The organism is Selenomonas oralis (assembly GCF_051603425.1).
In the GTDB taxonomy this organism is placed as follows: Bacteria; Bacillota; Negativicutes; order Selenomonadales; family Selenomonadaceae; genus Selenomonas; species Selenomonas sputigena_A.
Genome location: NZ_CP194411.1, coordinates 879,894 through 937,564 on the forward strand (window position 1 = coordinate 879,894; position 57,671 = coordinate 937,564).

The following is a 57,671-nucleotide window of genomic DNA, read 5'->3' on the forward strand; positions in this document are numbered from 1 at the left end:
CATCGTGGCTGCCGTTGAGCGTAATGGAGACCGGAACCCATTCCGCTGAGGAGATCTTGTCCCATGCGAAGGAGAATGTGCCCGACGGCATTGACGTCGAAAGCCATATCGTAGTCGGCGTGCCCTCCCGCAAGATTGTGGAGTTCGCCGAAGCGAACGGTCATGAGCTTATCGTCATGGGCGGGCGGGGGCTCTCCCCTGTCACAGGCTTCCTGCTGGGCAGTGTGAGCCAGGAAGTCATGGAGGAAGCGAAATGCGCTGTCCTTATCGTCAAGTAGGCCGGGCAGAAATACGTGCAGGATCCTGCCCCGGTGAAATGGCTTCCAAGAAAAGGAGGGTTATATCATGTTAAAAAACATTCTTGTCCCCATAGACGGGTCGGAAGGCTCGGATCGCGCCGTTGCCGAAGCGATCAAGCTGGCGGAAGTCTGCGATGCGAAGCTGAACTTCCTCTACATCGCGAACATCAACCAGCTCGCCATCAATGCCTGCCTGTCGGATGTCGTGCTCGAGGCCGTCACGAAGGCCGGCAACGTCATTCTTGACCGCGCCATGCAGATGGTGCCGTCGGGCATCAAAAAAGAAGCGTTCTCGGAGACCGGCTCCCCCGCCGTCGCCATCCTCGACTTCGCGGAGCACAGCGGCACGGACATCATCGTCATGGGCAGCCGCGGCCTCGGCGTCGTGAAGGGCGTCCTCCTCGGCAGCGTCAGCCAGTACATCGTCGAGCAGGCGAAGTGCCCGGTTCTCGTCGTAAAGTGACCCTTGCAGAGCAGCGCCCGGCAAGGCACAGCGCCTCTTGCAGAGCGCAATGAAGCCGGCAAGCCGATAAAGCCGCGCGGACGCACGAAAGAAATTTGACGGTTCAGCGCCCGGCATAAACATGGAACCCCACGAAACAAAAGCCCACCTGTTTCCCTGCATACCGGCCAGACCGTCCTGAAAGGAGCTTTGGCCGGAAGGAAACAGGCGGGCTTTTTGACACTTGCGCAAAACGGGAGTCTGCAGACGTCGCAGTATGGCATTTTCCAACACCACGGGACAATCAACCCATAGAATAAAGGATTTTCCTCTTTGCAAGAAATTCTCTTTGAAAATTATCGCAATTTCCCTTATAATGGGACAAAGAACCAGGTGCAATGCGAGAATCGGAAAGATAGGAGTTTTTGCCATGAAGAGTACAGACATGAGGAGAATCGCCATCTCGAAAACTGCAGGGAAACGTCCGCCGGCAGCAGAGACCCTGCCCCCTGTTGAAAACGGCGAGATTCACCAGCGTGCCGAAGAGCGCGGCAAAATATGCCGCGACACCCTCCTTCAGCTCTTCCTCGAAAAATCAAATATGATCGCCTATGAGTACGACGTCGTCAAAGACGAAACTTCTTACCTGCGCGCCACGCCGGGCGAAGGTCTTTTGGAGACGCATCAGAAAGACTTCTATGACCGTTTTGCGAACAGCATCCTTGCCGATACGGAAGAGCGCGACGACGTGCTCGCCCGTCTCAAGGACGCCTGCAAGAGAATGCGCGACGACATCGTCGAATACCGCATCCAGACAGAAAAGCACGGCATCCTCTGGCGGCGCACTTCCTACCGCAGCCTTGCAACCAAGAACGGCGATATCTATGCCGTCGTCGGCCTCATGGAAGATATCACGGACGAAGAGCGGCTGATGGAACATCAGGAAGCCCGCCTCAAGCGCGACCCGCAGACGCGCCTTTTCAACCGCGACGGGCTCGAGCTTCTCGTCAACCGCCAGCTCATAGGGCTTTCCCGCGGCGAAAAGGGCGTGCTCTTCATCGTCGGCATCGACCATGCCGCCCAGCTCATGGAAAACCTCGGGCCGACCGCTTACAATGGCTATATCGGGGCGCTCTCCGATTCCGTGCGCGCCGACTTCCGCGGCGTAGACGTCTTCGGCCGCATCAACGAACAGGAAGTCGCCGTCTTCATCTCCGGACGCATCTCCATCGATATCATCGAAAAGCGTGCCCAGCGCATCCTCGACCTCTTCCTTCGCGTGCAGCCGCAGGACTTCCGCAACATCACCTTCAGCATGGGCATCTCCGTCACAGGCTCGCCCGACATGCGTTTCTCCCGCCTGTGTCAGGAAGCCGAGGAAGCCATGCTCTCCGCCCGAAAGTTCGGCCCGAATCGCTGCCGCATGTACGATGAAATCAAGCCATGACAAGATAAAGAGAAGCGCCGCAGCACGGAAGTTTCCTCTCCCTGCTGCGGCGCCATGCGATATGGAATCCCGCAAAACAAAGCCCTCCCATTCCCTCCAGCCATGATTCGCCCATGCGAAATCCGGCAGTGGGAACGGGAGGGCTTCTTGACGCTCCTATGTCACCATTCGCGCTAAAGCAGCTTCACAGGAATCCGTGCTCCTTACCCAAGGCACGGATTCTTTCTGCTGGGGCTTTTGTAAGACGCATGATCGTATCAAGAGGCGTCTTCTCCGCAAGCATGGAGAGCACGATTTCCGTGCGTATATTTTCCTCTCCCTTTGCCATACCCTGCGCCATACCCTGTGCCATGCCCTGTTCCATGCCTTTTGCCCAAGCACGTTCATAAATGCCTTCACTCAGATTGCACATGCTTTTCATCTCCTCTTCCATATCCGATGTAATATCCAAGTCGAATTCATCTGCAAGAATCCGTTTCTTCTCTTCAGCCGACTTTTGCGAATCACGGAACAATAAATAGAGAAAACGTATAAAGGCATCCCTTTCCGCTGTGTCCCCCAAGTAAACGATGACGATGCTCATCAAGTCATAGTCGCGCTTCTCTTCCTTGTATCGATGCAGCAGATGTTTTTCAGCAATATCGTAGCGGTTAATGGAGCTCTTGCCTGTCGGCGAATCCATGCAAAGCCAAATGGTGTAAACCTTTTTGATATTATCGTAATCGATGCCCGTGAACTCCGTTTCCTTTTGGGAGGAAATGAGCCGACTGGCATAGTATACGGCTCGGCGCAGAAGCGCATAACCGAGGCGATGACGCGCCTGTGTTTTCTGCGCCTCAAGGTTAATGATCAAGGTTATAAGCTCACCTGTTTTTGGCGCCTTTGCCTGGAACAGGATATCAAAATGAACCCAGCCTTCCGTTGCACTGGCATTTTCCGTATTGTTCCCACGAAGTTCCTTAGGGGAACGCGGTGCATTTCTCACAGCATTGGTTTTATCCGCATGTACGGGGATCTCGCCGATTTGCAGCTCACCTTCGATATACTTATCGGCAATATCCGCCAAACTCGCTTCGGCAAACTCCGGCACAGTACGTTTGAGAATACGCGCCATAACCTTTTTCTTTGCGAGCAGACGCTTTGCCATTTGATCGTAGGCAGGATTCGCATAGCCTAGGAGCACATCTTCCGCTGTGTATTCTTTTCCTTCTCGCATAGCCGCCTCCTTTGCTTCTATTATATCATCAGCCGCAGCGGTTTTGCAAAGAATCAGCCCTTCATCGTGACGCTCCATATCGTGTAGAGAGACGTGGCATACAGGATGAAGAAGATCAGGCGGCGCAGAAGGGATGTGGGAATGAAGCGGGCGAGAACATGTCCCAGGGCGAGGCCGATTGCCAGGGCGGGCAGAAGATAGCCGACCTCGGCAAAGGCAGGCGACAGAGAATGCCCGCCGATGAGGTAGCATGCAAGCGACGTAATATTGCAGCAGAGGAAAAAAACGAAGCAAGTCGCGCGGAAGGATTCGGCACTCATCTTCGTATAGGCAAGATAGATGAGAAACGGCGGCCCCGCCATGCCCGACGTGATCGAGGAAAAGCCCGAACAGATGCCCGTGATGACCGTATTCCGGCGGCACTCGGGAATATGGCGGTGCGAAACCTGCATGAAGAGCAGCGAGATAAAAACGACCGTGCTGATCCAAACCTTGAGCGTCGCGTTCGATACATAGTCAAAAGCCAGAAACCCGAGCGGCTGTCCGAGGATGACGCCGACATAGAGCCAGCCGATCAGCGGAAGGTTTGCCTTCTTCCGCATCAGGAAGCCCTGCACGCTGTTGCCCGCACAGGCCAGAAGCAGCATGATGGGAACGACGAGCTTCGGCTCGTAGAAAAACATCAGAAGCGGCGCGGCAACGATGACGAGGCCGAACCCCGTGATCGACTGCAAAAAAGCAGCGAGAAAAATCGCGAGCGCAGGTCCGGCATGGACGAGCGCGTTTGTCAGAAAGCTTTCCATGCAAGAGCCTCCTCCTGATTTGACGTGCGGCAGCGAGACGACGAATCTTTCTCCCTCCATTATGCGTCAAGCCGGAAAAAAGCGCAACAAAAAAGCATCTGTGAAAAAAGAACGACACCTTATGAAAAATCGCTCTCCACGCAAAAACAAGCCTTTCCCGATCGCCCTGCCCCTGGACGGCAAAGCGGAAAACCGTCCTGAAAATCGCACATTCATGCCAATCGCTTAGGCAGACAAACCCGGCCATATTCTTTTTTTGCTAAGACCTGCAATTTATCCGAGAAAAATATTTTTCTTTACGCTTTTTCAGAAAAATATGCTTGCAGAAGACGATGGGATGTGGTATTCTAAATATATAGGAAACAAGACCCAATGAACATCCGAAACCATACCCGTTTCAGTGGGCGTTGCCAAGCGGGGCAGATGATATTCCAGGCCTGGGGAAAGGTTACGAATCCCAGCAGCCCCGCCGACAATCATGGACGCTTCGCGATGGGACGGCATACGCCCTTGGCATACTGCCGTTCGCCGACAGTGCGGAATGAAAGCACTGCATCGCATCATTTTTTACGGCCATTGGGTTTTCCTATCTCGGTTCGGGCGATGGTAAGGCATCCCTGAACCACACAGATCGTTTTTTCCACCAAAGGAAGGCAACTGAAAAGAAACGGCTCTTTTCCAGCCGGGGCAGGCAGTGCAAATCTGCTTCCCCGGCTAGTTGCTTTTAGGAAAAGGGCGCGCCCGCATCAACGCAAGGCGCAGGAGCGCCGCTCGAAGACAGGCCGCCCCGCCGGCGAACAAAAAGCAGCCCGCCGAGGCGAATCCCCGGCGGGCTGCAGGCGCAAGTATAAGAAACCGGAGCCATGCACACGAACATGCGCTTAGCGGTTGGCCTCAGAAGAAGATCAGAGCGCTTTGGCAAGCGTCTCCCCAAGCGTCTCGCAAGCCTTGACGCCATCGTCATCGGGAGCATTCTCGACCATTACGCCATCCGCAACAAGCTTGGCGCCGGCTGTACGGGTACGCTCAGCCCAAGACTCCATCCAAGCGCCGTCGCCCCAGCCGTACGAGCCGAAAAGACCGACCGGAACGCCGGAAAGCTTCTTCTCCGCCTCCGTGAAGAACGGCTCGAACTCGTCCTCCTCGAGGACCTCGTCCCCCATCGCCGGGCAGCCGAAAAGGAAGCCGTCGAAACCATCCATCTTGTCCGCACCAAACTGATCGACACGGAAGAGCTCCACATCGGCGCCGCCCTTCTTCACACCCTCGACAACGGCGTTCGCCATAGCCTCGGTGTTGCCCGTGCCGCTCCAATATACAACTGCTGCTTTTTTCATGACAAAAAACCTCCCAAATTTTAGATAGCGAATCTCTGTTTTTGATCCTCAAGAAGCAAGCCGAACGCTATACCGCCGCCAGAAGCTCGGACATCGGCGTGCCGCTTCCCAGACGGGCGCAAAGGCGCTCCGTGCAGTCCGTGTAGCGCTGGAAGAGCGCACGCGCCTCCGCCTCGTTCGCGTAGACCTTCCAATAGCCGGCGCAGGTAAAACCGCGGCCCTTGTTCTCGATGAAGCCTTCCACATCCTCCGGCGGATAGCCGAGGAACAGGCCGACCTCGTGCGGGAAGCTCTTTTGGAGACGGATGCGCATCGACAGATAATCGAGATGCGCCGGGAGCGTGTCTCCTGCGCGATAGCCAAAACGCGCGAGCAGCGAAAGAACCGCAGGCTGCTTGAGAATACGCTTCAGAAGCCTCTCGCGGTAAAAGAGCATGAGGACATACTCCTCCCCCTCGGCGAGGCGGACAGGCGTTATTCCCTTGCAGTCGAAGCAAGTCGCATACGAATCAAGAAGAGCATCAAAATCCTCGAAGCGGCTCTTCTGGAATGAAACAAGGCTCGCGGGCTTGATCCCGGCGAACGTGGGAGCGCAGTGAAAGCAGAGCATCCGCTCAAAACCATCTTTTCCCAAAATCATCACCTCCTGCATACGACTATAGGATAGCATACCTGCGAATGATTTTCAATATACTATTTAGGAAAAAATGACACAAAAGACGCCCTGCCGATATTTTCGGAATCGACAGGGCATCTTTTGCAGCCGGGCGAACGCAGCTGCCCCCTCTTATAGCGGTGTGTGCCGCACGCCGCCATGCATCTTGCCGGCGGCATGCCTCGTGCGTTCTTAGGCCAGAGCCTTCGCCATCGCCTCACCGAGAGCCTCGCAGGACGCTATGCCGGCATCGTCCGGCGCGTTCTCGCTGATCACGCTGTCGGCGACAAGCTTGGCGCCCGCATTGCGCGTACGCTCCGTCCAATCCTCCATCCACGGGCCGCCGCCCCAGCCATAGGAGCCAAACAGTCCGACCGGGACGCCGGAAAGCTTCTTCTCCGCCTCCTCGAAGAACGGCAGGAACTCATCCGCCTCCAGCTCCTCCGTGCCCGTTGCCGGGCAGCCGAAGAGGAAGCCGCCGAAATCCGCCATCTTGTCCGCCGAAAAATCGGCGACCTTAAACACCTCGACCTCAGCGCCGCCCTTCTTCACGCCCTCGGCGACCGCGTTCGCCATCGTCTCCGTATTGCCCGTACCGCTCCAGTATACCACTGCTGCTTTTTTCATGAATAGACCTCCCAAATTGCCATGCCTGATCTGAATATCCAGCCAACGGATTCCTGCCGCAGAACACATCCCGACGGCAGGAAAAGCCTTGCGATCCGCGTCTTCTTCTGCTATGCTTGAAGCGTGCAGGAATCACATAACGGATAACAATTCTCATTACGAATATAACACATCGCCCATCTTTGGTCAATAGCCGGAACCGCAGATCAGAAAAATCACGCTAACCTCAAGGCAGGAAGCCCGGACATTTCCCCCCGGAAACACGCCGGAAATGCGCTGCAGTTTTTCTCTGCGGAAACCTTGTCTTCTGGAACGAATCATGGTATACTAAAAGCGTGAAATCCCTCCCGCGCCAGACACGGCAAGGCTTGACGGCACTTTTCGGCGAAACGGCAAAAGAAAAACCGCCGCTCCCGCCCTCCCCGCCGCAAAAGGCATTTTCAGCCCAGTAACAGCAAGGGTTTGCAAAGCAAGATTTCAAACCACATTCCCCGTAAGGGGACGGAAACTCTGTCGATGATGTAGATGTTTGCGCCCCATCCGTAAATTTCAAACCACATTCCCCGTAAGGGGACGGAAACTTCCCACCTGCCGAAAGCCCATTCCCCACGCCTGATGTAAACAAATTTCAAACCACATTCCCCGTAAGGGGACGGAAACTTCCCACCTGCCGAAAGCCCATTCCCCACGCCTGATGTAAACAAATTTCAAACCACATTCCCCGTAAGGGGACGGAAACTAAACGACGCCGCGCCCTGATAATACCATATAGGCGCATTTCAAACCACATTCCCCGTAAGGGGACGGAAACTCGACTTTTTCTAAATCCTTATCCATTATTAATCATCCTTATTTCAAACCACATTCCCCGTAAGGGGACGGAAACGGTCATCGACTACGTCCCCTACGGCAGCGGCAACGCCGAATTTCAAACCACATTCCCCGTAAGGGGACGGAAACCGTATATATACGCCTTGTATTCCACTTATCGCTAGGCAATTTCAAACCACATTCCCCGTAAGGGGACGGAAACGTTATCCTGTGCTACTATTATGCACTCTGTGAGTAACTTATTTCAAACCACATTCCCCGTAAGGGGACGGAAACCAGCACAAGATAACTGTTGCCCGGCTTATACGCCATCTTATTTCAAACCACATTCCCCGTAAGGGGACGGAAACTTGAACGGTAAAAATGTTATTGCCCACACAAAAGTCAACCATTTCAAACCACATTCCCCGTTCCCATTTGGTGGACGCGGGGATTTCTGCTATAATGGAAGCGAAGCTGCAATGTCCACTTCCTGGATGTTTGTGCGTGTAATTTTCGCAAATGACTGGGGGCTCTTTTTTTGCGTTTTTATAGAAACTTTTTTCTCTTCGCGCTCTTCGGGGCGCTTTTCTTGCCGCGCCTGGCGCTGGCGGCGGAGGCTGTAGATATTACGGCGGCTTCGGCGATTCTCATCGAGGCCTCTACGGGACGCGTGATTTACGAGAAGGCGGCGGAGGAGCCGCGTTTTCCTGCGAGTACGACGAAGATGATGACATGCCTCCTCGCTCTGGAGGAGGGCGAGCCGGGCAGCATTGTCAGCGTCAGCTCTCGTGCGGCGGAGACGGAAGACACGGAGCTTCATGCGGGCGACCGTTTCGCTTTGGCGGAGCTTCTTGCCGAGATGATGCTGCGCTCGGACAACGGTGCGGCTGTCGCTGTCGCGGAAGCTCTGGCCAGCTCGCCGGACACTTTCGCCGAACGCATGAACCAGCGGGCGAAGGAGCTTGGCGCTGTGCATACGCATTTCCGAAATCCGCACGGGCTGCCGGATCCCAAGCACGTTTCCACGGCACACGACATCGCGCGCATTGCAGCCTTTTGCATGAGGAATCCCAAGTTCCGCTCCTTTGTCGGCACGAAGGAGCGCGAGATCGTCTGGGCTTCGCCGCAGAAACACGCCCCGATGATGAATACGAACCAGCTTCTCTTCACTTACGAGGGCGCAACGGGCATCAAGACGGGATATACGAATGCGGCAGGCGGCTGCCTCGCGGCCTCTGCCCGACGCAACGGCATGGAGCTCATCGTTGTCGTCCTCCATTCAGCGGATGAAAACACGCGTTTTTCCGATGCCGCAAAGCTTCTCGATATGGGCTTTCGCCGCGTGAAGTTCGCACCCGAGTACCGCCGGATGGATTTGGAGCGGCGCGTCTGGGTTAAGGGCGGCAAGGAAGGCATCCTTTCGCTCTATCCTGCCGAGGCGCTGCGCCTGCCGCTCCTCGACGGCGAGACGGAGAACAAGTACCGCATCGCTTTTGACGTGCCGCGCGTCATCAGCGCCGGCGTCGAGGAGGGGCAGCATCTCGGCGATCTCATTCTCTACTACGACGACAAGGAGATCGGCCGCATCCCGATGCTCGCAGAAAAGAGCGTCAGCCGCGGCTGGAGCGTTTCCGGCCTCTGGGCCTTCGTCGTCGGGCTGTTCTATTAAGAACAGCCCGATGCCATATTCTGCAAATCGAGCCATCCGCTTGTCGTCGAAGTTCTCAATATCAACTATATGGACGATAAGCCGAATCGCCCGATTTTGGAAAAATGCCATGCGCTTAAAAGCTACAGCGTCTTTGTCGCCAAGGTGCGAGAGTGCGTCAAGAACGGCAGCACCCTCGAGGCGGCTGTAGGCGATGCCGTGCGTTATTGCGTGGCTCATGACTATCTGGAGGAATACTTTCGTCAAAAGCATAAAGAGGCGGTCTTCGATATGCTGAATTTTGCTTGGGATCAGGAACGTGCCTTAGAGGTCCGTGCCAAAGAAGCAAGGGAGGACGGCCGTCAAGAGGGCCTGTCACAAGGTTTGTCGCAGGGTTTATCGGAAGGTTTGTCGCAAGGTTTGGAGAACGGCTTGGTCATTTCTATTCGCAGCATGATGGAGAAATTGGGCATTTCCATGGAAAAAGCGATGGATGTGCTGCAGATTCCCACGACAGAGCGTGCGAAGTATGCCACCTTGGTCAGCAGCGGTCAACGTTAGCCAATCACGCTTCACCTTCGGTTTGCGTTCTTGGAACGTTTTCGCATACGACCTATTGACCAATCCGCTGCGCCCTGTGGGCTTGCTTCTTGGATATGTCAGCAGCGGTCAACGTTAGCCAATCACGCTTCACCTTCGGTTCGCGTTCTTGGAACGTTTTCGCATACGACCTATTGACCAATCCGCTGCGCCCTGCGGGCTTGCTTCTTGGATAGGTCAGCAGCGGTCAACGTTAGCCAATCGCGCTTCACCTTCGGTTCGCGTTCTTGGAACGTTTTCGCATACGACCTATTGACCAATCCGCTGCGCCCTGCGGGCTTGCTTCTTGGATAGGTCAGCAGCGGTCAACGTTAGCCAATCGCGCTTCACCTTCGGTTTGCGTTCTTGGAACGTTTTCGCATACGACCTATTGACCAATCCGCGTAAAAAAGAGGCTGTGCGCCAGTCGAATTCGACTCGTGCACAGCCTCTTTTTAATACTTGACAAAAAGCCGAGATCCCTATCGCGCGATGCCTTGCTGCTGCAAGATATCGCGATCCCAAGGCTCCTTAATATTTCTCCTTGACGAATTCGAGCGCGGGCTTCAGGACGACGCGGTCGACGAAACGTCTGTCGCTCTTGTCGCCGATGCGCATCATGGAGGTCTTTTCTTTCCAGTTCAAAAGCGTGGTCGTCTTCCAGTTGAGCATCATGCGCAGTTCGGCCATGAGCTTGTCGAAGCGGTTCCGATCCTTGCCGAGCCAGTTGTCGCGATAGGTGCGGAAGGCTTCAAGGGCGCTCTTTCCGTCCGCTTCCACAAGATCTTCGCGCCATTTGCCGCCTTCGAAGAGGCTCGAAAATTGCTTTTCCGTATCCTCAAGGAAGAGCCGCATCTTGATGCGGACGGAGCCGAGCCCGATGGATTTCCCCTGCCCAAGCTTGAAGCAGATATCTTCTTCGCCCGTGGAGAGGGAGAACACTTCGAGCAAGGCGCCGAGCTCTTCGGGGCGAAGGTTCTTGAAGCGAATCGCTCCCTGGAAGCGCGATCCTGCGGCAAGCGGCTCTATTTCCTGCATCCCGCTCACGGCATTCCCGCTGCCGCCCAAGCGCCATGCGTCTTCGCTGCTCGGCTGGTGCCAATAGAGCTTGTAGCCGCGCAGCTTCCTGCCTTTTTCCTTGTCCCAATGCGCAGGGTCATTGCCTTTCTGTTCGAGATAGAGCTGGAAGGAGGTCGGATTCGGCGACATCAGCGGACGGGAATAAGACGGCGCGAGAGGCGTCGGGGCGCCGATGAGCTCCGCGTCCTCGAAGGAGACGCGCCCTGCCCAAAGCGCCTTGCAGCCGAAGATGGCATCGGCGAAATCTATCGTGTCTTTCTTCAGCCCTGTCGGCACATGGTCGCCGATCCGGCTTTCGTAGGGGATGCGGTAGTAGCGGCCATGCCCGAAATGCTGCACGGCATTATCCTGGGCGACGTAGAAGCAGGGAACGACGAAATCGACGTCCTTGCTGTTGGTGAATTTCTGCGCCTCCCCGCCCGTAAGTCCCCGTGCCAGCTCCTTCGGCCCGGCCGGTTTCAGGAGGTCGAAGCGGTTGCGGGACTTATCGTCTCTATAGCTTTTCATTACCATTTCCGGTACGGGGATGCGGCTCTCCTTGTTCCAGTCGGCGTTCTGTACGCGGTAATAGACCTTTTTCTCTTTTGGGGCTTTTCCCGTGACGATATCCGCACTGTTCTCCTTTCGGTTCCAATCGATCCGGGCTTCATTTTGCGGGTCGTTCGGCGGTATGAGCATTCCCTGTTTTTCGGCGGGGCAGATGAAGTATTTTCCCTGCACGCGGATGAGAAAGCCTGCTCTTGCTTTCGAGACGAGCTTGTCCACTTCCTTTTCCACGGCGTTTTCGCCTTCCCCTTCCGTGACCGTTACCTGGATGGTCTCGATCATGCGCACCTTGTAGTAATCCGCCAGGTCGCTTCCTTTATCCACGAGGGAGCGGAAGTAGAGATGGCGCTCGGTGAATTCTGTGCCGGGGCGCATCGCGCCGCAGGAGGTGATGCGCAGCATGTTTTTGACGAGGCCGCGCAGGGTGCTGCCGGGAAGGATCGGCCGTCCCGCGGGCGAGAAAAATTTCGTGCCGCTGCCGCCGATGAAGCCGGGCGTGAGCATTTCGATGTCGAGTTCGATGCGTCCGGTCTTGCCGCCTTCCTGCAAAAGGTATTTCTTATAGCGTTCGCAGCGCTCTCCCTCTTCCATCTTGTGCCAGGCAAGCTCCTGATCGAGCGGAGCCGGCAGGATGGCATCGGGCAGGGAAACGAAATTGTAGGGCGCCGTCGCCATCTGCGTGGTTCTCACATAGGTGGAAGCCCCTCCGCCGCCGGGGCGCTTCCCGGGATAGCTGCGGCTTTTTTTCTGCTCCTTTTTTTTCGCCTCGTTATAGGCTTTGCCCCAATCTTTCTCTTCCGTCTTTTCTTCTGGGACTTCCCTTTCAAACGCTTTCCCGAGCTTTTCTCTCCAGTCTTCTGCCATGCCTTATCCCTCCTTGAGAGGCACGATGGCCTTGTAGCGAATATCGTCGTAGCCTGCCTGGTGCGTCTGCGGGTCGTAGCCGATATAGCTGCGCGTCACGAGGGCATAGGCCTTGGCCTCTTCCTCTGCGGGCACGACCATGCGGAAGCCGCGCCCGCTGTCGGTGAGCGTCGCCCAGCCGTCGGCGGCGGCAGTGCGTTCGCCCCAGAGCTTCGCTGCGCTGTCGACGGCTTCCTGCCCGCTGCCGGGCGCATCGCAGACATAACGCCCGACGAGCTTGCCGCGCTTTTTGACGAGGCGCAGTTCTTCGTCCTCGTTGAATACGCGCATTTCCTCAAGCAGCAAGGCATCGAGGTCGCTGCCGTCGGCGAGGCGGATGCCGCCCTCCTGCCAGCGGCCCCAGACGATGCGGTGCAGCTGCCAGGCCACGAGGCAGGCGTCCTTCTTCATATAGCTCCGAAGCGTCGTCCGGATGTCTTCCGAGCTGCGGGCAGCGACAATGCCGGCTTCGCGTTGGCAGGAAAATTCCTCTATGGCCAACGGTTTCATGAAATCCTTTTTCGTCATGCCCCTTCTTCCTCCTTCTCTTCGTAATCACGCAGCGCCTTTGCACAGGCTTCCAGCTTTGCCGCACCGTCGCCTGTGATTTCGCCGTCCGCGCCGAGCGTGCAGCTTTCCTCGCCGAGGGAGATCGTGGCCGAGATGCCTGCGAGACGGCCGCGGCCGACGGAGCTTTCCCCGCCAACGGCGATGTTTCCCTGCCAAAGGTCGCGCAGAAGGTAGAGGGCGAGCCCTGCTTCCCAAGGCGCATAATCTCGGATTTCGTAGTGAAGCGAAAGGGTCGGCGTCCCCTTTTCCTTCTGCCAGACAGGTTCCTCGGTGAAGAGGACGCTGTCCACCGTGCCGCCAGTGAAGCAGTCGATCCGGTTTCTGGCATGGGCGGCCGCCTTTACGCCGTCCCTGAAATATGTCTCATCGACGAGGAAGCGGCTTTTCTGTCCGCCGCTTTCCCGGCTGCAGCCCATAAGTCCGTCGAGCATTCCTGCAGGCTTCTTGAGGATGTCCAGGATCTCCTCGGCACGATGGCGCAGGACGCCCTTGAGGCTCGTACCGGGAAGGAGGAAGTCTGCACCGCTCTTCTTTTGCCGCGCCTTGATCTTATCGTTCGCATCCACATTGTTTTCGCGCACGATGAGCGAACCGCGGACGGCGAAAGAGGCATCGACGGAGAAAATCCCGGGCGCCCTGCGCCCCGAAGACTTCTGCCCCGCGTAGCTTTTCTCCGCCGCCTCGCGCAGAAGCCAACGGCGCACATCTGCAAAATCATGAAAGTCATAGAAGGATGCCTTGACGTCGGATACGGAAATCTTGCCGAATCCCTTGGAGGTCAGCGCGCCGACGCGGATGCCTCCGGCGAGCCAGTCCGTGAGCTTTTTCACGGCTTCCTCGATGTCCCCCTTCTCTTCCTGCTTCATGCGCCGTGTGACGGTCATGCGCAGCCTGCCCTTAGCGCCGCGCTCCACGGCCTCATAGTTGTACTTGCGCCCCTTGAGGGCCGTACCGGCATAGGCGGCGATGCCCACGCCGTCGCGCAGGACGATGGAGGCGTTCTCCAGTTTGACGTCCTCGATGTCAACAGCGCTCTGCCAGCTGTCATCCGCCTTTTTGCCGCGCACGATCTTGCCGAAGAGAAGCTCCGCCGTATCTTCCGGCAGCAGCGAGCGCAAAACGCCCGCGAGCGAGGTGCCGGGGATGAAGGGGCGTTCGTGCCTGTCCTTCAAAATCTGCGTGTCGACTTCATTCCTTGCCCCGTCCTTCATCAGCCCCGTGCCGATCAGAAGCGGCGAGTCGAGCACGAGCGTGCCTTCCATGAGGATCTTACCCGTAACGCTGGCGGCGTTCAGCTTGCTTTCCTTGCCGGACGCCGTATCCGCATAGGTCTTTTTTGCAGCGCTTGTCTCGGTCATCAGTCAGCCGCCTCCTTTTTCTGCTGGACGGCCCTTTTGCGCGCATGGCGGAAGAACCAAAGCCAGTAATCATAAAAGATCTCTCCATCCGTCTTGATATCGGGAATCTTGAAGTCCACATCCGCCGCCAGATCCGCCGGGACATCCTTCCCGAGGTCGAGCGAGGCATAAGGCGGCCGCACGGTCGGTCTGCCTTCAAGCAAATCCCTGAGCTCCTGCCCGTCAAGCTTCACCGAGCGCAAATGTTTTTCAAGCGGGCTTTTTTCGCGGAGTTCGTTCCGGAATCTCTCGCGGAAGCGGCCGATGGCCTCTCCCAGATTTTCCCTTGCACCGAGCATCGTCTCGAGCCGAGCAAAGGCATGGGTCATGCCCGAAAGGTCGGTGCGCAGCGCTTCCACATCCTCGTATGCCTTGAGGCGGATGCGCTCCTGTATGCGGCGGCGCAGGATGGCGGCCACCAGCGTCTTGGCTCTCGGGCTTTCGGCCTTGCGCTGCGCCTCTTCCCTGCCTGCCGCCTTCCGAAGCGTGAAGTTCTGCAGCGTCCAGGGACGCAGCCTGCCAAAGCCTTCTTCCGTACGCGCGCCGCAGCCATCCGCGAGGATGGCGGCAAGCGCGGCCTTGTCCTTCTCGCTCCAGGGCGTTTCCTTTTTCAGCTCGAAAAGGGAGCCGGCAGCGAGCGCGAACTGTGCCGGACGGTGCATATTCCAGACGCCGACGAAGTTCGACGCCTTGTCGGAAGCTGCGAAGATCCTGCCGATGCAGAAGTCCTTGGAATCGGCTTCTTCCATGAGCTGGCCGAGCAGTTCCTCCTCGAGGGTTTCGCGCGCATTTCTTGCGACGGCCATGAAAGGAAGAAGCGGCGCGTCGAGGCGCAGCCAAAGGCTCTCCCCCTGCACGGCGAATCCTGCGCCGCCGGCTTCCGCTTCGAGCGGCACAGCCTCGCCAAACGTGATGCGGCAGTGCCCGTACTGCGTGAAACGCGACTTGCCGATCTGGCAGGAAAAAGATGCGCCCGCCAGGTGCAGCCCGTCGAGAAGCGCCGTGAGATCCTGCGGCTCGCCGCTGATCTCGCCGCAAAACTCCTGCTCCGGCAGAATGGACTCGTAGTTGTAGATGCCGCCCTCGGTGCTCTTGCCCGCGAGACGCTCCTTGCCCGGAAAATACCCCCGGCGCGTGCGATGCTTGTCATCCGTATTGCGGCTCATGTGCAGCGAGATGTTCTTCGCTGCCTCGACGCGCTCTATGGCGCCGTCCTCTAGGATGCCATAGCCCTTGAATCCCTTGAACCCCATCTCCGGTTTTTCAAAAGCAAGGTCGGAGAGTTCGCCGGAAACCTTGTGCTTCTGTAGGGAAAGGGGCAGGCACAGGGCGCGGCGTCCGTCCCTTTGGGACGTGGCTGCGGAAAACTTCAGCCCGCCGGTGAAGAGGCGGCGAAAGCCCTCGTCCTCATGGGCGCTCCTGCCGAGCTTGTTTGCCCGGATATAGCGGTCGGCAAGGACGCCGCGCAGGATGGAGCCGCTGAGGAAATCTCCCGTTTCCGTAAACGTATCGGCCTGGTTTCCCGCCGTAAGAATGAGCGGGGAAAGCGCCTCGACCGTCACCCGGATTTTCTGCTTCTCTTTCAATCAGCCCACATCCTTTCTGAGTGCAGCTGCCAAAAGCTCCTCCTGATCCTGCATCGTGCAGCGGATCTTGCCGAAGCCGCGGTTGCGCTTCAGTCCGGCGGAGCGCAGATTGGCAAAGGCCAGCGCCAGAGCCTCCCTGTGCCTTTCCTCCGCGCCGACAAGCTCGATCTCTCCCGTGAAGACAAGATCATCCGCCTCCACGACCTGCATATTGTGCAGGGAGTTCTCCAGGGCGGTGCCGGTCGCCTTATCGATTTCCGTCTGGAAGCGCAGCGAGGTGTATTCTCCCAGAATATCCTCGGGGCGCAGCGCCTCCTTGTAGCGTCTCATGAGATACGCCATATCCTTTCGCAGCGCTTCGTAGCCCTCGGGATGGAGGTCATGCACGATGAGCTTGAGCGGCTCACCGTCCGCTTCCGCCTGCGCCAAAGCCGCATGGCCGAAAAGCTCCTCTACCGTTTCCCGCGCGAGGAAGCGCCTGCCGGAAAGCTCCGCCATCTCCACGACCTCCAACGCGCTTTCGTAAAGCAGGCCTTTGAAGCGCTTGGCGGGAAACAGCGGAATGCCGTACACATCGTGCACGACCTCGGCGTCGAGCGTCACATCCGCCTTGCCGGAGCTGAGATGCAGAGGCGAGAGCGCCTCGATCCTGACCTTGTATACTGCCATCACGCATCCTCCTTATCTTCGGCCTGCCGCTTGCCTGCGGGCAGGAATTCCAACAGCTCGATGGCTTCGACGAACGGAGTGCGCATGGCAGCGTGACGTTTTTGCCACAAATGCCCCGTATAGTCCTCCCAGCCGTCGACCTGCGGCAGGCGGTATCCGTCGTGGCGAAGCTGCTCGAGGTACTTCTTCGCCGCGTGCTCGTCATGCTGCAGGACGCTGCGCAGCTCCTTGAGCTTGTTGTTCGGGATTTTCCTGCGCAGGCCTTCTGCAAGAGCTCTGAGCTTGCGGAAGGAGTAATGGTCGCTGCCGTCCCCGTCGATGCGATAGGGTCCGAACTGCAGGCTGCCCAAGGCGCCGCGGTATTCCTGGCGGCGAATCTGCTCAAGCGTGGGCGCCTGCTCGCCGTGCAGCCGCAGGAAATCGAGCCAGCAGCTCTTCCTCGGCGTGAGCGATTCATCTGCGGCGTCCGCGGACTTGCCCGGCCGCTCCTTAGCAGTGTCCGCCAATTTTCTCATGCGCACCTTGGCACAGTCGCAAAGCTGCTCGGCGATTTCATAGCCCCGGAAGAAGGGATAGGCCGTCGGCAGAATGGCCAGACCGGCGCAGGTGTCAAAGCCCTTTTCCATCAGCGCCTTCATGATAAACTCCGTGAAGGCGAATGCCGTCTTGGCCGCACAGACAAACGTCATGTCGTCGCCGCCCAGGATCAGCGGGCGCAGCGGCAGATAAAACCTGCCCTCGTCGGTGCGCTTTTGGCTCAGGAAGTCCATGGGGCCTTCCTTCTCAAGATCGAGCACCAGCTCCGCGAAAGCACGGATCGTGCTGCGGTAAATCTCCAGGGATTTATTCTTGTATTCGGTCAGGGTTTTTAGACCGCTGAACTGCAGGCCCATGTTGTTGCCGTCGATGTGCACGACAGCGATATAGCTTTCCGCTTCCTTTTGCCCCATATCGTCAAGCGAGGCCGGAAATGCCGCATGTGCGAGGAAGCCTTCCTTCTCTTCCTCCGAGAGAACGCTCGCCAGCTTTTCACGCAGCGCCTCCTCGGCGGGCGCCGGCTTCCGCCCGGAAACGGCCACGCGGAGCTTCTGCGCCGCATCCTGCGAGAGATAGCGTCCCAGCCCCGCATCATAGGCATTGGCAGCTTCGCCCGTACCATCCGAGGAAAGCGTAAGTCCCGTGTAGGGAACATTCGTCAGCGGAAAAGCGAAATTCTGCTGCTCCTTGAGCTTGAGGACGAGACCGCTGCGATTTTTAGCGTCGTCGTCCGACCATCTGCCGTCCGCCGCAAGTTCCAGACTGCCGATCGCCGCGCCCGTCTGAAGGCCCGGGCATTCGACGAGCAGGCGGCGCGAGAAGCGGCGCACGATTTCCGGCGCGGCCTCCTCGCCTGCATCCGGGCGCAGGAGGATCAGCGCGTTGCCGCCGCCGATATAGGCGACACGCGCCTTCTGCGGCATCGAAGCCCAATCCGGCTCCTTCTTCTCCCGCCAAGTGACGGCATCAAGCTCGCCCGTGCCCACGACTTCCTCCACGGCAGGCAGCAAAACATCATAAAAAACGCGCTCTACCAGATACGATGCGCCGATGTTCGTTTTCAGCTGATTACTCGAAAATATGTACTTCTGAATCGAGCGGGTATCGAACAATATTGCCCTCAATTCCATCAAAAAGCCCCCTTTTTTATGAAAGACGCCACCTTCTGCCCCGTGCGCAGGAAAGCTCCCCCTGCTGCCTTGCGGACATTTCCTGCCGACGGCTGCCGCCGTCCGGTCTGCCCTCAGGATAGCAGAAAAGGAACGGAACGCTTGCCAAAAAACCTGTGACCTTGCAGCGCCATTGTCGGCGAAGCGTCCTGCGACTTAATCGTCCTTTAATTATTCGCGCTTTCTTCTAAGAAATCCTGCCGACAAATAAATCAACCGGTATGGACAAGAAGGCCTATAAAGATTATACTTTGATTAGTGAAAATATATTTGCCGGACGGGGGATGGATGCGATGGCGCGAACACCAAAGGACGAGAAATTAAAGACCTTCAATAAGTTCATTACCGATTACGACACGCTGCGCCCCTTTTTGCACTACATCTCCTACGGCTGCTACCACAAGCGCTATATCGCGAAGCAGCTCGGACAGAGCACGCGCACCTACGAGGACAACTGGCAGCGCGTCCGCTCCTGCCTGCCCGAAGATCGCCGCCAGTCCACGCGGCAGGGGCGGACGGAAATCCACAGCCTCAAAGGCGACGCCTACCAGAATGCGGGAAACTTCCTCGCGCGCACCTATCAGATCCGCGCGCTGCAGGAGGAAACCGCCTGCTATCTGCTCACCCTCCTCCAGCTGCTCGGCGCGGCGGCATCCCCGTACACCCTGCATAAAATCCGCAATACGTATCTCGACGGCAAGGAACCGATGCCGGCGGCTCTTGAAAATGTCAGCAACCGGACAATCCAGCGCCAGCTCGACGCCTTGGCAGATCAGGGCCTCCTGCGCCGCCAAAAAAATGGCCCGGGGGGCGCAATCCGCTACGAGCTTGCGCCCGATCCCCTGGCAGGCCTTACGGCAGAGCAAGTGGACAGCCTGCACCATGCCATCGTTTTTTACCGCTGCATTTCAATGCTCTCCGTGCCCGGCTACTTTCTGGAAGAAACGCTTCGCGCCATGTATCCGGGAGCGGAAAAGCCCTCGATTCCCTGCCAGTTCAAAAATTCGGCAGTCACACGCATCCTCGACGACGAAATCCTGAACCGGATTGTCTTCTGCCTGGAAAACGAAGCTCCGCTTCGCTTCGTTCACCGCGGGAAGGAACGTCTGGCTCTCCCGCTCGAAATCATCACGGACTTTTATACAGGCCGCCAATACATGTCCGCCATGGAAGGCACGCTGCCGCAGCACAAGAAACGCAAGGCGTCCAAGGCGAAAGCAGCCGCCAAAAATGCCGGAGAGACAAAAGCGGCAGCCGCTGCAAGGAAGGCGCAGGCGCAGCTCGCAGAGAAGGGAAAGGCCTTCTCGCGCCACATCGTCATTCCTCTCGAAGATATGACAAAGGCAGAGGAGCAGCCCGAAATCAAAGCTGCGGAAACCGCCTTGCGCCCGCCGCGCCCGCCCCATGATCTCGTGCTGCATTTCTTCTATAGACACGAGAATGAATGTGCGAAGATCAAAGAGCAGATCCGGCAGCGTTTTCCCGAAGCCGTCCTGGAGGAAACATCCGGCGGCATCCTGCGCGCCGCGCTTCAGGCGCCGGACACACACCGCCTTATTCCCTGGCTCCGCACCTTCTATCCCAAGCTCGCCGCCTGCGGCACGGAAAAGGCGCATCTGGCCGAAAAAATGGAAAACGATTTGGAGGAGGCGTTAAAAAACTATGGCCTATGCCCCGCTTTTTCATGAACTTCATTCCAGCCTTTTCCTTGAACTCTGCCGCATAACCAACGAACTCAAAAAAGGCGCGCGCCCGACGAGGAAACAGCTGCTCGACCGCCTCCTGCGCCTGGAAAATATGGATCTCAGCGATTGGTCGAGCCAGAAGCGTCTGGACAGCCTGCTCAAGACCCTCTTTCCTTCGGAAACCGACGGGGCAGCCGAACTCTTCCTCGAAAAGAGCGTGCCTTTTCGGGCGACGTCATGCGAGCTTCGCTGGCTCAAGACCATGCTCGAAGACGAGGCGGCCGCCTTCCTGCTCGATGAGCCGCTGCGCCAAGAGCTGCACGAGCGCCTGGCAGACGTTCCTCCCCTTCCCCGTGAAAAATGGACGGTGCAATGCGACAAAGGCGACGCGGCGCTTTCCCTGCAGGGACTGCTGGCAGAATTTTGGTCTGCCCTGCGACGCGGACGCATGGTTTCCTACATCAATATGGACGGAAAGGGACAGCGCCACGAGCAGGCTGCAGCGGCGCCCTGCCGCCTGGAATACGATGCCGCCGCCAATCGTTACCGCGCGATTTTCTGGATTTCCGAAGATCCGCGCAGTCCGGGCGAAAACGGGCGCGCTGTCAAGGTGAATTTCTCGAACCTCGAGGACTTGCAGTGCCTGGAAGAATCCGCCCCGGCGGATACAGAGGAAAAATTCCTCGCCTTTTTGGCAAAGCGGCGCCGCCAATGCCGCCTGCAGCTCCTAAAGAAAAACAATGCCGTCAACCGCGCCTTCCGCCTCTTCGCTCCCTATGACAAGGAAGCCTCTTACGACGAGGCAAACGATGCCTACGCGCTCACCGTCCATTACTACTCCTTCGATTACGAGGACATCCGCAGGAAGATCCTCTCCCTCGGCTCCGCCGCCATCGTGCTCGCCCCGCAGGGGCTGCGGCAGGACATCATGAACACCCTGCTCACCCAATGGCAAAGACTGCAGGCCGAACACGCGACGAAAGCCACTCCGTAAGCCGACGGATTCCTGCGCCGCGCCTTTCGCCGCGAGCAAAAAAAGCCGCACAAGAAAAATTTCAGCAAAAATCGCAAGACCGAAGTTTTTTTGTCAACCCCCCGCTCCCCATACTGCTATAATACGTCTTGTAAGCGAGTTATGAACAGCATTTTGAAAGGAGCGAATCTTATGTTTTTTGTTGCAGAATTTTTCAGCATGTTCAGTGGGGCACGGGAAGGGACAGTGATGGATGAAGCCGCACGGCAGACCCTGGCAGAACGGCTGCAGCGGCAGGAGCGGGAGCGGTTTGCGCCTCGGTTTGAGGCAGGCTCCGAAGATGTAGTGGAGGGCGACGACGGCAGCGTCTTTGGCGGCAGCTTTTTTGCAGACGCGTTTGCCGGCTCGGACAGCGCCGCTGCCGAGACCGGCGCCGTTTCAGGTTACAGGCAGTCGAAAAAGCGGCTTTCCGTCCTTTGCAGGGCAAAGAAAGCCGCCTTTTCGGCTGCCTGTCCATTGGGGAAGTGCCCAAGGCTTGCCGCATAAAAAGAAAGAAACGCGTCTTTTTCGAGAAAGGGGAACACCATGAGTGAAGTGAAGAAACAGTATCATGTCATGCTTGCTTTCGCAAGCCTCATTCCTTCTATGAAAGAAACGAAATACTACGGCATTGATAGAAGGACACTTTTTACAGGTGTACAGTCAAACGAAGCAGGCATCTGCCAGGTTCAGGAAATGCTGCGCCCGAATGGACTTGACCGCATCATCCTTATAGTGAGCGAGACAGCCAACCAGCCTGCAGAAATAAAATCGGAATCAGACAAACAGAAATGGCAGCAATTTCTGGACAGCAAAAATAAGGACTCCATGTCGCCTGTTGACTTCCTAAAAACGCGTATTTCGGATAAATATCCGAACTTGGAAGATAAATTCATGGACATCCCATATTCCGAAAATGACAGCACGCGAGATTCCATGAACCGTATCGCGGAAGTTGCAGCGCATGTACAGGAAGTTGTTGACAAAGTGCGCGAAACATCCGAGAACACCGAAGATGCAGAAATTATACTCCATGCAGATATGACAGGCGGATTCCGTTATGCCGCCATGATGATGCTCGCCATTATGCAGCTCTCCAAATATATGGGTGCCAAGATCGGCCATGTTATTTACTCTGAACTTCCACCGCGCGAGCGGCCAAATGACCCTGGGCGCATCCGGGTCGCCGACGATATCCATCGGATGTTCGACCTGATTGCGGGCGCGGACGAGTTCCAGAAGTATGGCAGTGTGCAGGCGCTGGAGGAGTACTTCGGCGATACGGAAAAATACGGGGCGGCCTTTCAGGAGCTTTTCCACGCCATGCGCCGTTTTTCTGATGCCATCCGCATTTGCCGCACAAGCGTGATCGAGCACGAGATGGGCGAGCTGGCGGAAAAAATCCGCCACTTCCGCGACAACAAGGGCAGCGCGATCGAAGAAGAAATGTTCGCCAAGATCATCGGCGTCATCGAGAAAGAGTACGGCTCCGTCATCATCAACGCAGATGAGCCGAAAGCAGACCGCCGCCTTGACATCATCGCCTGGTGCGTAAGGAAAAAGTTCCTGCAGCAGGCCATGACCCTGTGCTCCGAGTGGATCCCGGGAATCCTTGTGGAAAAGAGGATTTGCTACACGGAAGACCTATGGACGATTCGCGAGTGCCGCAAAATGGGCAAATCATCCATGCAAAGCTGGCAACAGCAATTCATCATTAAGTATGGCCCAAAAGAAAAGACCAATAAAAAATTTCCTGTCGGCGATTGTGAAAAAATGATTCGCTACATCCTGGAAAATAGGGCAAAAAAATTTATCAAAGAATTACCGAAAGAAATGCAGCCAAAACTCATCACCTTTTTTTCTGACTATGAAAAAGACTATGAAAGGCGGCATACACTTAACCTGAAAAAAAATGAAGTCCCTCGTATTCCAGATCTTTCTGCAAAGCATCCCCTGCTGAAGAAGATCATACATTCATATTTTGAAAGCATTGACCAAAAAAAGCCTCTTTCTTATGCAGATTTGCCCAATCGACTATCAAAGTTGAAGGAATCGCAGCTTCTCCCTTTATTTGGCATATCTGCGGAAGTTGCTGAAAAATACGATTCGCAACACACGGGGCAAGATGACTATGCAGCGGAGAAAAAGGCTCTTTGGGAAAGGCGTGCAAAGCAATACCGCGCGATGCTCCAAGGCGAAGCGGGAAGTCATGTGATGCATACCGATAAATCAATACCAGAGGCATTGGAGTTCCTCCATGGCTATTTCAAGATTCGCAATGAGCGAAATCAATCAAATCATGCAGTCAAAGATGCCGTGCAGGAAAATACAGCTCTTGAGCAATCCATTGCAGCATATATCAAAGCGCTCAGAAACGTATAGGGGGGCAAAACGATGCTGATCAATCATACGAACCATCCTGCGGTGCGCTGGTCCCGGGAGCAGGCGGAGGCTGCGCGCACCTGGGGCGAGGTGGCGGACATGCCGTTCCCCGAGATCGGGGCAGACTGGGATGAAGAGCGCGTCGCCGCACTCGCGGCGGAAAACGCGGCAAAAATCATCGCACAGCAGCCCGCTGCCGTGCTCTGCCAAGGCGAATTCACCTACGTCTACCGCCTTGTGAGCCTCCTGCTCGCGGCAGGCATCCCCGCCCTCGCGGCCTCCAGCCGCCGCGAGGCCATCGAAACGCAGGCGGCGGACGGCTCGTCACAGAAAATGAGCCGCTTCGTATTCACACGTTTTCGGCAGTATCGGTAAGGAGGAAAAAACATGAAACACCATATTATGTTCCTGATGCTCAGCGATGTAAAAGTGAATCCGGAGCATACACTCGTTTCCATCACGGAATATAAGCAGGGAATCGGCAAATGTGCCGTAACGAATGAATCCGCCGTGCGCTATTTCCTGCTGCAGGAAGAAGCGGGAAAGCGCCTGCAGCTCGACAAGCTCTTCCTCTTTGCGACGAACAAAGTGAAAGAACCGATCGCCATAGCAAATTGTCCCGACGTTCCTACCGGCTGCACGCACCTGGACTTTTTCAGGAAACGGCTCAAGGACGTGCTGCCGGGAATCGAAAAAGAAGACTTCATTGAAACCGTCCCCTTTGACGAAAACGAGGCCAGATCCGCTACGATAGACACCATTCTCAACATGGCCGGACGCATCATGAAATATGCCAAGGAGGAGCATCCGAACGACGAGGTCGTGCTGCACGCCGATCTTACGGGCGGCCCGCGCCATGTCGTCATGCTGATGCTCGCCGTCATGCGCCTTTTGCAGTACAACGGCATTACGATCGGTAAGACCCTCTACTCCAATTTACCAAACAAAATCGTCGAAGAGGCCAATGACATCTACCGCCTCTTCGATCTCATCGCCGGAGCGGATGAATTTGCCCAATTCGGCAGCGTTTCCGCCATTCTGCGCTACTTTGGCTATAAAAGAGAGGACGGGAAACTTGCAGGCGGCACGAGCGGATCCCCGAGCCTGGACGCCCTGCTTCGCGCCATGGACGGCTTCGCCGAGGAAATCAAGATCTGCCACTACGGGGCCTTCCGCCATGCCATCGAGGAGCTTGCCCGGGCATGGCACGCCTTCCGCACGGCACGGGAAGAAGGGCTGCACGGCGTCGATGCGCGCATGATGGCGCAGCTTCGCTTCCGTATCGAGGCAGAGTACGATACGATCCTGAGCGAAACCCTCGACGACGTGCGCCTCATGGAATGGTGCGTCCGGCACAACTACCCGCAGCAGGCTCTGACGCTGTTCACCGAGCGCGTGCCTATCTTCCTGCAGGAAAGCGGCATCCTGCATCTGGATCCTGCGTTTAAGGAAAAGGTCGCCCAGGAAAAAGGCAAAGACGACAAACGCAGGACGATTTTCTATCTCTTTGCCGACTACAGGGACGAGGCTGCAGAAACCATCATGAGCAAACTGGACAGCCGTTTAGCCAAAGCGCAGAGCGCCTACCTGAAAAATATCCGCCGCATCATGGGCGAGGCTCTTGACGGCAAGCAAGTGGAGGATTTTGATCTTCTGCAGGCATTGGGCTTTGATCAGGAACTCATCCAGATTTTGCAGGAAGCCGACGTGTTGGAAAACCACAGGAAGATGTGCGCCTGGGGCAAGAATCCCGAAGCCCTAGCCGCTGAAATAAATTTGGACCCGTTTGGCCGGATGCTTGCAGATAAGTTCCGCCTCTATAAGAGAACCCAGCGCCTTAAGGCTCACCCTGAAAACGAAGCGAAATTCGATGCAAACTGGGAGGACTTCTTCAACCATAAGATGAAACCCGCGCAGAAATGCAAAGAACTTTCCAAATTCATCAAGGACGCGATAAATCCCGAGGATGCAACGACGCTGTTTTCCCGTCTTGAACGCAAGCCGGGGGCGGAAAAGATCCTGTCCCTGCGGCACTGGCTGGACAAGGGCGATCTTTCCTGCAAGATTCCGCGCGAACAACTTGAGCAGATCCTCTCCCTTTACCAGACGATCAAGACCGAGCGCAATCTCAGCAATCACGCGCGCGAGGACAGCGAACCGGGCAAGGCGCGTGAGGTCATCGCCTATATCGAGGAAGGCATCCGCTTGCTGAAAGACGGGCAGAAACAGCTGAAACAGGCCTAATCACGCGCCGCCCTGCGGCGACATTCCGCAGCGAAACCAAAAACCAAGCTCCCAGCAAAACACTATGCTTCCCCAACGACAAAACAGCCGCACAAATTATGTGCGGCTGTTTTGTCGTATACGATTAAGCGACAATTACAAATAGTGCCCCCGACAGGCGATAATACGCAAAACATCATCAAGCACATCATAGACAATACGGTTTGTATCATCAATACGACGGCTCCAATAGCCGAAGAGTGTACCGCGAAGAGGCTCGGGTTTGCCGATTCCATGAAAAGCATCCCGCTGCATGTCCTTGACAAGTTCATTGATTCGTTTCAAAGTTTTGCGGTCTTGCTTCTGCCAGTAGAGATAATCCGCCCAAGCGCGTTCCTCCCAAAGAACCTTCATGCATCTGCCTCAATCAAGTCATGCTCTTGAAATTTAGCAGTCCCATCCCTCACATCAGCAACGATTCTCTCAAGGTGCGCGATATTTACGGGAGAATAGAAGGGATCGACAGAAACATCAAACGGAATGCGCCTTTCACGGCTCATCTTTTTAGCGAAGATCGTAAATGCCGTCGTCATATTCATCCCAAGCTCACGGCATACATCTTCCATGCTCTGCTTCAATTCAGCATCCATGCGAATATTGACCAATGTCTGCGCCATCTGAATCAACTCCTTCGCTGTCAGTTTAGCACAAAAAGAAAGACATTGTAAAGACAAACCATCATAGAAGCGGTGCGTTGACGAGCTTTTTCCGCTCGCGCCAATCGGGGCAGAATTCGTCCATAAGGCTCTTGAAATGCGCGTTGTGATATCTCTCCCAGAGATGCGTGAGCTCGTGGATGATGATGTACTCGAGGCAGGCGGGCGGATACTTGGCAAGCTGGAGATTCAGCCAGATGCGGCGCGCACGGATGTTGCAAGTGCCCCACTTCGTCTTCATGTTCTTCACGCGCCACTCGGCTGCTTTTTGGCCGACGATGGTCTCAGCACGAGCCAGGACGGGCGGCACGGCAGCGAGAAGCTCCCGGCGGTACCATTCGCCCAAGACGGCCTCGCGCTCCTTCGCGACGCTTTCCGCTTCCGCAGCCTTGAGGCAAAGGATGAGCCGTCCGCCGTCCCGCAGGACGATGTTGTGGCGACGTCCGAACTTCACCGTCAGCTCCAGAGCCTCGCCCCATAGAAAGCAGCGCTCACCGCTCAGGAAGCGGCGGACATCCGGCTCAGGACGCGCGGCAAGCGCCGCCCGCTTTTCCTCGATCCATGCGGCATGTTTGGCGACAAAGCGGGCAAGCTCGACGAGCGCGGCACGCTTCGGTGCGCTCAGGTGCACCGTGCCGTCGGGCGGCAAGACGCGCAGATAAAAATTGCGGATGGGCTTTCGCTCAAGCTCGAGTGAAATGCCCGCAAGCGTCGTAGAAATGACCGTCCCTCCTCGGGAATGATTCCGCGGCTTCACTTTATTCCCCACTCCGGCATATCCCTTCCATCCTTCCTGCAGCAAAAAATCCTCTGCCCGGCAATGCTGTGCAGAGGATTTTTCTCTTTGCCCGATTCCGGCAAGCCCATTTCAGCAGCGCCGTTTCAATGATTCTTCTGCTCCATCGTGGCGAACGAGGCAACCTTGTCGCCCTCTGCCAGACGCATGATCTTGACGCCCTGCGTATTGCGGCTGATGATGGAAATCTCGTCCATCTCGGTGCGGATAACGATGCCGTCCGTCGTGATGAGGATCAATTCCTGCCCCGGGCGCACGACCTTGAGCCCGACGACGGCACCCGTCTTTTCCGTGACCTTCATATTGATCAGCCCCTTGCCGCCGCGCGACTGGGAGCGATACTCCGAAGTTTCCGTGCGCTTGCCGTAGCCCTCGGCCGTGACGGTCAGAACCTGCGCGTTGCGCGCGAGGTTGTCCATGCCGACGACTTCGTCGCCCGCCTTGAGGTTGATTCCCTTGACCCCGCGCGCCGTGCGGCCCATGGAGCGCACATCGTCCTCGGCGAAAGCGACCGCCATGCCGCCTGCCGTACCAAGAATCACATGCTTCTCGCCGTCGGTGAACTTCACGCCGATAAGCTCGTCGTCCTCGTCGAGGTTGATGGCAATGAGGCCGGCTCTGCGGATCGCCTGGAACTCCAAAAGGCTCGTCTTTTTCACGATGCCCTTCTTCGTCGCCATGAAGAGGTAGCGTTCCGGCAGGAACTCCTTGACCTGGATGACCGCCGTGATCTTCTCTTCGCCCTCAAGCTGCAGGAGATTGATGATGGCCGTCCCCTTCGCCTGGCGGCTCGCCTCGTTGATCTCGTAAGCCTTGAGACAGTGGACGCGCCCGCGGTTCGTGAAGAACAGGATCGTGTGATGCGTCGTCGTCACGAGGATGTTCTCGACGAAATCCGTTTCCTTCGTCCCCATGCCCGTCACGCCGACGCCGCCGCGCTTCTGGCGGCGGTATGTATCGAGCGGCATACGCTTGATGTAGTTGTTGTGCGTGAGCGTGATGACGACGTCTTCCTGCGCGATCAGATCCTCGACATTGATCTCCGATGTGTCGATGGTGATCTCCGTGCGGCGTTCGTCGCCGTACTTTTCGCGCACAGCCAGAAGCTCATCCTTGATGATCCCATCGATCTTGCTCTCATCGGCGAGAACGGACTTGAGCCATTCGATCGTTTTCAAGACTTCCCGGTACTCCTCCTCGATCTTCTCGCGCTCCAGACCGGTAAGGCGCTGCAGGCGAAGGTCGAGAATGGCCTGCGCCTGCTTCTCGCTGAGCTTGAATCCTTCCATCAGACGCTCGCGTGCAATATCCGCCGTGCGGCTCTCGCGGATCGTCGTGATGACGGCGTCGAGATGATCGAGCGCGATGGTCAGGCCTTCGAGAATGTGGGCGCGCGCCTCGGCTTTTGCCAGCTCATACTTCGTGCGCCGCGTGATGACATCCTGCTGGTGCTTGATGTAGTAGTGCAGGACTTCCTTCAAATTCAGGACGCGCGGACTGCCGTCGACGAGAGCGAGCATGATGACGCCGAAGCTCTCCTGCAGTTGCGTGTGCTTGTAAAGCTGGTTCAGGATGACATTGGCGTTCGCGTCGCGGCGCACGTCGATGACGATGCGCATGCCGCTGCGGTCGGATTCGTCATTCAGCGCCGTTATGCCCTCGATCGCCTTGTCGCGCACGAGATCGGCAATCTTCTCCACAAGCCGCGCCTTGTTCACCTGATAGGGCAGCTCCGTCACGATGATGCGCGACCTGCCGCTCGACGTCGTCTCGATATGGACGCGCGCGCGCATCTTGATCACGCCGCGCCCCGTGCGGTAAGCCCGTTGTATTCCCTCCGTGCCGAGGACGAGCCCCGCCGTCGGGAAATCCGGCCCCTTGATGACCGTCATCAGCTCCTCGACCGTGGCATCCGGCCGATCGATGAGCATCAGCGTGCCGTCGATAACCTCGCACATATTGTGCGGCGGGATATTCGTCGCCATGCCGACGGCAATGCCCGAAGTGCCGTTGGCAAGAAGCTGCGGGAATTTCGCCGGCAGAACCGTCGGCTCTTTCAGCGACTCGTCGTAATTCGGCGCAAAATCCACCGTCTCCTTGTCGATGTCCTGGAGCATGAGCTCCGCCACTTTCGACATGCGGACTTCCGTATAGCGCATCGCCGCCGCCGGATCGCCGTCGACCGAGCCGAAATTGCCATGGCCGTCGGCGAGCATATAGCGCATGGAAAAGTCCTGCGCCATGCGCACGATCGCATCGTAAACGGAGCTGTCGCCATGCGGATGATACTTACCGAGGACTTCACCGACGATACGCGCCGACTTCTTGTAGGGCTTGCCCGAGCCCATGCCCGCCTCCTGCATTGCATAGAGAATGCGGCGATGCACGGGCTTCAGACCGTCGCGCACGTCCGGCAGGGCGCGGGCGACAATGACGCTCATAGCATAATCGATATAAGAATTCTTCATCTCACTTGCGAGATTTACAGGAACGATCTTCCCCTCGCCAAAATCCACAGTCTCACCCCAAAAATACAGTCGAAAAAATATCTAACCTAAAGAGTATAGCATTTTTCAAGCAAAAAGTCCATGCGACGAAAGCAGCGCAATCTGCCTTGCCATCCCTGCCGCTGTGTTTTCCTTGATCTTGGCTATGAACAGGCTGTACTCCCGCAGGGCGCGGCTTTTCTGCAAGAGTTTTTTCTCTTCGCCGTATACGACGTTGTGGAGTGTGACCTTCAGTTCCAGATGAATTTCCTCGCCGGACTCGAGATAGGCGTCGGACAGCTTCATCCGCTCTGTTTCCGGCATCTCCTTTTCCCCATTGTAAACTACACGCACAAACATCCACTTTGTGGACATTGTGCGTCGCCCTTACATGAAAGCTGCCATTCGGTCTGCGCCTTCGGCTTGACCTCTTGGGCTTTCATTGTAAACTACATGGAACTCTGGCGCCGGCAACAGAATCCGCTTGTTCCTATACAGCCGCTTGGCCTCGATGTCCTTGCGGAATTGCTCGCAGATATAGTACAGGCAGCGCAGCGCCATGTTCGCATTCTCCGTGCATAGCATAGTTTCCCGCAAAACGTCGGTTCCGTTAAGGCGAATGACAGCCGCATGGAGCAAACTGTCGACTGCCAAATGCAAAGCCCGACGGCAAATCGCCGACGGGCTTTGTTTTCATACCGCAGGCGGTATGTATGTACATGTAAGATAAGGAGTATTACACGAACAGCTTCCATGTGGCTGTTGTTTCAATACCGCAAGCGGTATGGATGTACATGTAAGGACAAGAGCAATTTTTACAATGCGATTCACTGCGCGTTTCAATACCGCAAGCGGTATGGATGTACATGTAAGAATGTATACTTGTATTAAGGACGAGGATTGTTCATGTTTCAATACCGCAAGCGGTATGGATGTACATGTAAGACTGTCCCCCGCAGCCCTTGAAAACACTGGGCTCAGAAACGGATTTCTGAGGCTTCCGGCTTTTTTGGCTGATTTCGTAAAGTGACGGGAATTTTTTTGTTTCAACAGCACCCCCAAAAAGTCCTCTCAAGCCGATAACAGCAAGGAAACATTTGTCCACGTAAAAAATCTGAGGGTGAGACCGTTTTCGGCAAATTCCTCAACCCCACGGGAACAGTATATCATACCGAAGCGATGCCCGTCAAGACTGCTTGCACAGGCAGACAAACAGAGGATGCAGAAGTAAATTTCCCCGGCTCCTTGCCTGCCAAATTTCGCCAATGGCCCGCAGGCTGCCTGCACAAAAGAATCGGGCCCGAAGCCCTGCCGCTTCGAACCCGATTCCTTTGTCCTGCCTCCGCCGCTCAGAGCGCTCTCTTTAGAGCAAGCTGTGCAGCCTGCCCACTTCTTTAATTTTATCGAGCGATAAATCCGAGACCCTGGCAATGGTTTCCAACGGCAGCTTCTCTTTCAGCATCCCCAGAACCACCATCGCCTTGCCACGCTCAAGACCCTGTTCGATGCCTTCCTCGCGAATGGCGTTCTCGTATTCTTCTTGGTTCCACTCGAAGTCCACCATATCGACAACCTCCCTCTCGTGCGCTTGCAGGAATTCCCGCAAAACGTCGGTTCCGTTAAGATGCCCAAGGCGCTACGAGAAGCTCGTTAAGAAATTTTCTCGACTCAATCGGTGCCCAGACCCTCAGAACGCTGGAATAAGCGCAGCTCACCTGAATGGTCTTCGTGCGGCTCGGCTGCACCTGTTCGAGACGGCTTACCATCTCATCGACGAAGATTCCTATGGCCTCTTTCATAGACGCATCGGGCGGCACGCGCTTTCGCACTTCGGCCATTTCCTTTTGCGGAAACGGCTCCATCACGCCAACGGTCAATTCCACTTCCGCAAATTCGCCTTCCCTGCGCAGCGTTCTTGCCTGGACGTCAGCGCGCCCAGTGGCCTCGAGTGTCGCTTCCGCGAGACGAAGCGACTGCTCCTCCGTCAATTCATCGTCAAACTCTTTTTTCCACTTTTGCGCCAAAGACTTCACGGCTGCTTCATGAAAATTCGCCGAAGTAATAAGCTCGCCGAATCCCCAATCCTCCAAGATGCTCAGATCTTGCCGCAGGAAGGCGCGGGCAACGGCCTCGATATCTTTTGCGGGATCCCCCGTCGCATCGCGGCCGGAGGCCAAAGTCATCAGTTCATGGATGAACGCCGGGAGATCCTCGGGCAGCCACACGCCTTTCTCTTCGTCATAGACGCAGCTGACTTGGAGCCGCTTTGTATCGCTCGGCTCAAGCGCCTTAAATGCGGCGATCATGTAATTCTCTACCATCTCCCACATCTCCCAACGATTGCATTGAGGATTGTCGTTCCGCAAGAAGTATGCTATCGCTTTTCTTATATCGATCTGCCGGTGGTCAATCGCTTCAAAAGAGATCTCCACCGTCCTTTTGTCCGCGCCGGCCGCCAAAACCTTCACGCGCGGCTCGCATTTCCCGGCAGCTTCGAGGAAAACGTCTTCCCACCGCAGGATCGATTTCTCCGGCAAAGGACGCCCCATGCGCTCAGAACTTTCTTTCAAAGCCTCGGCTTCCGACCGGCGGATCGCGTCCTTATCGCAGCCGAACTTTTCCAGCGCCGCCGCATCCCCCTTGAGAACCGCCCGCGAAAACTCTTCCATATCCTTTGCCGCATCATCCTGCGGCGCGAAGCCTGCGAGCAGGAGCGCAGCGCAGAGGCACACCACGCTTGCGGCGAGACGAAATACAGCTTTTTTCATCATCCTTCTCCTTCAAGCATCAAAAACCGTCGGCAGCATTGTACAGGGAAATGCCGAATTCCGTCAGGTCTGCGGGATGCCATACGCCCGTGAATGGATTATAAACGCAGTTCACCTGCAAAGTGCCCGTACCGATAACCCTGCGCTGGCGGAGATGCGCGACCAGACGCCGGATATACTCGGCGGTCGCTTCCTCGTCCGAGGCGTAGGAAATCCCGCTCTCCTCCATTTCCCGGGCGATTTTGTCCGGATCCACCTCGCTAAGCCTATCGACCGTGAGCTCGACTGTCGCCTTCTCCCCCACGATCTTCGCCGAGTTCGGCTGCGCCTTGACCTTGCATTGGGCAAAGGAATCAAGATAGGCCTCGGAGGCCTGCCTGGCCTGCTCTTCCGTATATTGGCCGGGCACATCTTCACGGAATCCCCGCTCGAAGCTTTGCAGGAGCGCCTCGCGCAAATCCTGCCAGTCCAATTTGAATTTTATCAGACCCGCTGCATCCTGCTGCAGCCAAGCAGCGGCAAGGGCTTCCATGCTCGTCTCCGGCGCTTCCTTGATGGTTCTGTCGACACGGATTCCCGTAAAGAGCCCGGCGGCTTCTTCGGGACGATCCGGCAGCCAAACACCCCTGGCCTCATCATAGGTGCAGGCAATCCGTCTCGTCATTGTCTGCTTCGTCTCGATCTTTCGGAGGGCTTTGAGAAAGGTTTTCGTCATCCATTCCGCCAGTTCCTCTTTTGTAGGGTTTTTCGGAACGTCTTTCCTTGCCTCGGCAAGCATCTGCTTCTTAGCGAGCTGCTGCATGTCGATTACCTCAAAGGTGACCTCGACCAACGCCTTGCCGCCCGCTTCGATTATGAGCCGCGTTCCGACACGGCTGCGTGCGAACGCTTCATGCCAAGCCCCATAGAGGCGATGAATCTGCTCCGCAGAAAACAGATCGCCCACAGATTCGCGGAAACCGCTCTCAAACGCAGCTTCCTCACCTGCCAGATTCCGTTCCACGCCAAAGGCCTTCAGACTTTTCACATCATCCTGCAATGCAGCTCTGGCAAACTGCTCCATGCTCTTTGCCGCATCCTTCTGCGGCGCAAAGCCTGCGAGCAGGAGAGCGGCGAAAAGGCACACCGCGCTTGCAGCGAGGCGAAACAGCGATTTTTTCATACCATCCTTCCTTTCAAGGAACCCAGGACCCTATATGCAAAAAGCCCAGGGGACTTGCCCCCAGGCTTTTTGTCCACTAAAAAATCAGTCCAAATCTCCTGCCGCCGTCTCAAGAAGGGTCTCGACCGTCTTTTCCATTTCATCCGGCAGCCAGACGCCCTTGGCGCTGTCATAAGTGCAGTTCACCTTGAGGGTTTTCGTGCCGGCCGGCTTGAGCTTTCCAATCTCTTGAACGCATGCTTTTGTGAAGAGCTCCATCGCTTCTTCCGGAGTCATGTCGTCCGTCAGCTGTCCTGCCACAGTCGCACCTACGGCCTCGTGATCCATCTGATCGCTGGAGAGGGTGTCCACCGTCAGCTCTACGGTCGCCTTTTCATCCTTTTTCTCCAAGGTCTTGACCTTGACGCCGCATTGCTTCAAAGAGCCAAAAAACGCCTCGGCAATCCGTGTCGACTGCTCCTTAGAGAATATGCCTTCGGTAGCCGTCTGGAAATTTGTAGAAAACCCTTCAACAAAATTCTTGCGTACCGTGCCTTCTTCCAAGCCGAATTTCTTCAGGCTGGCGGCGTCATCGTTCAGCACGGCCTTGGAAAAAGCATCCATGCTGACTTCCGGCTCTTCTTTCGGACCGCAGCCTGCAGCGAGGAGGGTGACGAGCAAGATGCCGAGGAGAGCGGCAAACGGTTTCCATATTGCTTTTTTCATAGCACATTCCTTTCGGTGACAGAAAAAGGCGGCGGAAAAAGCATGATCCTTCCCCGCCGCAAAACTCACTTCAATTCGACAAGCGGTTTGCCCGTCATCTCCGGCGGGATCTCAAGGCCTGCAAGGGTCAGGAGCGTCGGCGCAATGTCGCAGAGCGCGCCGTCATGGGCCGCTTTCACGCGGTCAGAAACGCAAATGAAGGGCACGGGGTTCGTCGTATGCGCCGTGAAGGGCTGCCCCGTCGCGTGGTCGACCATGCGGTCGGCGTTGCCGTGGTCGGCAATGATGCAGACTTCGCCGCCCATCTTCCGCGCCGCCTCGACGAAGCGTCCGACGCAGGTGTCGACTGTCTCGACGGCCTTGACGGCGGCTTCCATGACACCCGTATGCCCGACCATATCGCCGTTCGCGTAGTTCAGGATGATGAAATCATACTTGCCGGATTCAATGGCGGCGACGACCTTGTCCGTGACTTCGAGTGCGCTCATCTCCGGCTGAAGGTCGTACGTCGCAACCTTCGGCGAGGGTACGAGGATGCGATCCTCACCCTTGTACGGCTCTTCCACGCCGCCGTTGAAGAAGAAGGTGACATGCGCGTACTTCTCCGTCTCGGCGATTCTGAGCTGCGTCATGCCGTGCTGCTCAATGATGGAGCCCAGCGTGTTCTTGATGCTCTCCGGCGGATAGGCGATCTCGACGTTCATACCTTCCTCGTACTGCGTCATCGTCGTAAACGCGAGGCCGAGCCCCTCGACGCGCGGGAAGCCGTCGAACTTCGCATCCGTGAAGGCATGTGTCAGCTCACGCGCACGGTCGGGACGGAAGTTGAAGAAAATGACGCCCTCGCCCTTCTTTATTCCCGCATAGCCGCCGATGACGGCAGGCACGACGAATTCGTCCGTCACTTTCGCCGCGTAAGAAGCCTCGATGGCCTCCTTCGCCGTGGCAGCTTGGACGCCTTCGCCCTTCGCTATGGCATCGTAGGCTTTTTGGACACGCTCCCAGCGCTTGTCGCGGTCCATGGCGTAATAGCGGCCGGAAATCGTCGCGATTTTGCCGATGCCGATTTCCCTGCACTTTTCCTCCAGCTCCTCGAGATAGCCCGCAGCGCTCGTCGGCGGCACATCGCGGCCGTCGAGGAAGGCATGGACATAGACCTCGCGGACGTTCTGGCGCTTCGCAAGCTCAAGGAGCCCATAGAGGTGCTTCTCGTGGCTGTGCACGCCGCCCGGCGATACAAGGCCGAAGAGATGCAGCACGCCGTCCGCCTTTTTCGCACCCTCAATGGCGTGCAGAAGCGCCTTGTTCTCAAAGAACGTGCCCTCGGCAATCGCTTTCGTGATGCGCGTGAGCTCCTGGTAGATGATGCGGCCCGCACCGATGTTCGTATGCCCGACCTCGGAATTGCCCATCTGTCCGTCAGGCAGGCCGACGTATTCGCCGGAGGCCTGCAGCTGTGCGTGCGGATACTTTGCCGTAAGCTCGTCGAGAACGGGCGTCTTGCCCACGGCTATGGCATTCGTCGGATCTTTCGGGTCGCCGATTCCCCAGCCATCCATGATGATGAGCGCAACGGGAGCATTTTTCAAAGTTGCCATAGATCTACCCCTTTCCTATGGAGTTTGTCGTAAATATTGCGGGGAAACGCCGCTATGGAGCGTCTCCCAAAGGGGCGACGCCATATAGAGCGCCGCCCAAACTTTTTCATCTCTTCTCAGGGAAGCGCGGATAAAAGGAAGCCGCCCGAATGTGTGGCGATCGGCAGCTGAATTTATCCGTGCTTTCTCCCCGTCAGAACTTCACAATCGCGCTGAAGTCCTTCGCCTTAAGCGAGGCTCCGCCCACGAGGGCGCCGTCCACATTCGGCTTCTCCATCAGGCCCGCGATCGTCTCAGGCTTCACGCTGCCGCCGTACTGGATGCGGATTTTTTCCGCCGCGTCCTTGTTGAACACCTCAGCCACCGTCGCGCGAATGGCAGCGCAAACTTCTTCTGCCTGCTCGAAGGTCGCCGTCTTGCCGGTGCCGATCGCCCAGATCGGCTCATAGGCAATGACGAGCTTGCCGACCTCCTCGGCGGAGAAACCGTCGAGGGCAGCCTTGATCTGCTTCGTCACGAAGTCAATGTAGGTATTCGCCTCGCGAATCTCCAGCGGTTCGCCGCAGCAGATGATCGGCGTAATGCCCGCAGCATAGGCGGCCTTGGCGCGCTTGTTCACGCCCTCGTCCGTCTCGCCGAAGTACTCGCGGCGCTCCGAATGGCCGAGCACGCAATAGTCAACGCCGATCTCCTTGAGCATCGCCGTCGAGATTTCGCCCGTATAAGCGCCGCTCTTTTCCCAATGCACATTCTGCGCACCGATATGGATGTTCGAGCCTTTGACGGCTTCCGCCACCGCTGCCAGCGCCGTCGCCGTCGGGCAAGCGACGACGTCGACATTCTTTGCGTCCTTCACCAGCGGCATCAGTTCCTTGACGAGCGCCACGCCCTCGGCAATCGTATTGTTCATCTTCCAGTTTCCTGCAATAATCGGTCTTCTGGCCATATATCTTCCTCCTCGATTGTCATTCCATCCCCTGCCGGAGCGCCGCCGCTCCTTCCCCGCGAAAGAGGCGCACACCCCGGCGAAGAACATCATCCGCTTTCTGCCTGATCTGTGCTTGCCTTATTTGTCAGCGATTGCCGCAATACCCGGCAGCACCTTGCCCTCCAAGAACTCAAGCGTCGCGCCGCCGCCCGTAGAGATGTGGGAAATCTTCTCCGAAAGCCCCGTCTTCTTCAGCGCCGCGATGGAGTCGCCGCCGCCGACGATGCTCGTCGCGCCGGCCTCTGTCGCATCGGCGACAGCCTTGGCGACGGCAAGCGTCCCCTTGGCAAACTCGTCGCATTCAAAGACGCCCATCGGTCCGTTCCAGATGATCGTCTTCGCGCCGTTCAATGCCTCGACATAGGCTGCCGAAGTCTTCGGGCCGCTGTCAAGCGCCTGCCAGCCGTCCTCCACCTTGTCGACGTCGACGACCTTCGTCTTTCCCTCGGCCTTGAACTTCGCCTCATCCGCAAGCGGGAACATGTTGGCGACAGCGACGTCGAGCGGCAGGATGACCTTGACGCCCTTCGCCTTTGCCTTTTCTAAAAGCTCCTTGGCGAGATCCATCTTGTCCGGCTCGCAGAGCGAATCGCCGATGGGCAGGCCGCGCGCCGCGTCAAACGTATGAGCCATGCCGCCGCCGATGATGATCGTATCGACCTTCTCGATCATATTGCTGATGACGCCGATCTTGTCCGACACCTTCGCACCGCCGATGATAGCGACGAACGGATGCGCGGGCGCTTCGAGCGTCTTGCCGATGTAGTTGATTTCCTTCTCCATGAGGAAGCCCGCCACCGTCTCGAGGTCAGAGGCAATGCCGACGTTCGAGGCATGGGCGCGGTGCGAGACGCCGAAGGCGTCGTCGACAGCGACATCAGCGAGCGAGGCCAGCTGCTTGGCAAAGCCCGGGTCGTTCTTCTTCTCTTCCTTGTGATAGCGCAGGTTCTCCAGCAGCAGAACTTCGCCGGGCTGAAGAGCCGCCGCGGCCTTCTCCGCCTCGGGGCCTACGCAGTCGGGCGCCCACTTCACATCCTTTTTGAGGAGTTCCGCGAGGTGCTTGACGAGATGCTTCGTCGAGAACTTCTCCTCCTTCGCCTCCGTCGGACGGCCGATATGGCAAGCGAGGATCAGCGCCGCACCGTTGTCCAGTAGATGGTTGAGCGTCGGCAGAGTGCGCACCATGCGCGTATCGTTCGTGATATTCATCTTATCGTCGAACGGCACATTGTAGTCAACGCGTACAAAAACCTTCTTGCCCTTGACGTCGATATCCTTGATGGTTTTTTTGTTCATAAAATAAGAACCCTCCCTTGAAAAGCTCCCGTAAAATAGAACAGAGGCCCGGCCCAAACGCGGCCGGACCTCATGGACTCAGCTGGATTTTCCGGAAAGACGCGCTAGCTTCGCCTTCCTTTTGCTTCACCGACCGCTCTTAGGGATCGCTGATAAAACGAATCTATCGGCACCCCTGTTACTTCAGTTCAGCGAAGTACTTGATCGTGCGAACCATCTGGCTCGTGTAGCTGTTCTCGTTGTCGTACCACGAAACAACCTGCACCTGCGTATTGCCGTCGCCGATCGGGCTGACCATCGTCTGCGTCGCATCGAAGAGCGAGCCGTAGCGCATGCCGACGATGTCGCTGGAGACGATCTCATCCTCGTTGTAGCCGTAGGACTCCGTCGCTTCCTTCTTCATCTGCGCATTGATCTGCTCGACCGTGACTTCACCCTTGACAACGGCGAAGAGCAGCGTCGTCGAACCCGTCGGGGTAGGAACGCGCTGTGCAGCGCCGATGAGCTTGCCCTTGAGCTCAGGAATGACAAGGCCGATCGCCTTCGCAGCGCCCGTCGAGTTCGGGACGATGTTGACGGCTGCGGCGCGGCTGCGGCGCAAATCGCCCTTGCGCTGCGGGCCGTCGAGCGTCATCTGGTCGCCCGTATAGGCATGGATCGTCGCCATGATGCCGCTCTGGATCGGAGCGAGATCGTTGAGGCCCTTGGCCATCGGTGCGAGGCAGTTCGTCGTGCAAGAAGCCGCCGAAATGATCTTGTCCTCCGGCTTGAGGATCTTGTGGTTGACGTTGAAAACGATAGTCGGCAGATCGTTGCCGGCAGGAGCCGAGATGACGACCTTCTTCGCACCGGCCGTCAGATGAGCCGAAGCCTTGTCCTTCGACGTATAGAAGCCCGTGCATTCGAGGACAACATCGACGTCATGCTTGCCCCAAGGAATCTTCGAGGCGTCCGCTTCCTTGTAGATGTTGATCTTCTTGCCGTTGACCGTGATGGAATCCGTGCCGGCCTCCACCTTGTCGGCGTACTCGTACGTGCCCTGCGTCGAATCATACTTCAAGAGGTGCGCAAGCATCTTGGGGTCCGTGAGATCGTTAATAGCTACAACTTCATATCCCGCTGCATCAAACATCTGACGAAACGCGAGACGGCCGATACGTCCGAAACCATTGATCGCTACTTTTACTGCCATTGTAAAATACCCCCTAATCCTTCCCCCGGTTTTTCCCGGCGGCCTGTGCGGCTGGAAACAAAGACCCTTGTCCTAGTCGCGAAACCTATTGGCAAAGGCAATGCCCCTGCCATTTCTGTTCTAATATTACAACAAATCGGGACGGATTGTCAACGGGATTCTATAGCGATACGGCCTATAGGACTTTGCCTGCGTTTTCTTATTGAAATAAAACGAAATGATTGTTATAATAAGGATAAATAGCCTAAAAAGGCAAGAACAACACCCAGCAGGGAAGCAGGGAGGAAACACCATGAGCATTTCTTCGATTTCGGCGAATCCTTACGGCAACGCCACATTCCAGAAAATCAACCAGAACCTCGCCGAGGTCGGCCGTCAAAAGGCCGCAGAGGGATGGCATGCAGCCAAGGAAGTCTCCAAGGCCTCACCCTTCGGCAACGACACGAAGCTCGGCACATCGAAGTTCCAGCAGTCCAACAAGGAAGCGGAGCAGCTGGCGAACCGTTCGATCGCCAACTCTGCCCGCGAAGCACGCTCCTACTACGAGGCTTCGCCCTTCGGCAACGACACGAAGCTCGGCACGTCGCGCTTTCAGCAGTCGAACCAGCAGGCGATCCGGCTGGCGAGCCGCTCCATCGTGAATTCCGCTCGCGCGGCAAAAGCCTACTACGAGGCCTCGCCCTTCGGCAACGACACGAAGCTCGGCACGTCGAAGTTCCAGCAGTCCAACAAGGAAGCGCAGGCTCTCGCCGGCCGCTCCATCGCGAACTCTGCCCGCGAGGCCAAGGCGGTCTACATGGCTTCGCCCTTCGGCAACGATACGAAGGTCGGCTCCTCCAAGTTCCAGAAGTCCAACGAGGAGGCGCAGGCTCTCGCCGCTCGCTCCATCGCAAACTCCGCCCGCGAGGCCAAGGCGGTCTACATGGCTTCGCCCTTCGGCAACGATACGAAGGTCGGCTCCTCCAAGTTCCAGAAGTCCAACGAGGAAGCGCAGGCTCTCGCCGCTCGCTCCATCGCGAACTCCGCCCGCGAGGCCAAGGCAGTCTACATGGCTTCGCCTTTCGGCAACGATACGAAGGTCGGCTCCTCCAAGTTCCAGAAGTCCAACGAGGAGGCGCAGGCTCTCGCCGCTCGCTCCATCGCGAACTCCGCCCGCGAGGCCAAGGCGGTCTACATGGCTTCGCCCTTCGGCAACGATACGAAGGTCGGCTCCTCCAAGTTCCAGAAGGCGAACGAGGAAGCTTTCGTCCTCGCGCAGCAGTCCGCTTCGCGCGCATCGAAAGCGGCAAACGCCGTTTCCAAGTCCTCGCCTTTCGGCAACGACACGAAGGTCGGCTCCTCCGCCTTCCAGCAGGCGAACAAGCGCATCGTACAGACAGCTGCAAGCCATACGCCGTCCGTTCTGCAGCAGGCCAAAGCAGCCTATCTGCGCCAGGTGCAGAACGCCGCTGAAGCAGCCAAGAATCCCACGCGCAATTCCAAGGTCGACATCGGCGCGTAAATACAGGCGAATGAAACGCCGCTGCCAAAAAGGAGGTGTCCCCATGGCGAATGTATTCGATACGGCAAAGTATATTTTGCACAAAACAGGCGAAATCAGCACATGGAAGCTTCAAAAGCTCTGCTATTACGCCCAGGCATGGACGCTCGCCTGGACTGGGAAACCTCTTTTTGCCGAAGATTTCGAGGCATGGCGCAACGGACCAGTCTGCCGACCGCTCTTTCTGCGTCATAAAGGCATGTATTCGGTCACAGAAAACTTGCTGCCGGACGGAAACATCGATGCTTTGACCGAGGATGAAAAGGACAGCATTGATACAGTGCTCTCCTCTTACGGCGCCATGGAGCCTTACCAGCTGCGCGCCCAGACGCACGCCGAAACGCCATGGAAAACAGCGCGCGGCGCATTGGACGAAATGGCTTTCAGCGATTCTGTCATATCCAAGGACGCAATCGGCGCATATTATGGTTCTCTTTGATGAAAAAGAAAAAGCAGGTCAAACAAGCGGGAAGCGTTCTTCCCAAAAAGAAAGTCATCCTCTCCCACAAAAGCAGCAGCGCAAGCTGCCCGATTTTTCTCTTCGATCGCCTCGATAAACAAGGCGCCTTTGCTTTCGATACGAACCGAACGGATTTTAAGCATAAGGATTTTCTCGATAAGATGATCGCCTATTCGCAAATGACATGGTCGGAAATCAGCCGTCAAACACACGATGACGGCAAATCGAAGCATCATTGTCTCAAGGATTCCAAAAAACTTGCCCCAGCAGCCCGCGAACGGCTCAAGGCTTTGCAGCTTGAAGAATTCTCTGACGATCTCTTCTCTTTTGCGCTCAACAACAAACTGCGCATTATCGGGCTGCGCCTTGAGGAACATTTCCACGTTCTATGGTATGACAGCGAGCATCGCGTATATCCCGCCGAGAAAAAACATACATAAGAATTGCCGCATGTACGATGACATGCGGCAGTTTTTTGTCGAATTTGACTGCACGGGAGGCCGTCCCCATGACGAAACAAAGCGACATCTCCCTGCGCGCCGCACACTCGGGCGATGCGGCGCAGCTCTTGGCGATCTACCGCCCCTATGTGCTCCATACGGCAATTTCCTTCGAGTACGAAGCGCCGTCGGAAGACGAGTTTCGCGCACGCATTGAAAAGACGCTTGCACACTATCCCTACATCGTCGCAGAATGCGTGGGCGAAGCGCTCGGCTACGCCTACGCCTCGCCGCTCCATCCGCGCGCCGCTTATGCCTGGGCGGCAGAAAGCACCGTCTACATCCAAGAGGACATGCACGGCGCAGGCCTCGGCAGAAGGCTCTATCTCGCCTTGGAACAGGAGCTTCACCGCATGAACCTCCTCAGTATCAACGCCTGCATCGCCGCCCCGCGCTCGGCGGACGATCCCTACCTGACGGAAAACAGCCTGAAGTTTCACGCGCATATGGGCTATCGCCTCGCAGGGCGCTTCCACCAATGCGCCTACAAGTTCGACCGCTGGTACGACATGGTCTGGATGGAAAAAGACCTCGCACCGCGCGAAACCCCGCCGCAGCCCGTAAAGCCCTGGCGGGGTTTCCTCTAAAACTCTCAATTCAGCCGTCAATCGTCAATCTCGCGATAGAGAACGGAACCCGTCTGGGCATCAAGAATCAGCTTGTACTTCACATTGTTCGCGTAGCACTTCACATTGTAGACGGGCTGGAAAAGCACACGGTTCGGCGCAGGAGCGGCAGCCGCCGTGCCAGATGCTGCACCCGGTGCAGGAGCAGCCGCAGCGCCTTCTGCAGCAGGGGCGGCAGGAGCAGCCAGCGGCTCCGCTGCATCCGGCGGCGGCACAGCAGGAGCAGCCTGCGGCGCCGGAGCCGTCGGTGCAGGCTGCGGTTGAGCCATTCGCCCATCGCCGCGATGATCCTTTCTGTCACGCTTGTCCTTCTTATCTCGATGATCCCCGTCGCGATGATCACCTTCCCGTTTGTCGCCATCGTGCTTCATTCCCTTCGCGCGATTTTCCGTAAGCTCGATCCTGCGGTAGGTGATAGCCGTCTCATCCATGCCGATGGCGTCCGCGACGAGCGTGCGCACCTCGTTCTCCGACAAGAGCGCCAGGCCCTCCTTCTCCGCCTGCGTACGGACCATTTGCGCACGCGCTTCGACGACGCGCGCGTGGGCGGCAGCCTTCCGCTCATACTGCCAATAAGCGCAGCCGCCCGCGAGCATCGCGCCGATGACGGCGACGGCTCCCGCACGCTTGAGATTCTTTGCCGAAAAAATGCCCTTCACCGTTTCTATGATTTTGCTTTCCATGATGATTCCTCCTTCATATCGTTATCACTGCCTGATCTTTCCGCTCTGGGAACACTTCCCTTCGCTTGATCCAAGTATACGGCGGCAAGCTAAAGAAGGTGCAAACAAAGGCTAAACAAAAACGAAACAAAGGGGAAAGCTTCCCGAAATTCAGCGGTTCCCTCATGCACAGGCGAAAATTTCCTGTATAATAAAGGCAGGAAGCACGGACGTCATTATCCGTGCTTCCTATAAGAACGTTGCCTGCAAAATGGAAAGGCGGAAAACCATGCTGAAACTGCGGGACATCTCCCTCAAACATCGCATTCTCATGACAAACATCCTCATGATCGCCCTGCCCGTCGGCTTCCTCCTCCTGCTCGGCGGTCTCCTCTTTGCGGGGCTCAAAACGACGGGCACGATACGGGAAGCCGAGCTCGCGCTCCTTTGGCAGGAAAAGCGAGAGGCTCTTTCCATCCAATTTGCAGCCAGCTCCCTCAAGGCCAAGGCCGACCGCGGCAAGAAAGTGCGCGATATGGAAGAGGACTGCCGCGCCCTTGAAGCATGGGGCATCAAGAGCCTCATCGAGAAAAACGGCGAGATCGTCTATGTGTCGCCGGGAACGCATCCCGACGACATCATCGCGGCTGCAAGAGAACGCGCCGCCGCTCCCGGGCCCTTCCTCATCTGGGATGAGCGCGGCTTCACCATGCTCTACCATGCCCCGAAAACGCGCACCGCCCTCCTCGCGCACGGCGCAGCGCCGTTCCTCGGGCACGGGCACAAAGAAGAGGACGACATGCACGATGCCCTTGAAATCCTCACCTACATCTTTCTCGGCGGCATGGCCGTTGTCATCATCCTCCTCGGGCGCTACCTCGCCCGCCTGCTGTCCGAGCAGATCATCGCACCGCTTGAGGAAATCAGCCGCGCCGCCGATGGGATTCGGGGCGGCGACCTCGACGCCTCGCCCGCTGTCGACACACGCGACGAAATCGGCGCACTCGCCCGCTCCTTCGACTACATGCGCCGTTCGCTCAAGGAGGCAAAAGCGCGGCGCGAAAAATACGACGAGAACCGCAAGGAACTCATCGCGGGCATCTCGCACGACCTTGCGACGCCCCTGACCGCCATCAAGGGCTACGCGAGCGGCATCCTCGACGGCATCGCCAAGAGTCCCGAGAAGGAGCGACGCTATGTCGAGCAGATCCACCGCAGCGCCTGCCTGATGGAAAACATGGTGGAGAACCTCTTCCTCTTCTCCAAGCTCGACCTCAAGAAGATCCCCTTTCATCTTGAAACCGTCTCGCTCCGCGACTACCTCGCCGACTTCACGGCGGAGCGGCGCGACCTCTTCGCGGCACGCGGCCTTTCCATCGCCTTTTCCTCCGACGGCCGCACATGTTCCGCCGCCATCGACCGCACGCAGTTTCCGCGCGTCCTTCTGAACTTCATGGAAAACAGCCTCAAATACCGCCGCGAGGCGAGCCCGGCATCACTCGCCATCCGTGCCGAGGAAAGCGGCGACGCCGTTCTTCTCACCTTCACCGACAACGGGCAGGGCGTGCCGCCCGAATCCTTGGACAAGCTCTTCGACAGCTTCTACCGCACGGACAAGGCGCGCACGGACACGGGCAAGGGCAGCGGCCTCGGGCTTGCCATCGCACGCGAAATCGTCACGGCCTGCCACGGCAGGATATGGGCCGAGACCAATCCCGCCGGCGGCCTCATCCTAAAGATCTCCCTGCCGCGCGCCGAAGAAAACAGCATCCCTCCGGTGACATCTGCAGTACCGGAGAATCCCGCCGAAAGGAAGGTTTGAGCCATGAAACGCATCTTGATCATCGAAGACGATACGGCCATTTCCGAGCTTGAGCGCGACTACCTCGAAGCGAACGGCTTTTCCGCCGAAATCATCGCCGACGGCACTAAGGGCGCGGAGAAGGCTCTCGCTGAGGACTTCGACCTCATCCTGCTCGACCTCATGCTGCCCGGTCTCGACGGTTTCGCCGTCTGCCGTGCCGTCCGACGGGAAAAGGACACGCCGATCCTCATGGTTTCGGCACGACAGGAAGAAATCGACAAGATCCGCGGCCTCGGCCTCGGTGCGGACGACTACATCATCAAGCCCTTCAGCCCCAACGAGCTCGTCGCCCGCGTCAAGGCGCATATCGCCCGCTACGAACGCCTGACAAGGCGAACCTCTGCCGCCGAAGACCATGACTCCATCCTCACAGGCGAGCTCGAAGTCCAGCCCGAAGCGCGCCGCGTATTCAGCGGCGGCAAAGAAGTCAGCCTCACACGCCGCGAATTCGACCTCCTGCTCTTCTTCGTGCAAAATCCCGGCATCACCTTCAGCAAAGACAAGCTCTTCGAGCGCATCTGGGGCCTCGACGCCCTCGGCGACACCGCCACCGTCATGGTCCACATCAACCGCATCCGCGAAAAAATCGAGCCCCGCCCTGCCGAGCCCATCTACATCGAAACCGTCTGGGGCGTCGGCTACCGCTTCCGCAGCAAAGGGCATAAATAAGCACACGAAAAGAACCGCCAAAGGACGAGATGTACCGGCGGTTCTTTTTGTACGTCATTCATTGAAACAGTCCAGCGCTGTCGTCAAGCGACGGCCTTCGGCAAAGGTTTCCTACAATCCCGCGCGAATCTCGCGCAGTTTTGCTGTCGGGAGGCCGCCGGCGAGGGCGGCGCGGTGGCCTTCGTAGTAGCCTTCCGCCTGCCGGCGCACATGCTCCACGGCGCGGCGGAAGACTTCGCGGCTGCCCTCTTCGCTGCGCTCTTTGAGGCGTGCGCCTTCTTTTTCGATATGAGCGGCGACCATGGGGCGCAGTTTTTCTTTGAGAGCCTCGGCCATTTCCTTGCTGCCGCCCTTTTCGAAGAAATGTGCGGGATTCTTGAAAAGGGCGAGCGCTTTCTGAAATTCACGCGCTTCGATATCACGGAAGGCTGTCTGGAAGGACAGCTCCATTTCAAAATCCACGCTTTCCGCCGTGAGGGAAAAACCGCGCTCGTCCTCGGCGAGCCGTGCGCCGAGGGATTGCTGCAGCTCCTTACCGCATTTGGCCAGGAAGCGCTCGAGGCGCACGGAGGTCGCGCGCATTTCCTGCGCGATGTCGAAGCCAATGGCAGCGAGAAGCTCCTCCATGGCTTTTTTGAGGCTCGCCTTGCCGTGTTCCCTGCCGATGGTCGCAGCGTTGAAGCTCCGGCGAAACATATCTTCGTAGCGCAGGAAGATGCGCTCTTCCACATAGTAAAGAAGCTCCGCCTGCTCCTGCGCCACACGCTTTTCGATGGGGACGGGCGACTGGCTTTCCAGCAGTTCCCTGGCCTTCCCTGCGTTTTCTTCGAGTTTTTCGCGCCGCAGCGCTTTTTGCTCCGCACTTTCCTCGCTTTCTTCGATGAGCGTGTCGAGCATCGTTTTCGTGCGCTCGTAATCGCCCTGTGCCGCACGCAGGGCAAGACCTGCGAGGTCATGAAAGACGAAGCGGTAGAAGGCCGTCTCGAACTCCGTGCCGCGATAGCTGCCGCCGAGTTTTTCCCGGAGAACCGCAAGGCTCGACACCGCGTGGAGACGCGGCTTCGTTATGCCAAATCCCTGCAGGTTCCGGCGCACATAGGCGAGCACGGCCTCGGCGTCCTCCTCGCTCTCGGCAAGGTCGATGGCGTTGACGATGAAGAACATCTTGTCCATTTCGAAGGCGTCCTTGACGCGCCCGAGCTGTACGAGAAATTCGCTGTCCGCATGGGAGAAGGCGTGGTTGTAATAGGTGACGAAAAGAATCGCGTCGGACTGCCGGATGAAGCGGAAGGACAAGTCGGTATGGCGCGCGTTGATCGAGTCCGCGCCCGGCGTATCGACGAGCGTGATGCCTTTGCGCGTCAAGGCGCAGTCCGAATAGATCTCGATTTCCTCGATGAAGCAGGCCTTCTCTTCCGTGACGGCATAATCAGCGAATTCCGCCAAGCCGCAGGAGAGCGTCGTGCCCGCCCGTCCCTCGAACGCCGCGCGTCCCTTGTCGTAGGCGCGCAAAAACGCCTGCTGCTGGCGCAGCTCGCTTTCCAGCGCCAGCGCTTCGGCGACGAGCCCGGGCGCTTCGGCGAGATTCGCCGCCTCGTGTCCGAAGGGCTTCAGGGCGCGGTTCAAATCGGCCAGCAGCATGGCCTCGTCCTTGATGTGCACGCGCACGGTTCCATGCGGCCGCTCTTTTGTGACGGGGAGGATTTTCTGTATGACGGCGGTCGTCGGATTTGGTGACACCGGCAGGAGATTTTCGCCCAGGAGCGCGTTGGCAAAGGACGACTTGCCCGCGCTGAACGCGCCGAAGAGCGTCACGAGATAGCCCCGGTTCTCCAGGCGCACCGCGCGTGCAGCCAGCTCATCGGCGAGGCGCTGCAGTCCCGGCACAGGCGCGACGAGTTCGCCTGCCCGCCGCAGCCGCGGCACCCAGCCCGCCAGCTCCGCGCGTGCGGCGTCGGCAGCAGCGTCGGCTGTGCCGGCGGCATCGGCTCCCTGCGCCCCGGCAGCATCGCCGGTCTCGACGCCTGCCGCCGCGCTTGCTGCACGGGGCGCAGCGGCCGGGGCGGCCTCTTCCGCTGTGCGCTCCGCCGCTGCCGGCGTTCCATCGCCGGCGACGATCTCCACCGCAGGCACGACGAGCCGGAACAGCTCATCCCCGCTGCAGTCCTTTTCCTCCTGCGCTGCGAGAAGCGCCGCCAGCTCCTTTTCCTTTGCCTTGATGCGTTTTCTCGCCGCATGATCGGCGGAAAGAGCCGCCACTTCCTCCTTCATCCCTTGGAGCTCCTGCCCGATGGAGGCAAGCCTCTCGCCGCTGCGCTCCGCAATCTGCGCAAAAAGCCCGTCAGCGACAGGCGCCAGCCGCAAACGCGCGCACTCCTTGACCGCCTTTTCCAACGACGCGGTATAGTTCAGCACATAGCTGCCGTCATAGGCCGTATCCGCCCCCTCCTTCTGGCAGGCTTCGAGCACATCCTGCGCAGGGAGCGCCGTGAAGCCCTCGGCAGCGGCAGCAACGGCTTCCGGAGCGATATGGTTGTCACGCGCAAAATCCTTGAGGTACGTCGCCACATGCCAATCGACCTGCAGCCGCACCTTCTCTTCCAGCGCCTGCCAAAGACGGCTGCGCCTGGATTCCTTTTCGGCCGCCGTCTTCCTGCCGCGCCCGAAGAAGCCCACCTTGAACGTCGGCGCGGACGCTTCCAAGTAAAGCCGGGCCAGCTCGCGCACCTCGTAAGGCATCATATAGGCGTTGGCCAGGATTTTCTCGAACCCTTCCTGAAAAGCGGGGCGGCCGTCGCTTCGAAGAAGCGCCGCTTCCTTTTCCAGTGCGCGGCTGCCCGCCCAAAGCGCCTCGCGCTCCGCCGCCGAAAGCCTCTCCAGCACGGCGAGAGCAGGAGCCAGCTCCTTCTCCTCTGCTTTCGCCGCCTGCTGCACGGCGTCGGCGCAAATCTTCTCGAGCGAGCGCGCAATGGATTCCGCGAGAGCCGCCGCGCGGCCGGCAATCGCGTCCTGCAGATAGGCCTGCAGCGCCTTGAAATCGTTATGCGCGTGCGCATCTTCCTTCATCGAGGTGAAGAATATCTTTTCCGGCTGCACGCCCCATGCCGCAAAAGCGTCCTCTACGCCGCGCGCAAAAGCCTCGAAGGAAAGCTCTTCCTCGCGGTGCTTGTCGATCTGGTTCACGACGAGCACGACGCGCTTCTTCGCTTCCGTCAGCGATTTCGCGAAAAGAAAGCTCTCCTCCGACTGGACATGATTGTAATCCATGACATAGAAAATGAGATCCGCCAGATGTATGGCCTCCTCCGTCGCGAGGCGGTGCGCCGCATCCGTCGAATCAATGCCCGGCGTGTCCATCAGGACGACGCCCTCGGGCAGGGCCGCCGTCCGGGTGGAAATCTCGATGCTCTCGATCGCCGTGCCGTCGCGGCAGAACGATTTCACGAGATCATAGTCGTAGGGCGCCAAATAACGGCGCGGCTTTCCCTCGCGAAACCGCGCCTCGGCGTACTCCTCGCCCCGCCGCAGCAGCACGAGGTTCGCACTCGTCGGAATCGGGCTTGACGGCAGGAGCATCGCCCCCAAAAGACGGTTGATCATGCGGGACTTGCCCGCCGAAAAATGGCCGCAAAAAGCCATGCCGAACTCGCCCTTGACGAGCTTCTGCGCGAGCTGGCGCACCTTATGGGCACTCGCCGCATCCCCGCTGCTCTCAAAATACCCATGCAGACGGCGCAGCCGATTCTGCAGGACAACGGTATCCTTTTCCATACATCTCCCCCCGAGGCTCCTTCTTTCCTTCCATTATCATACCACGAACGGCCGCCGCTTTCCATCGTTTCCCATCCCGCCGCAGAACGCGCCGGGACCTGCATTGACAACGGCGCAGGCATGTCCTATGATGAAGAGCGTCACATACCGCCAAAGGGAGGAAATGAACCATGCGACAAAAAGACCGCGAAATAACGGAAGAAAAAGAGCTGCTGGAAATCATGCAGAAATGCGATGTCTGCCGGCTGGCTTTCAACAACGGCGACTACCCCTATATCCTGCCCGTGAATTTCGGCGTCGGCAGGAAGGACGGCAAGCTTCGCCTCTACTTTCACAGTGCGCTCGAAGGAGCCAAAATCGCCATCATGGAAAAGGACAGCCGCGCCTCCTTCGAAATGGACTGCGAGCATCGCCTGCAGTACTTTCCCGAGCAGGGCTACTGCACGATGTCCTATGAAAGCGTGATCGGCAGAGGGCGTATCCAGATCCTCGCCGACGAGGAAAAGGAAGCGGCGCTGGAAATCCTCATGGACCACTACCATCCGGGAAAACACGCCTATTTCAACCCGGCCGCCGTACCGCGCACCCTCGTCTACGCGCTCACCGTCGAGGAAATGACGGGCAAGCGCAAGCGGCCGAAGGCGTAGCCCGCGAACTGCACCCCGGCGATCTCAGCGCGGCGCATACATGATGACGGCGACGCCGACGAGCGCGATGGCGCTGCCGATGATATCGAAGCGGTCGGGCATAATGCCGTCGATGCGCCAGCCCCAGAGAAGCGAAAGCACGATGAACACGCCGCCGTAAGCGGCATAGACGCGCCCGAAGCTTCCCTCCGGCTGCAGCGTCGGCACAATGCCGTACAGGATCAGGATGACCGCACCGAGAAAAGCATACCAAAGCCCGGCGCCGTTCCTCAGCCACTGCCAGATCAGATAGCCGCCGCCGATCTCAAAAAGCCCGGCAAGAAGAAAATACGCGAGAGATTTCAAAACGAGCACAAGAACACCTCCTCATCCTAAAGTTCAGAAATTCTCTCCCATTTCACAGATTTCCTGCATTGACAACGCAGCCATAACGGTGTTAATATGTGCATGTATTGTTTTGGAGAATGGAATCATATATGATATTTATGATTTATTCTCTGAAACATCAACGGCATGATCCGTTGACTTCTATCATGATGAAGAGGTGTTCATTTTGAAAAAAACAAAAATCCTTTCCGCGCTTATCGGCGCCGCCATGCTCACCACTGCCGTCCCCGCCGCCGCCCATGGCGTCTGGTTCGCGCCGCGTCTGGACCAGACCCAGCTCGTCCTCGGCGAAGGCTACAAGGACAATGCCTATGACCCGAAGGATGTCACGATGGTCATCGGCTTCGACAAAAACTATAAGAGGGTTCCTCTCGACATCATCGACGGCGGCAATCACATCACGATCAATCCGTCGGAAAATGTTTCCGCTGCTGTCGTCTATTTTGACTACGGCTATTGGTCGAAAGGGCCGGACGGCAAATACGTCAACAAGCCGATGAATCAGGTGCCCGGCTCGACCATAGGCACGCATGCCATCAAGTACAGCGTCAATTATCTGAAGGGCGTCACCAAAGTGGCTCCCCTGCCGGATCTGCCGTACCAGATCGTTCCTCTGAAGGATCCCACCAAGCTCAACGTCGGCGATTATCTGCCCATACAGGTGCTCCACAACGGCAAGCCGCTGCCGTATGCCGAAATCATTCCCGATGTCGTCAACCACCACACGGTGATGATGAAGACGGACAAAGACGGCAAGGCTAACGTTCTCGTCGCCAACGGCAGCATCAACGTCATCGGTCTCGAGCTCGCAGAGAACTATCCGCAGTCCGACGGCAAGGCGACGCGCGACAAGATCTTCAGCAGCTTGAGCTTCATGGTTTACCCGCAGGAAGAAGATTGATCCGCTGCAGACGCTGTTCGCCGCACTTTTGCTGATCGGAGCTGCCTTTTGAAAAGCACGCCTCCGCTCTGATGCGATGCACGGCATGAACGCGGGATTTCACAATCCGAAGCCCGCCCATTCCCTTGAATATCGGCCATTCCCGCTTCACTCGAAGGGGGGCGGCCGCAGGGGAACGGGCGGGCTTTTTCATCTGTCCGAAAAGGAGCCTTGGGACATCGCCGCCTGCCAGGCTGCAAAGGATGCTGCGGCTTCCTTTCCTTCCGCTCGATGAGTTCCGCTAAAAACGAAAAACATCAAGATATGGCTTAAAAACAGAAGTGCAACGACTATATATGGTTATTTTGCCGAAAATCGACGATTTCCTTGTTTGCCTAGCCGATACTTTTTATTTTATAATATGCGCTAGTGTTTTGATAAAAATATACATCCCTGCATTTAGGAGGCACGACTTTGGAAAAATGGTATGACACGGAAATCGGCAGGAACATCCTGCAGGCAAAATATTATCATGCGGGCGAAAGCGAGCCGCACGAATTCATCGAGCGCGTAGCGGGCATCTTCTCGCCGGAAATACGCGGGAAGATGACGGGCTATCTCGAAGCGGGCGCCGTCTGTCCCGCGGGACGCACGCTCTATGCGGCGGGCGCCAAGGGCAAGTTCAAGAGCAGCCTGTCGAACTGCTACATCATGCCGTCGCCGACGGACGACATCGAGTCGATCTTCACCGTCAACCAGCAGATCGCCAAGATCTTCTCCTACGGCGGCGGCATCGGCGTGAACATCAGCGGCCTGCGCCCCAAGGACAGCCGCGTGAACAATGTCGCGCGCAGCTCGACGGGCGCCGTTTCCTTCCTCAAGATCTTCAACACGACGGGCGAGGTCATCAGCCAGAACGGCAGGCGCGGCGCGATGCTCGTCGCGCTCGACTCGGAGCACCCCGACATCTACGAATTTCTCCACATAAAGCAGAACAATGAGAAACTCGCCTCGATGAACCTCTCGCTTCTCTTCAGCGACGCCTTCATGCAGGCCGTCGCCGACGATGCCGAATACGAACTGAGCTTCGACGTCGAAGCGACGGGCGAGAAAATCCGCAAGACGATCCGCGCCGCCGAGTTTTTCGATGAATACTGTCAGACACAGTGGGACTGGGGCGACCCCGGCGCACTCTTCAAGGACAGGCTCAACGACTACACGCTTCTCTCGGGCTACGAGGACTACAAGATCGAGGTCACGAACCCCTGCGGCGAATTCGGCGGCAACGCCTACAACTCGTGCAACCTCATGAGCATCAACCTCTACGCCTTCATCGAGGATAAGTTCGGCGACGCGCCGCATCTCGCCGAAACGGAATTCCGCGAAGCTGTGCACACGGCCGTATGCGCCCTCGACGAGGTGCTCGACTACGGCTTCGACACGCAGCCGCTCGAAGAGAACCGCCAGTGCATCCGCGACTGGCGCAGCATCGGCCTCGGCCTCTTCGGCGTCGCCGACGCCTTCGTCGCCATGAAGCTCGCCTACGGCAGCCGTGAAAGCTGCAGCTTCATCCAAGAGGTGCTGCGCATCATGTTCACGGAAGCTGCCCGCGCTTCTGCCGAGCTCGCCAAGGAAAAGGGCACCTTCGGCCGCTACGACTGGGAAAAGACGAAACAATCGCCGCTCATCCGACGCCTCGCCGAAGAAGCGCCGTCCGTCTATCAGAACATCAAAGAACACGGCCTCCGAAACGGCACGCTGCTTTCCATCGCGCCGACGGGCACGATCTCGCTCCTGATGGGCGTTTTCTCCGGCGGCTGTGAGCCGCTCTATCAGATCAGCTACGAGCGCACGACGCACAAGATGGAGGAAAAAAGCGCCTCCTTCCGCGTCTACGCGCACTCCGTCAGCGACCTGCTCGACTATCACAAGCTGCCGCACGACCTCACGAACGAGGAGATCAAGAAGCGCTTCCCCTGGGTCATCGAGAGCCACGCCGTTCCCTACCTGCACCGCGTCGAACTGCAGGCCGCCATGCAGAAGTACGTCGACAACTCCATTTCCTCGACCGTCAACCTCCGGCACGAGGCGACGCCCGCCGACATCAAGAACATCTACCTCGCGGCATGGAAAGCCCGCTGCAAGGGCATCACGGTCTTCCGTGACGGCTGCAAGCGCGGCAACATCCTCGGCGTCAAGGAAGCCTCGGACGAGGGGCAGGAGATCCATTACGACACCGTACGCCCGCGCCGCCGCGACAATATCGAACGCCTTGAAGGCGTGACGCTCGTCCGCCATACGTCGTGCGTCGACAAGATGTACATCACGGTCAACAAGACGGCCGACGGCGACGTATTCGAGCTCTTCACGAACGCTTCCGGCGGCTGCCAGTCGAATATCGCGACCATCACGCGCCTGACCTCTCTCGCGCTGCGCTCGGGCGTGCGCGTCAAGGACATCATCAAGCAGCTGACCGTCAGCCGCTGCTCCGCCTGCCAGGCCATGATCCGCAGCGGCCGCAGGGACATCTCGCTCTCATGCGGCAGCGCCATCGGCACGGCGCTGGCCGAAATCTACAACGAATGCAGGAAGGACGAGGCCGACAAATACAAAGACAAGAGCGACGACAAAGCCATCAACAAACAATGCCCCGAATGCAAGCGCCACACCCTGCGCCCCGAAGGAAACTGCGTGACCTGCACCTACTGCGGCTGGTCGAAATGTGAATAAACTTTTTGAAGACGATTATGGAACAATCTTGACGCGCTCAAGCAAAAAATCAATCAGGTTACAATGAAAGATCCCGTCATCATCGTAGAAGTTATGTGAAATATCCATTCGAATGATGACTTTATCGAAAAAATCTTTCGTCAAGAGAAGGGAAGAGCGTTCAGAGGAAACCTTTGCATCCGTATCCATGTGAAAAGCCGATTGGATATAACTTTTTTTATCTGCGAGATTCACGACAAAATCGATCTCTTTTTGCAGGTTTTTCCCACTTGTCCGGTCTGTGACAACGCCAACATCTACAGAATATCCGCGCCGTATCAGTTCGTTGTAAATGATATTTTCCATCATGTGCCCCGGGTCGTATTGCCGATAGTTCAATCTGGCATTTCGCAGCCCGATATCCACATAGTAATATTTGTTTGGATATTTGAAGTACGTTTTTCCTTTCACATCATAACGTCGCGCCATATGAATCAGAAAGGAATCAAGGATATGACGCAGATACTTTGATACCAAAGGAGGATGAATCTTCTCCCTTTTCATGCTTGAAAGGGTATTGGCGATATTCGTAGGGTTTGTCAAAGAGCTGATTTGTGAAGCGAGGAAATCCAAAATATTGTTCAAAAGATCTTCGCGTTCGATGTCATTTCGTTCTATGATATCCTTCACATATAACTCGCGGTAGAGCGAGATGAGGTATTCTTTTTTGTCCTGTTCATCTTTGAGAAAGGGGATTCTCGGCATTCCGCCATAAAGGATGTAAGCATTCAGAGCATCTCGCTCGCTGCCGCCGATATAGGAGAAATACTCTGCAAAAGAGAGCGGGTATACATGAATTTGTGTGGCGCGACCCCTGAATTCTGTGGCGATATCGGCGGACAACCCCTTCGAGTTGCTTCCCGTAACGTAGACGTCAAGATTGCTGTAGGATTTCAATTCATTCAGCATATCATAAATCGTGACTTCTAAATTGCCGTTTTCCGTATCTATTACGGTTTGTGTGAATTGGACTTCGTCGACCAAGAGATAGAATTCTTTTTGGGGATTCGTATTGACTTGGGATTCTACATAATCGGCGAGCACAATCGGATTTCTATATCGGTAATGTCGTCTTTGGTCGAGTGCGATTTGAAGAATTTGATCTTTGGATATATTTTGTGCCAAGAGATAGCTGCGGAACAATTCAAAGAGCAATACAGACTTTCCGCATCGACGGATGCCTGTGATCACCTTTACTTCGCCGTTCCACATGGAGCGAATGAGCCGCTTCAAGTAAAAATCTCGCTGTATTATGCTTATCATAATCCTCACCTTCTACTTGCGTCGCAAACGTCGTAACTTTTATCTATAAGATACCCGAAATCGCGGAAAACGGCAAGCCTATGGATGGAAGTTAGTATTTACGCTTGCCGGAGCACCACCTCGCAGGCGCGTATCCTTCGCGTTTATTGGGTGAGAAATGCAGCACACCGCATTTTCAACGCTCACAAAAAAGAGGACGGTCCGTCTTTGGACCGTCCTCTTCTGCTGCAAAATATGCCATCAGCTGCGCAGTTTGAAGCGCTCTACGGAGCCTTGCAGTTCGGCTGCCATTTCTTCCGGCTTCTTGCTCGCTGAAGCAACCTCGTGGATGAGAAGCGGCGCGGAGCAAAGACCTCGCCGCCCCTTCCCGTCTGTGCTATAATCATAAGAAGTTTAAAGCACAAGCGAGGGATCAGCATGATTGCAGAAAATATCGGCGCGGCGATCGCGCACGCCTTAGGCATCCGGACGAAGCAGGCGGAAGCGGCCATGACGCTTCTCGACGAGGGCAATACCGTGCCCTTTATCTCACGCTACCGCAAGGAGGCGACGGGCGAACTCGATGAGGAGCAGGTGCGCGGCGTGGAGGCGGAGCTGTCCCGCCTCAGGAATCTCGTGAAGCGCCAGCAGGAAATCGAGAAGAGCATCGAGGAGCAGGGGAAACTCACGCCCGAGCTCAAGGCGGCCATGGAAAAGGCCACAAAGATGCAGGAGCTTGAGGACATCTATCTGCCCTTCAAGCAGAAACGCCGCACGCGCGCAGGCGTCGCGCGCGAAAAAGGGCTGGAACCGCTGGCTCTCGCCCTGCTCGCGCAGACGGAAAAGGAAGGCACGGTGCTCGAGTACGCCGGCCGCTTCATCGATGCAGAAAAGGGTGTGGAAACGGCAGACGAAGCCCTCGCCGGCGCGATGGACATCGCAGCCGAGACCGTCATGGAGGGAGCCGCCCTGCGCCAGAAGCTGCGCAAGGAGCTTTGGCAGCGCGCGGAGCTTTCGACCGAGCTGGACGAGGAGGCAGAGGGAGCGCAGACTTTCCTCATGTACAAGGAATACCGCGAGCCGCTCCGAACCCTGCCCTCACATCGCATCCTGGCCATCAACCGCGGCGAGAAGAAGGGCTGCCTCAAGGTCACGCTCTCATGCGACCACGAGAAAAACATCGGACAGATCTTTGCCGATCTCGACAAGGGCGCTTCCATCTTCCGCGAATCCCTCCGCGCCGCCGTCGAGGACGGTTACAAGCGCCTGCTCTTTCCCGCACTCGAGCGCGAACTGCGCGCCCTGCTGACGGAAAACGCCGAGAAGCAGGCCATCTCCGTTTTCGGCGCAAATCTCCGCCAGCTCCTGCTCGAAGCGCCGCTTGCCGGCCATACCGTCATGGGGCTTGACCCCGGATACCGCACGGGCTGCAAGATGGCCGTCGTCAGTCCCACGGGGCAGGTTCTGGACCACGGCGTCCTCTACCTCACGATGAGCGAGGAGCGCCGCGCGGAAGCGGCCAGAAAAGCGCTCGCACTGATCAAGAAGCACGGTGTGACGCTCATCTCCATCGGCAACGGCACAGCTTCCTACGAAACGGAAGAATTCGCTGCCGGCCTCATCCGCGAGAACAAGCTGCCCGTGCACTACCTGATCACGAACGAGGCGGGCGCTTCCGTCTACTCCGCTTCCAAGCTTGCGAAAGAGGAGCTGCCCGAATACGATGTGACCATACGCGGCGCCGTTTCCATAGCGCGGCGCGTGCAGGATCCGCTGGCCGAGCTCGTGAAGATCGAGCCGCAGGCCATCGGCGTCGGGCAATACCAGCACGATGTGAACCAAAAGGAGCTGGCCGCGACGCTCGACGCCACCGTCGAATCCGCCGTGAACCATGTCGGCGTGAACCTCAACACGGCTTCCGCCGCCCTGCTCGGCCATATCGCCGGCATCAACGCCGCGACAGCAAAAAACATCGTCGGCTGGCGCAACGAGAACGGCGCTTTCCAAAGCCGCCGGGAACTCCTCAAGGTACCCCGCCTCGGACCCGCCGCCTTCACCCAATGCGCAGGCTTTTTGCGCATCGCAGACGGCAAGAGCCCGCTCGACAACACGCCCGTCCACCCCGAATCCTACGCGCTTGCGGAAAAACTGCTGGAACGCCTGGGCTTCTCGCTCGCCGATCTCACGGACAAGAAGAGCCTCGAAGTCCTCGGCGCAAAGCTTTCCCTCGCCGACGCGGCAAAACTCGCCAAGGATCTCGCCGCCGGACTGCCGACCGTGCGCGACATCATGGACGCGCTCAAAAAGCCCGGACGCGACCCG

Annotated in this window: 50 protein-coding genes, 2 pseudogenes and 1 CRISPR repeat array (2 of these 53 cut by a window edge); of the genes and pseudogenes, 23 read left to right on the top strand and 29 right to left on the bottom strand. The window is 57.3% G+C overall.

Annotated features, from left to right (window positions below):
• The 3 genes from ACRTGH_RS04185 to ACRTGH_RS04195 all read left to right on the top strand — a co-directional run.
• Positions 1–278, top strand: partial view of a universal stress protein gene (locus ACRTGH_RS04185; protein ID WP_368846725.1) — the 3' portion only. It extends 160 nt beyond the left edge of the window; only the last 278 of its 438 coding nucleotides appear in the window; the start codon falls outside the window, past its left edge; it ends in the stop codon at positions 276–278.
• Positions 279–345: 67 nt separating this feature from the next.
• Complete coding sequence (locus ACRTGH_RS04190; protein ID WP_368846724.1) at positions 346–762, top strand: universal stress protein; 417 nt, start codon at positions 346–348, stop codon at positions 760–762.
• Positions 763–1,171: 409 nt separating this feature from the next.
• The gene (locus ACRTGH_RS04195; protein ID WP_368846723.1) at positions 1,172–2,188 is read left to right on the top strand and encodes a GGDEF domain-containing protein; all 1,017 of its coding nucleotides are present in this window, start codon (positions 1,172–1,174) and stop codon (positions 2,186–2,188) included.
• Between the two features lie 184 nt (positions 2,189–2,372).
• On the opposite strand, the gene ACRTGH_RS04200 is transcribed toward ACRTGH_RS04195, so the two are convergent.
• Complete coding sequence (locus tag ACRTGH_RS04200) at positions 2,373–3,404, bottom strand: nuclease (RefSeq protein WP_368846722.1); 1,032 nt, start codon at positions 3,402–3,404, stop codon at positions 2,373–2,375.
• A 53-nt stretch (positions 3,405–3,457) separates the two neighbouring features.
• Positions 3,458–4,207, bottom strand: coding sequence for a sulfite exporter TauE/SafE family protein (locus ACRTGH_RS04205; RefSeq protein ID WP_368846721.1), 750 nt, complete (start codon positions 4,205–4,207; stop codon positions 3,458–3,460).
• Here ACRTGH_RS04205 and ACRTGH_RS04210 point away from each other — a divergent pair.
• Complete coding sequence (locus ACRTGH_RS04210; RefSeq protein WP_368846720.1) at positions 4,206–4,436, top strand: hypothetical protein; 231 nt, start codon at positions 4,206–4,208, stop codon at positions 4,434–4,436. The genes ACRTGH_RS04205 and ACRTGH_RS04210 overlap by 2 nt on opposite strands.
• A 676-nt stretch (positions 4,437–5,112) precedes the next feature.
• Here ACRTGH_RS04210 and ACRTGH_RS04215 read toward each other — a convergent pair.
• The 3 genes from ACRTGH_RS04215 to ACRTGH_RS04225 all read right to left on the bottom strand — a co-directional run bounded on the left by ACRTGH_RS04215 (position 5,113) and on the right by ACRTGH_RS04225 (position 6,826).
• Positions 5,113–5,544, bottom strand: coding sequence for a flavodoxin (locus tag ACRTGH_RS04215; protein ID WP_368846719.1), 432 nt, complete (start codon positions 5,542–5,544; stop codon positions 5,113–5,115).
• 67 nt (positions 5,545–5,611) lie between these two features.
• Positions 5,612–6,184, bottom strand: a complete 573-nt coding sequence (locus tag ACRTGH_RS04220) for a DUF3793 family protein (RefSeq protein WP_368846718.1) — start codon at positions 6,182–6,184, stop codon at positions 5,612–5,614.
• Positions 6,185–6,391: 207 nt separating this feature from the next.
• Entirely contained in the window at positions 6,392–6,826 is a 435-nt protein-coding gene (locus ACRTGH_RS04225) for a flavodoxin (RefSeq protein WP_368846717.1), read from the bottom strand.
• A 474-nt stretch (positions 6,827–7,300) separates the two neighbouring features.
• Positions 7,301–8,007: direct repeats of the CRISPR family, unit length 35 nt; unit sequence ATTTCAAACCACATTCCCCGTAAGGGGACGGAAAC.
• Positions 8,008–8,177: 170 nt separating this feature from the next.
• On the opposite strand from ACRTGH_RS04225, the gene ACRTGH_RS04230 reads away from it, so the two are divergent.
• The gene (locus ACRTGH_RS04230; RefSeq protein WP_368846716.1) at positions 8,178–9,308 is read left to right on the top strand and encodes a D-alanyl-D-alanine carboxypeptidase family protein; all 1,131 of its coding nucleotides are present in this window, start codon (positions 8,178–8,180) and stop codon (positions 9,306–9,308) included.
• A 69-nt stretch (positions 9,309–9,377) separates the two neighbouring features.
• Complete coding sequence (locus ACRTGH_RS04235; RefSeq protein ID WP_368846715.1) at positions 9,378–9,848, top strand: RpnC/YadD family protein; 471 nt, start codon at positions 9,378–9,380, stop codon at positions 9,846–9,848.
• Positions 9,849–10,397: 549 nt separating this feature from the next.
• Here the strand turns inward: ACRTGH_RS04235 and ACRTGH_RS04240 are convergent.
• The 6 genes from ACRTGH_RS04240 to ACRTGH_RS04265 are packed head-to-tail and all read right to left on the bottom strand — an operon-like array spanning position 10,398 to position 18,284.
• Positions 10,398–12,356, bottom strand: a complete 1,959-nt coding sequence (locus tag ACRTGH_RS04240) for a TIGR03986 family type III CRISPR-associated RAMP protein (RefSeq protein WP_368847999.1) — start codon at positions 12,354–12,356, stop codon at positions 10,398–10,400.
• Positions 12,357–12,359: 3 nt separating this feature from the next.
• Entirely contained in the window at positions 12,360–12,923 is a 564-nt protein-coding gene (gene csx19, locus ACRTGH_RS04245; RefSeq protein WP_368847998.1) for a type III-D CRISPR-associated protein Csx19, read from the bottom strand.
• Positions 12,920–14,323, bottom strand: a complete 1,404-nt coding sequence (locus ACRTGH_RS04250) for an RAMP superfamily CRISPR-associated protein (RefSeq protein ID WP_368847997.1) — start codon at positions 14,321–14,323, stop codon at positions 12,920–12,922. Before ACRTGH_RS04250 ends, csx19 begins: the two co-directional genes overlap by 4 nt.
• A complete protein-coding gene (locus ACRTGH_RS04255) occupies positions 14,323–15,948 on the bottom strand; it encodes a hypothetical protein (protein WP_368847996.1) in 1,626 nt (541 codons plus the stop codon). Before ACRTGH_RS04255 ends, ACRTGH_RS04250 begins: the two co-directional genes overlap by 1 nt.
• Positions 15,949–16,617, bottom strand: coding sequence for an RAMP superfamily CRISPR-associated protein (locus ACRTGH_RS04260; RefSeq protein WP_368847995.1), 669 nt, complete (start codon positions 16,615–16,617; stop codon positions 15,949–15,951).
• The gene (locus tag ACRTGH_RS04265) at positions 16,617–18,284 is read right to left on the bottom strand and encodes a hypothetical protein (protein ID WP_368847994.1); all 1,668 of its coding nucleotides are present in this window, start codon (positions 18,282–18,284) and stop codon (positions 16,617–16,619) included. Before ACRTGH_RS04265 ends, ACRTGH_RS04260 begins: the two co-directional genes overlap by 1 nt.
• Before the next feature lie 332 nt (positions 18,285–18,616).
• Between ACRTGH_RS04265 and ACRTGH_RS04270 the strand changes: the two genes are divergently transcribed.
• The 6 genes from ACRTGH_RS04270 (at position 18,617) to ACRTGH_RS04295 (ending at position 25,646) form a co-directional block, all read left to right on the top strand.
• Complete coding sequence (locus tag ACRTGH_RS04270; RefSeq protein ID WP_368847993.1) at positions 18,617–20,011, top strand: hypothetical protein; 1,395 nt, start codon at positions 18,617–18,619, stop codon at positions 20,009–20,011.
• Positions 19,986–21,002: a WYL domain-containing protein gene (locus ACRTGH_RS04275; RefSeq protein WP_368847992.1), complete on the top strand. Its 1,017-nt coding sequence runs from the start codon at positions 19,986–19,988 to the stop codon at positions 21,000–21,002. Before ACRTGH_RS04270 ends, ACRTGH_RS04275 begins: the two co-directional genes overlap by 26 nt.
• A 171-nt stretch (positions 21,003–21,173) precedes the next feature.
• Positions 21,174–21,527, top strand: coding sequence for a hypothetical protein (locus ACRTGH_RS04280; protein WP_368847991.1), 354 nt, complete (start codon positions 21,174–21,176; stop codon positions 21,525–21,527).
• A 39-nt stretch (positions 21,528–21,566) separates the two neighbouring features.
• Complete coding sequence (locus ACRTGH_RS04285) at positions 21,567–23,402, top strand: TM1812 family CRISPR-associated protein (RefSeq protein ID WP_368847990.1); 1,836 nt, start codon at positions 21,567–21,569, stop codon at positions 23,400–23,402.
• Between the two features lie 12 nt (positions 23,403–23,414).
• Entirely contained in the window at positions 23,415–23,777 is a 363-nt protein-coding gene (locus tag ACRTGH_RS04290) for a CRISPR-associated protein (RefSeq protein ID WP_368847989.1), read from the top strand.
• A gap of 12 nt (positions 23,778–23,789) precedes the next feature.
• On the top strand, positions 23,790–25,646 hold the full coding sequence (locus ACRTGH_RS04295; protein WP_368847988.1) for a TM1812 family CRISPR-associated protein: 1,857 nt from the start codon (positions 23,790–23,792) through the stop codon (positions 25,644–25,646).
• Positions 25,647–25,781: 135 nt separating this feature from the next.
• Here the strand turns inward: ACRTGH_RS04295 and ACRTGH_RS04300 are convergent, their stop codons facing one another.
• The 14 genes and pseudogenes from ACRTGH_RS04300 to gap form a co-directional block, all read right to left on the bottom strand.
• A complete protein-coding gene (locus ACRTGH_RS04300) occupies positions 25,782–26,039 on the bottom strand; it encodes a Txe/YoeB family addiction module toxin (protein ID WP_368847987.1) in 258 nt (85 codons plus the stop codon).
• Positions 26,036–26,302, bottom strand: coding sequence for a type II toxin-antitoxin system RelB/DinJ family antitoxin (locus tag ACRTGH_RS04305; RefSeq protein WP_368847986.1), 267 nt, complete (start codon positions 26,300–26,302; stop codon positions 26,036–26,038). Before ACRTGH_RS04305 ends, ACRTGH_RS04300 begins: the two co-directional genes overlap by 4 nt.
• A 61-nt stretch (positions 26,303–26,363) precedes the next feature.
• Complete coding sequence (locus ACRTGH_RS04310; RefSeq protein WP_368847985.1) at positions 26,364–27,110, bottom strand: M48 family metallopeptidase; 747 nt, start codon at positions 27,108–27,110, stop codon at positions 26,364–26,366.
• Between the two features lie 113 nt (positions 27,111–27,223).
• Positions 27,224–29,653 carry a DNA gyrase subunit A gene (gyrA, locus tag ACRTGH_RS04315; protein WP_368847984.1) on the bottom strand — a complete coding sequence of 810 codons (2,430 nt, stop codon included), beginning with the start codon at positions 29,651–29,653 and terminating at the stop codon, positions 27,224–27,226.
• A gap of 57 nt (positions 29,654–29,710) precedes the next feature.
• Positions 29,711–29,947 carry a hypothetical protein gene (locus ACRTGH_RS04320; protein ID WP_438474702.1) on the bottom strand — a complete coding sequence of 79 codons (237 nt, stop codon included), beginning with the start codon at positions 29,945–29,947 and terminating at the stop codon, positions 29,711–29,713.
• 129 nt (positions 29,948–30,076) lie between these two features.
• Positions 30,077–30,193: pseudogene (locus ACRTGH_RS04325) on the bottom strand (transposase); the annotation flags it as partial.
• Between the two features lie 793 nt (positions 30,194–30,986).
• A pseudogene (locus ACRTGH_RS04330) lies at positions 30,987–31,235 on the bottom strand (transposase); the annotation flags it as partial.
• 7 nt (positions 31,236–31,242) lie between these two features.
• Positions 31,243–32,391 (bottom strand): hypothetical protein, encoded by a 1,149-nt coding sequence (locus tag ACRTGH_RS04335; protein WP_368847982.1) that lies wholly within the window; start codon positions 32,389–32,391, stop codon positions 31,243–31,245.
• Positions 32,392–32,410: 19 nt separating this feature from the next.
• Entirely contained in the window at positions 32,411–33,553 is a 1,143-nt protein-coding gene (locus ACRTGH_RS04340; protein WP_368847981.1) for a hypothetical protein, read from the bottom strand.
• A gap of 84 nt (positions 33,554–33,637) precedes the next feature.
• Positions 33,638–34,258 (bottom strand): DUF5105 domain-containing protein, encoded by a 621-nt coding sequence (locus tag ACRTGH_RS04345; RefSeq protein WP_368847980.1) that lies wholly within the window; start codon positions 34,256–34,258, stop codon positions 33,638–33,640.
• Positions 34,259–34,323: 65 nt separating this feature from the next.
• On the bottom strand, positions 34,324–35,856 hold the full coding sequence (gene gpmI / locus ACRTGH_RS04350; protein WP_368847979.1) for a 2,3-bisphosphoglycerate-independent phosphoglycerate mutase: 1,533 nt from the start codon (positions 35,854–35,856) through the stop codon (positions 34,324–34,326).
• A 193-nt stretch (positions 35,857–36,049) separates the two neighbouring features.
• The gene (gene tpiA, locus ACRTGH_RS04355; RefSeq protein WP_368847978.1) at positions 36,050–36,802 is read right to left on the bottom strand and encodes a triose-phosphate isomerase; all 753 of its coding nucleotides are present in this window, start codon (positions 36,800–36,802) and stop codon (positions 36,050–36,052) included.
• A gap of 120 nt (positions 36,803–36,922) precedes the next feature.
• Entirely contained in the window at positions 36,923–38,140 is a 1,218-nt protein-coding gene (locus ACRTGH_RS04360) for a phosphoglycerate kinase (protein WP_368847977.1), read from the bottom strand.
• A 178-nt stretch (positions 38,141–38,318) separates the two neighbouring features.
• Positions 38,319–39,332 carry a type I glyceraldehyde-3-phosphate dehydrogenase gene (gap, locus tag ACRTGH_RS04365; protein ID WP_368847976.1) on the bottom strand — a complete coding sequence of 338 codons (1,014 nt, stop codon included), beginning with the start codon at positions 39,330–39,332 and terminating at the stop codon, positions 38,319–38,321.
• A 292-nt stretch (positions 39,333–39,624) separates the two neighbouring features.
• Here gap and ACRTGH_RS04370 point away from each other — a divergent pair, with 292 nt between their 5' ends.
• The 4 genes from ACRTGH_RS04370 to ACRTGH_RS04385 all read left to right on the top strand — a co-directional run bounded on the left by ACRTGH_RS04370 (position 39,625) and on the right by ACRTGH_RS04385 (position 42,419).
• A complete protein-coding gene (locus ACRTGH_RS04370) occupies positions 39,625–40,833 on the top strand; it encodes a hypothetical protein (RefSeq protein WP_368847975.1) in 1,209 nt (402 codons plus the stop codon).
• A 43-nt stretch (positions 40,834–40,876) separates the two neighbouring features.
• Positions 40,877–41,311 (top strand): Panacea domain-containing protein, encoded by a 435-nt coding sequence (locus tag ACRTGH_RS04375; RefSeq protein WP_368847974.1) that lies wholly within the window; start codon positions 40,877–40,879, stop codon positions 41,309–41,311.
• A gap of 200 nt (positions 41,312–41,511) precedes the next feature.
• On the top strand, positions 41,512–41,772 hold the full coding sequence (locus ACRTGH_RS12250) for a hypothetical protein (RefSeq protein ID WP_488657302.1): 261 nt from the start codon (positions 41,512–41,514) through the stop codon (positions 41,770–41,772).
• Positions 41,773–41,840: 68 nt separating this feature from the next.
• Positions 41,841–42,419: a GNAT family N-acetyltransferase gene (locus ACRTGH_RS04385; RefSeq protein WP_368847972.1), complete on the top strand. Its 579-nt coding sequence runs from the start codon at positions 41,841–41,843 to the stop codon at positions 42,417–42,419.
• A 17-nt stretch (positions 42,420–42,436) separates the two neighbouring features.
• On the opposite strand, the gene ACRTGH_RS04390 is transcribed toward ACRTGH_RS04385, so the two are convergent.
• The gene (locus ACRTGH_RS04390) at positions 42,437–43,141 is read right to left on the bottom strand and encodes a hypothetical protein (RefSeq protein ID WP_368847971.1); all 705 of its coding nucleotides are present in this window, start codon (positions 43,139–43,141) and stop codon (positions 42,437–42,439) included.
• Positions 43,142–43,409: 268 nt separating this feature from the next.
• Between ACRTGH_RS04390 and ACRTGH_RS04395 the strand changes: the two genes are divergently transcribed.
• On the top strand, positions 43,410–44,942 hold the full coding sequence (locus ACRTGH_RS04395; RefSeq protein WP_368847970.1) for a sensor histidine kinase: 1,533 nt from the start codon (positions 43,410–43,412) through the stop codon (positions 44,940–44,942).
• A gap of 3 nt (positions 44,943–44,945) precedes the next feature.
• Positions 44,946–45,653, top strand: a complete 708-nt coding sequence (locus ACRTGH_RS04400) for a response regulator transcription factor (protein ID WP_368847969.1) — start codon at positions 44,946–44,948, stop codon at positions 45,651–45,653.
• Between the two features lie 111 nt (positions 45,654–45,764).
• Here the strand turns inward: ACRTGH_RS04400 and ACRTGH_RS04405 are convergent, their stop codons facing one another.
• Complete coding sequence (locus ACRTGH_RS04405) at positions 45,765–49,424, bottom strand: dynamin family protein (RefSeq protein ID WP_368847968.1); 3,660 nt, start codon at positions 49,422–49,424, stop codon at positions 45,765–45,767.
• A gap of 170 nt (positions 49,425–49,594) precedes the next feature.
• On the opposite strand from ACRTGH_RS04405, the gene ACRTGH_RS04410 reads away from it, so the two are divergent.
• Entirely contained in the window at positions 49,595–50,071 is a 477-nt protein-coding gene (locus ACRTGH_RS04410; protein ID WP_368847967.1) for a pyridoxamine 5'-phosphate oxidase family protein, read from the top strand.
• Positions 50,072–50,095: 24 nt separating this feature from the next.
• Here ACRTGH_RS04410 and ACRTGH_RS04415 read toward each other — a convergent pair whose 3' ends face one another.
• Complete coding sequence (locus ACRTGH_RS04415) at positions 50,096–50,425, bottom strand: YnfA family protein (protein ID WP_368847966.1); 330 nt, start codon at positions 50,423–50,425, stop codon at positions 50,096–50,098.
• Between the two features lie 190 nt (positions 50,426–50,615).
• On the opposite strand from ACRTGH_RS04415, the gene ACRTGH_RS04420 reads away from it, so the two are divergent.
• Together ACRTGH_RS04420 and ACRTGH_RS04425 are read left to right on the top strand one after the other, a co-directional pair.
• Positions 50,616–51,359, top strand: a complete 744-nt coding sequence (locus ACRTGH_RS04420; protein ID WP_368847965.1) for a DUF4198 domain-containing protein — start codon at positions 50,616–50,618, stop codon at positions 51,357–51,359.
• A 453-nt stretch (positions 51,360–51,812) separates the two neighbouring features.
• On the top strand, positions 51,813–54,068 hold the full coding sequence (locus ACRTGH_RS04425) for an adenosylcobalamin-dependent ribonucleoside-diphosphate reductase (protein ID WP_368847964.1): 2,256 nt from the start codon (positions 51,813–51,815) through the stop codon (positions 54,066–54,068).
• Between the two features lie 15 nt (positions 54,069–54,083).
• On the opposite strand, the gene ACRTGH_RS04430 is transcribed toward ACRTGH_RS04425, so the two are convergent.
• Positions 54,084–55,319 (bottom strand): ATP-binding protein, encoded by a 1,236-nt coding sequence (locus tag ACRTGH_RS04430; protein WP_368847963.1) that lies wholly within the window; start codon positions 55,317–55,319, stop codon positions 54,084–54,086.
• 135 nt (positions 55,320–55,454) lie between these two features.
• Between ACRTGH_RS04430 and ACRTGH_RS04435 the strand changes: the two genes are divergently transcribed.
• Together ACRTGH_RS04435 and ACRTGH_RS04440 are read left to right on the top strand one after the other, a co-directional pair.
• Positions 55,455–55,685, top strand: a complete 231-nt coding sequence (locus ACRTGH_RS04435) for a hypothetical protein (protein ID WP_368847962.1) — start codon at positions 55,455–55,457, stop codon at positions 55,683–55,685.
• A 102-nt stretch (positions 55,686–55,787) separates the two neighbouring features.
• On the top strand, positions 55,788–57,671 hold the 5' portion of the coding sequence (locus ACRTGH_RS04440) for a Tex family protein (RefSeq protein ID WP_368847961.1). It continues 300 nt past the right edge of the window; the window shows 1,884 of its 2,184 coding nt (coding positions 1–1,884); the start codon lies at positions 55,788–55,790; the stop codon falls past the right edge of the window.

Bases quoted from the DNA above. Each gene is read 5' to 3' on its own strand.
- ACRTGH_RS04190 (WP_368846724.1), top strand. From the start codon at position 346: ATGTTAAAAAACATTCTTGTCCCCATAGACGGGTCGGAAGGCTCGGAT.
- ACRTGH_RS04195 (WP_368846723.1), top strand. From the start codon at position 1,172: ATGAAGAGTACAGACATGAGGAGAATCGCCATCTCGAAAACTGCAGGG.
- ACRTGH_RS04200 (WP_368846722.1), bottom strand. From the start codon at position 3,404: ATGCGAGAAGGAAAAGAATACACAGCGGAAGATGTGCTCCTAGGCTAT.
- ACRTGH_RS04210 (WP_368846720.1), top strand. From the start codon at position 4,206: ATGCAAGAGCCTCCTCCTGATTTGACGTGCGGCAGCGAGACGACGAAT.
- ACRTGH_RS04205 (WP_368846721.1), bottom strand. From the start codon at position 4,207: ATGGAAAGCTTTCTGACAAACGCGCTCGTCCATGCCGGACCTGCGCTC.
- ACRTGH_RS04215 (WP_368846719.1), bottom strand. From the start codon at position 5,544: ATGAAAAAAGCAGCAGTTGTATATTGGAGCGGCACGGGCAACACCGAG.
- ACRTGH_RS04220 (WP_368846718.1), bottom strand. From the start codon at position 6,184: ATGATTTTGGGAAAAGATGGTTTTGAGCGGATGCTCTGCTTTCACTGC.
- ACRTGH_RS04225 (WP_368846717.1), bottom strand. From the start codon at position 6,826: ATGAAAAAAGCAGCAGTGGTATACTGGAGCGGTACGGGCAATACGGAG.
- ACRTGH_RS04235 (WP_368846715.1), top strand. From the start codon at position 9,378: ATGGACGATAAGCCGAATCGCCCGATTTTGGAAAAATGCCATGCGCTT.
- ACRTGH_RS04240 (WP_368847999.1), bottom strand. From the start codon at position 12,356: ATGGCAGAAGACTGGAGAGAAAAGCTCGGGAAAGCGTTTGAAAGGGAA.
- csx19 (WP_368847998.1), bottom strand. From the start codon at position 12,923: ATGACGAAAAAGGATTTCATGAAACCGTTGGCCATAGAGGAATTTTCC.
- ACRTGH_RS04250 (WP_368847997.1), bottom strand. From the start codon at position 14,323: ATGACCGAGACAAGCGCTGCAAAAAAGACCTATGCGGATACGGCGTCC.
- ACRTGH_RS04260 (WP_368847995.1), bottom strand. From the start codon at position 16,617: ATGGCAGTATACAAGGTCAGGATCGAGGCGCTCTCGCCTCTGCATCTC.
- ACRTGH_RS04265 (WP_368847994.1), bottom strand. From the start codon at position 18,284: ATGGAATTGAGGGCAATATTGTTCGATACCCGCTCGATTCAGAAGTAC.
- ACRTGH_RS04270 (WP_368847993.1), top strand. From the start codon at position 18,617: ATGGCGCGAACACCAAAGGACGAGAAATTAAAGACCTTCAATAAGTTC.
- ACRTGH_RS04275 (WP_368847992.1), top strand. From the start codon at position 19,986: ATGGCCTATGCCCCGCTTTTTCATGAACTTCATTCCAGCCTTTTCCTT.
- ACRTGH_RS04280 (WP_368847991.1), top strand. From the start codon at position 21,174: ATGTTTTTTGTTGCAGAATTTTTCAGCATGTTCAGTGGGGCACGGGAA.
- ACRTGH_RS04285 (WP_368847990.1), top strand. From the start codon at position 21,567: ATGAGTGAAGTGAAGAAACAGTATCATGTCATGCTTGCTTTCGCAAGC.
- ACRTGH_RS04290 (WP_368847989.1), top strand. From the start codon at position 23,415: ATGCTGATCAATCATACGAACCATCCTGCGGTGCGCTGGTCCCGGGAG.
- ACRTGH_RS04295 (WP_368847988.1), top strand. From the start codon at position 23,790: ATGAAACACCATATTATGTTCCTGATGCTCAGCGATGTAAAAGTGAAT.
- ACRTGH_RS04300 (WP_368847987.1), bottom strand. From the start codon at position 26,039: ATGAAGGTTCTTTGGGAGGAACGCGCTTGGGCGGATTATCTCTACTGG.
- ACRTGH_RS04305 (WP_368847986.1), bottom strand. From the start codon at position 26,302: ATGGCGCAGACATTGGTCAATATTCGCATGGATGCTGAATTGAAGCAG.
- ACRTGH_RS04320 (WP_438474702.1), bottom strand. From the start codon at position 29,947: ATGCCGGAAACAGAGCGGATGAAGCTGTCCGACGCCTATCTCGAGTCC.
- ACRTGH_RS04335 (WP_368847982.1), bottom strand. From the start codon at position 32,391: ATGAAAAAAGCTGTATTTCGTCTCGCCGCAAGCGTGGTGTGCCTCTGC.
- ACRTGH_RS04340 (WP_368847981.1), bottom strand. From the start codon at position 33,553: ATGAAAAAATCGCTGTTTCGCCTCGCTGCAAGCGCGGTGTGCCTTTTC.
- ACRTGH_RS04345 (WP_368847980.1), bottom strand. From the start codon at position 34,258: ATGAAAAAAGCAATATGGAAACCGTTTGCCGCTCTCCTCGGCATCTTG.
- gpmI (WP_368847979.1), bottom strand. From the start codon at position 35,856: ATGGCAACTTTGAAAAATGCTCCCGTTGCGCTCATCATCATGGATGGC.
- tpiA (WP_368847978.1), bottom strand. From the start codon at position 36,802: ATGGCCAGAAGACCGATTATTGCAGGAAACTGGAAGATGAACAATACG.
- ACRTGH_RS04360 (WP_368847977.1), bottom strand. From the start codon at position 38,140: ATGAACAAAAAAACCATCAAGGATATCGACGTCAAGGGCAAGAAGGTT.
- gap (WP_368847976.1), bottom strand. From the start codon at position 39,332: ATGGCAGTAAAAGTAGCGATCAATGGTTTCGGACGTATCGGCCGTCTC.
- ACRTGH_RS04370 (WP_368847975.1), top strand. From the start codon at position 39,625: ATGAGCATTTCTTCGATTTCGGCGAATCCTTACGGCAACGCCACATTC.
- ACRTGH_RS04375 (WP_368847974.1), top strand. From the start codon at position 40,877: ATGGCGAATGTATTCGATACGGCAAAGTATATTTTGCACAAAACAGGC.
- ACRTGH_RS12250 (WP_488657302.1), top strand. From the start codon at position 41,512: ATGACATGGTCGGAAATCAGCCGTCAAACACACGATGACGGCAAATCG.
- ACRTGH_RS04385 (WP_368847972.1), top strand. From the start codon at position 41,841: ATGACGAAACAAAGCGACATCTCCCTGCGCGCCGCACACTCGGGCGAT.
- ACRTGH_RS04390 (WP_368847971.1), bottom strand. From the start codon at position 43,141: ATGGAAAGCAAAATCATAGAAACGGTGAAGGGCATTTTTTCGGCAAAG.
- ACRTGH_RS04395 (WP_368847970.1), top strand. From the start codon at position 43,410: ATGCTGAAACTGCGGGACATCTCCCTCAAACATCGCATTCTCATGACA.
- ACRTGH_RS04400 (WP_368847969.1), top strand. From the start codon at position 44,946: ATGAAACGCATCTTGATCATCGAAGACGATACGGCCATTTCCGAGCTT.
- ACRTGH_RS04405 (WP_368847968.1), bottom strand. From the start codon at position 49,424: ATGGAAAAGGATACCGTTGTCCTGCAGAATCGGCTGCGCCGTCTGCAT.
- ACRTGH_RS04410 (WP_368847967.1), top strand. From the start codon at position 49,595: ATGCGACAAAAAGACCGCGAAATAACGGAAGAAAAAGAGCTGCTGGAA.
- ACRTGH_RS04430 (WP_368847963.1), bottom strand. From the start codon at position 55,319: ATGTGGAACGGCGAAGTAAAGGTGATCACAGGCATCCGTCGATGCGGA.
- ACRTGH_RS04435 (WP_368847962.1), top strand. From the start codon at position 55,455: ATGGAAGTTAGTATTTACGCTTGCCGGAGCACCACCTCGCAGGCGCGT.